Annotated in this window: 59 protein-coding genes (2 of these 59 cut by a window edge); 6 read left to right on the top strand and 53 right to left on the bottom strand. The window is 46.8% G+C overall.

All coding sequences use genetic code 11. The annotated features are described in order from the left end of the window. From ACKA06_RS13260 to ACKA06_RS13195, 14 genes are all read right to left on the bottom strand, one after another. Nucleotides 1-102: the 5' portion of a hypothetical protein gene (locus ACKA06_RS13260; protein ID WP_411159866.1), read on the bottom strand. It extends 288 nt beyond the left edge of the window; 102 of the gene's 390 nt are visible here — the first part of the coding sequence; its start codon is at nucleotides 100-102; its stop codon lies beyond the left edge, outside the window. 258 nt (nucleotides 103-360) lie between these two features. After that, entirely contained in the window at nucleotides 361-672 is a 312-nt protein-coding gene (locus tag ACKA06_RS13255; RefSeq protein WP_411159865.1) for a hypothetical protein, read from the bottom strand. Between the two features lie 421 nt (nucleotides 673-1,093). After that, nucleotides 1,094-1,528 (bottom strand): 3-hydroxyacyl-ACP dehydratase FabZ, encoded by a 435-nt coding sequence (gene fabZ / locus ACKA06_RS13250; protein WP_411159864.1) that lies wholly within the window; start codon nucleotides 1,526-1,528, stop codon nucleotides 1,094-1,096. Nucleotides 1,529-1,664: 136 nt separating this feature from the next. Next, complete coding sequence (locus ACKA06_RS13245) at nucleotides 1,665-1,940, bottom strand: DNA-directed RNA polymerase subunit beta (protein WP_411159863.1); 276 nt, start codon at nucleotides 1,938-1,940, stop codon at nucleotides 1,665-1,667. A gap of 15 nt (nucleotides 1,941-1,955) precedes the next feature. Next, nucleotides 1,956-2,798 carry a flagellar hook-basal body protein gene (locus ACKA06_RS13240; RefSeq protein ID WP_411159862.1) on the bottom strand — a complete coding sequence of 281 codons (843 nt, stop codon included), beginning with the start codon at nucleotides 2,796-2,798 and terminating at the stop codon, nucleotides 1,956-1,958. 57 nt (nucleotides 2,799-2,855) lie between these two features. Next, nucleotides 2,856-3,695 (bottom strand): flagellar hook-basal body protein, encoded by an 840-nt coding sequence (locus tag ACKA06_RS13235; protein ID WP_214872326.1) that lies wholly within the window; start codon nucleotides 3,693-3,695, stop codon nucleotides 2,856-2,858. Between the two features lie 94 nt (nucleotides 3,696-3,789). After that, nucleotides 3,790-4,809, bottom strand: a complete 1,020-nt coding sequence (gene mreB, locus ACKA06_RS13230; RefSeq protein WP_411159861.1) for a rod shape-determining protein — start codon at nucleotides 4,807-4,809, stop codon at nucleotides 3,790-3,792. A gap of 648 nt (nucleotides 4,810-5,457) precedes the next feature. Further along, complete coding sequence (gene spoIIID / locus ACKA06_RS13225) at nucleotides 5,458-5,718, bottom strand: sporulation transcriptional regulator SpoIIID (RefSeq protein ID WP_411159860.1); 261 nt, start codon at nucleotides 5,716-5,718, stop codon at nucleotides 5,458-5,460. A gap of 579 nt (nucleotides 5,719-6,297) precedes the next feature. After that, on the bottom strand, nucleotides 6,298-6,966 hold the full coding sequence (locus tag ACKA06_RS13220; protein WP_411159859.1) for a 3'-5' exonuclease: 669 nt from the start codon (nucleotides 6,964-6,966) through the stop codon (nucleotides 6,298-6,300). Nucleotides 6,967-6,973: 7 nt separating this feature from the next. Then, nucleotides 6,974-8,860: a DUF294 nucleotidyltransferase-like domain-containing protein gene (locus ACKA06_RS13215; protein WP_411159858.1), complete on the bottom strand. Its 1,887-nt coding sequence runs from the start codon at nucleotides 8,858-8,860 to the stop codon at nucleotides 6,974-6,976. Beyond that, a complete protein-coding gene (locus ACKA06_RS13210; RefSeq protein ID WP_032086907.1) occupies nucleotides 8,841-10,508 on the bottom strand; it encodes a sodium:solute symporter family protein in 1,668 nt (555 codons plus the stop codon). Before ACKA06_RS13210 ends, ACKA06_RS13215 begins: the two co-directional genes overlap by 20 nt. Before the next feature lie 146 nt (nucleotides 10,509-10,654). Then, nucleotides 10,655-10,957, bottom strand: coding sequence for a DUF4212 domain-containing protein (locus ACKA06_RS13205; RefSeq protein WP_032086908.1), 303 nt, complete (start codon nucleotides 10,955-10,957; stop codon nucleotides 10,655-10,657). A gap of 16 nt (nucleotides 10,958-10,973) precedes the next feature. Then, a complete protein-coding gene (locus ACKA06_RS13200) occupies nucleotides 10,974-11,156 on the bottom strand; it encodes a hypothetical protein (protein ID WP_058299424.1) in 183 nt (60 codons plus the stop codon). 296 nt (nucleotides 11,157-11,452) lie between these two features. Continuing rightward, nucleotides 11,453-12,361 (bottom strand): M23 family metallopeptidase, encoded by a 909-nt coding sequence (locus tag ACKA06_RS13195; protein ID WP_058299425.1) that lies wholly within the window; start codon nucleotides 12,359-12,361, stop codon nucleotides 11,453-11,455. A gap of 234 nt (nucleotides 12,362-12,595) precedes the next feature. Between ACKA06_RS13195 and ACKA06_RS13190 the strand changes: the two genes are divergently transcribed. After that, complete coding sequence (locus ACKA06_RS13190; RefSeq protein ID WP_318293601.1) at nucleotides 12,596-13,027, top strand: VanZ family protein; 432 nt, start codon at nucleotides 12,596-12,598, stop codon at nucleotides 13,025-13,027. A gap of 266 nt (nucleotides 13,028-13,293) precedes the next feature. Here the strand turns inward: ACKA06_RS13190 and spoIID are convergent, their stop codons facing one another. The 4 genes from spoIID to ACKA06_RS13170 form a co-directional block, all read right to left on the bottom strand. Continuing rightward, complete coding sequence (spoIID, locus tag ACKA06_RS13185; protein ID WP_411159857.1) at nucleotides 13,294-14,307, bottom strand: stage II sporulation protein D; 1,014 nt, start codon at nucleotides 14,305-14,307, stop codon at nucleotides 13,294-13,296. Nucleotides 14,308-14,897: 590 nt separating this feature from the next. Beyond that, entirely contained in the window at nucleotides 14,898-16,208 is a 1,311-nt protein-coding gene (gene murA, locus ACKA06_RS13180) for a UDP-N-acetylglucosamine 1-carboxyvinyltransferase (RefSeq protein ID WP_411159856.1), read from the bottom strand. 32 nt (nucleotides 16,209-16,240) lie between these two features. Then, nucleotides 16,241-16,990, bottom strand: a complete 750-nt coding sequence (locus ACKA06_RS13175) for a YwmB family TATA-box binding protein (RefSeq protein WP_411159855.1) — start codon at nucleotides 16,988-16,990, stop codon at nucleotides 16,241-16,243. 620 nt (nucleotides 16,991-17,610) lie between these two features. Further along, nucleotides 17,611-17,847: a DUF1146 family protein gene (locus ACKA06_RS13170; protein WP_032086914.1), complete on the bottom strand. Its 237-nt coding sequence runs from the start codon at nucleotides 17,845-17,847 to the stop codon at nucleotides 17,611-17,613. A gap of 496 nt (nucleotides 17,848-18,343) precedes the next feature. Here ACKA06_RS13170 and ACKA06_RS13165 point away from each other — a divergent pair, with 496 nt between their 5' ends. The 4 genes from ACKA06_RS13165 to ACKA06_RS13150 all read left to right on the top strand — a co-directional run bounded on the left by ACKA06_RS13165 (nucleotide 18,344) and on the right by ACKA06_RS13150 (nucleotide 21,265). Continuing rightward, complete coding sequence (locus tag ACKA06_RS13165) at nucleotides 18,344-18,934, top strand: hypothetical protein (RefSeq protein WP_052011458.1); 591 nt, start codon at nucleotides 18,344-18,346, stop codon at nucleotides 18,932-18,934. 137 nt (nucleotides 18,935-19,071) lie between these two features. Beyond that, the gene (locus tag ACKA06_RS13160; protein ID WP_156416152.1) at nucleotides 19,072-19,233 is read left to right on the top strand and encodes a hypothetical protein; all 162 of its coding nucleotides are present in this window, start codon (nucleotides 19,072-19,074) and stop codon (nucleotides 19,231-19,233) included. Further along, a complete protein-coding gene (locus ACKA06_RS13155; protein WP_411159854.1) occupies nucleotides 19,223-20,575 on the top strand; it encodes an arsenic transporter in 1,353 nt (450 codons plus the stop codon). The genes ACKA06_RS13160 and ACKA06_RS13155 overlap by 11 nt, the downstream gene beginning before the upstream one ends. A 21-nt stretch (nucleotides 20,576-20,596) precedes the next feature. Continuing rightward, nucleotides 20,597-21,265, top strand: a complete 669-nt coding sequence (locus tag ACKA06_RS13150; RefSeq protein ID WP_411159853.1) for a DUF2642 domain-containing protein — start codon at nucleotides 20,597-20,599, stop codon at nucleotides 21,263-21,265. A gap of 475 nt (nucleotides 21,266-21,740) precedes the next feature. Here ACKA06_RS13150 and ACKA06_RS13145 read toward each other — a convergent pair whose 3' ends face one another. The 32 genes from ACKA06_RS13145 to ACKA06_RS12990 form a co-directional block, all read right to left on the bottom strand. Next, nucleotides 21,741-22,145: a F0F1 ATP synthase subunit epsilon gene (locus tag ACKA06_RS13145; RefSeq protein WP_032086917.1), complete on the bottom strand. Its 405-nt coding sequence runs from the start codon at nucleotides 22,143-22,145 to the stop codon at nucleotides 21,741-21,743. Nucleotides 22,146-22,167: 22 nt separating this feature from the next. Further along, nucleotides 22,168-23,571 (bottom strand): F0F1 ATP synthase subunit beta, encoded by a 1,404-nt coding sequence (gene atpD, locus ACKA06_RS13140; protein WP_411159852.1) that lies wholly within the window; start codon nucleotides 23,569-23,571, stop codon nucleotides 22,168-22,170. Between the two features lie 72 nt (nucleotides 23,572-23,643). Further along, on the bottom strand, nucleotides 23,644-24,501 hold the full coding sequence (locus tag ACKA06_RS13135) for a F0F1 ATP synthase subunit gamma (RefSeq protein ID WP_032086919.1): 858 nt from the start codon (nucleotides 24,499-24,501) through the stop codon (nucleotides 23,644-23,646). 120 nt (nucleotides 24,502-24,621) lie between these two features. Continuing rightward, nucleotides 24,622-26,130: a F0F1 ATP synthase subunit alpha gene (atpA, locus tag ACKA06_RS13130; protein WP_058299432.1), complete on the bottom strand. Its 1,509-nt coding sequence runs from the start codon at nucleotides 26,128-26,130 to the stop codon at nucleotides 24,622-24,624. 27 nt (nucleotides 26,131-26,157) lie between these two features. Further along, nucleotides 26,158-26,694, bottom strand: coding sequence for a F0F1 ATP synthase subunit delta (locus tag ACKA06_RS13125; RefSeq protein WP_058299433.1), 537 nt, complete (start codon nucleotides 26,692-26,694; stop codon nucleotides 26,158-26,160). Next, nucleotides 26,691-27,212, bottom strand: a complete 522-nt coding sequence (locus ACKA06_RS13120; RefSeq protein WP_032086922.1) for a F0F1 ATP synthase subunit B — start codon at nucleotides 27,210-27,212, stop codon at nucleotides 26,691-26,693. The genes ACKA06_RS13125 and ACKA06_RS13120 overlap by 4 nt, the downstream gene beginning before the upstream one ends. 146 nt (nucleotides 27,213-27,358) lie before the next feature. Next, complete coding sequence (gene atpE / locus ACKA06_RS13115; protein ID WP_032086923.1) at nucleotides 27,359-27,571, bottom strand: F0F1 ATP synthase subunit C; 213 nt, start codon at nucleotides 27,569-27,571, stop codon at nucleotides 27,359-27,361. A gap of 74 nt (nucleotides 27,572-27,645) precedes the next feature. Continuing rightward, the gene (atpB, locus tag ACKA06_RS13110; RefSeq protein ID WP_058299434.1) at nucleotides 27,646-28,362 is read right to left on the bottom strand and encodes a F0F1 ATP synthase subunit A; all 717 of its coding nucleotides are present in this window, start codon (nucleotides 28,360-28,362) and stop codon (nucleotides 27,646-27,648) included. Between the two features lie 22 nt (nucleotides 28,363-28,384). Further along, nucleotides 28,385-28,759 carry an ATP synthase subunit I gene (locus ACKA06_RS13105; protein WP_032086925.1) on the bottom strand — a complete coding sequence of 125 codons (375 nt, stop codon included), beginning with the start codon at nucleotides 28,757-28,759 and terminating at the stop codon, nucleotides 28,385-28,387. Between the two features lie 14 nt (nucleotides 28,760-28,773). Next, entirely contained in the window at nucleotides 28,774-28,986 is a 213-nt protein-coding gene (locus ACKA06_RS13100; protein WP_032086926.1) for an AtpZ/AtpI family protein, read from the bottom strand. Nucleotides 28,987-30,147: 1,161 nt separating this feature from the next. Next, nucleotides 30,148-31,296 carry a non-hydrolyzing UDP-N-acetylglucosamine 2-epimerase gene (gene wecB, locus ACKA06_RS13095; protein ID WP_198258454.1) on the bottom strand — a complete coding sequence of 383 codons (1,149 nt, stop codon included), beginning with the start codon at nucleotides 31,294-31,296 and terminating at the stop codon, nucleotides 30,148-30,150. A 17-nt stretch (nucleotides 31,297-31,313) separates the two neighbouring features. Continuing rightward, complete coding sequence (gene upp / locus ACKA06_RS13090; RefSeq protein ID WP_032086928.1) at nucleotides 31,314-31,943, bottom strand: uracil phosphoribosyltransferase; 630 nt, start codon at nucleotides 31,941-31,943, stop codon at nucleotides 31,314-31,316. A gap of 505 nt (nucleotides 31,944-32,448) precedes the next feature. Beyond that, nucleotides 32,449-33,690 carry a serine hydroxymethyltransferase gene (locus ACKA06_RS13085; RefSeq protein ID WP_032086929.1) on the bottom strand — a complete coding sequence of 414 codons (1,242 nt, stop codon included), beginning with the start codon at nucleotides 33,688-33,690 and terminating at the stop codon, nucleotides 32,449-32,451. Nucleotides 33,691-34,131: 441 nt separating this feature from the next. Next, the gene (locus ACKA06_RS13080; RefSeq protein ID WP_058299439.1) at nucleotides 34,132-34,674 is read right to left on the bottom strand and encodes a TIGR01440 family protein; all 543 of its coding nucleotides are present in this window, start codon (nucleotides 34,672-34,674) and stop codon (nucleotides 34,132-34,134) included. Between the two features lie 12 nt (nucleotides 34,675-34,686). Continuing rightward, nucleotides 34,687-35,130 (bottom strand): ribose 5-phosphate isomerase B, encoded by a 444-nt coding sequence (gene rpiB / locus ACKA06_RS13075; protein ID WP_032086931.1) that lies wholly within the window; start codon nucleotides 35,128-35,130, stop codon nucleotides 34,687-34,689. Between the two features lie 205 nt (nucleotides 35,131-35,335). Next, nucleotides 35,336-36,625 carry a methyl-accepting chemotaxis protein gene (locus ACKA06_RS13070; RefSeq protein ID WP_032086932.1) on the bottom strand — a complete coding sequence of 430 codons (1,290 nt, stop codon included), beginning with the start codon at nucleotides 36,623-36,625 and terminating at the stop codon, nucleotides 35,336-35,338. A 19-nt stretch (nucleotides 36,626-36,644) separates the two neighbouring features. Next, nucleotides 36,645-37,088 (bottom strand): low molecular weight protein arginine phosphatase, encoded by a 444-nt coding sequence (locus ACKA06_RS13065; RefSeq protein WP_336511338.1) that lies wholly within the window; start codon nucleotides 37,086-37,088, stop codon nucleotides 36,645-36,647. Nucleotides 37,089-37,716: 628 nt separating this feature from the next. Continuing rightward, nucleotides 37,717-38,271, bottom strand: a complete 555-nt coding sequence (locus ACKA06_RS13060; protein ID WP_058299441.1) for a manganese efflux pump MntP — start codon at nucleotides 38,269-38,271, stop codon at nucleotides 37,717-37,719. Between the two features lie 139 nt (nucleotides 38,272-38,410). Beyond that, nucleotides 38,411-39,451 carry an L-threonylcarbamoyladenylate synthase gene (locus ACKA06_RS13055; protein WP_411159851.1) on the bottom strand — a complete coding sequence of 347 codons (1,041 nt, stop codon included), beginning with the start codon at nucleotides 39,449-39,451 and terminating at the stop codon, nucleotides 38,411-38,413. Between the two features lie 349 nt (nucleotides 39,452-39,800). Beyond that, a complete protein-coding gene (locus ACKA06_RS13050) occupies nucleotides 39,801-40,247 on the bottom strand; it encodes a GNAT family N-acetyltransferase (RefSeq protein WP_032086936.1) in 447 nt (148 codons plus the stop codon). Between the two features lie 352 nt (nucleotides 40,248-40,599). Continuing rightward, the gene (spoIIR, locus tag ACKA06_RS13045) at nucleotides 40,600-41,472 is read right to left on the bottom strand and encodes a stage II sporulation protein R (RefSeq protein WP_411159850.1); all 873 of its coding nucleotides are present in this window, start codon (nucleotides 41,470-41,472) and stop codon (nucleotides 40,600-40,602) included. Between the two features lie 619 nt (nucleotides 41,473-42,091). Further along, on the bottom strand, nucleotides 42,092-42,964 hold the full coding sequence (gene prmC / locus ACKA06_RS13040; RefSeq protein WP_232353819.1) for a peptide chain release factor N(5)-glutamine methyltransferase: 873 nt from the start codon (nucleotides 42,962-42,964) through the stop codon (nucleotides 42,092-42,094). A gap of 1 nt (nucleotide 42,965) precedes the next feature. Further along, on the bottom strand, nucleotides 42,966-44,039 hold the full coding sequence (prfA, locus tag ACKA06_RS13035) for a peptide chain release factor 1 (protein ID WP_032086939.1): 1,074 nt from the start codon (nucleotides 44,037-44,039) through the stop codon (nucleotides 42,966-42,968). A gap of 461 nt (nucleotides 44,040-44,500) precedes the next feature. Next, nucleotides 44,501-44,965: a hypothetical protein gene (locus ACKA06_RS13030; protein ID WP_411159849.1), complete on the bottom strand. Its 465-nt coding sequence runs from the start codon at nucleotides 44,963-44,965 to the stop codon at nucleotides 44,501-44,503. A gap of 203 nt (nucleotides 44,966-45,168) precedes the next feature. Then, nucleotides 45,169-45,780, bottom strand: coding sequence for a thymidine kinase (locus ACKA06_RS13025; protein ID WP_058299447.1), 612 nt, complete (start codon nucleotides 45,778-45,780; stop codon nucleotides 45,169-45,171). Nucleotides 45,781-46,337: 557 nt separating this feature from the next. After that, nucleotides 46,338-46,550 (bottom strand): 50S ribosomal protein L31, encoded by a 213-nt coding sequence (rpmE, locus tag ACKA06_RS13020; protein ID WP_071620406.1) that lies wholly within the window; start codon nucleotides 46,548-46,550, stop codon nucleotides 46,338-46,340. 211 nt (nucleotides 46,551-46,761) lie between these two features. Continuing rightward, nucleotides 46,762-48,024: a transcription termination factor Rho gene (gene rho, locus ACKA06_RS13015; RefSeq protein ID WP_058299449.1), complete on the bottom strand. Its 1,263-nt coding sequence runs from the start codon at nucleotides 48,022-48,024 to the stop codon at nucleotides 46,762-46,764. Nucleotides 48,025-48,727: 703 nt separating this feature from the next. Further along, nucleotides 48,728-49,690: a class II fructose-bisphosphatase gene (glpX, locus tag ACKA06_RS13010; protein WP_032086943.1), complete on the bottom strand. Its 963-nt coding sequence runs from the start codon at nucleotides 49,688-49,690 to the stop codon at nucleotides 48,728-48,730. A gap of 216 nt (nucleotides 49,691-49,906) precedes the next feature. Next, nucleotides 49,907-51,190, bottom strand: coding sequence for a UDP-N-acetylglucosamine 1-carboxyvinyltransferase (locus ACKA06_RS13005; RefSeq protein WP_032086944.1), 1,284 nt, complete (start codon nucleotides 51,188-51,190; stop codon nucleotides 49,907-49,909). Nucleotides 51,191-51,366: 176 nt separating this feature from the next. Beyond that, nucleotides 51,367-52,008, bottom strand: a complete 642-nt coding sequence (fsa, locus tag ACKA06_RS13000) for a fructose-6-phosphate aldolase (protein WP_032086945.1) — start codon at nucleotides 52,006-52,008, stop codon at nucleotides 51,367-51,369. Nucleotides 52,009-52,186: 178 nt separating this feature from the next. Beyond that, nucleotides 52,187-53,044 (bottom strand): class IIb fructose-bisphosphate aldolase FdaB, encoded by an 858-nt coding sequence (gene fdaB / locus ACKA06_RS12995; RefSeq protein WP_032086946.1) that lies wholly within the window; start codon nucleotides 53,042-53,044, stop codon nucleotides 52,187-52,189. Nucleotides 53,045-53,223: 179 nt separating this feature from the next. Further along, nucleotides 53,224-53,586, bottom strand: coding sequence for a response regulator (locus ACKA06_RS12990; protein ID WP_032086947.1), 363 nt, complete (start codon nucleotides 53,584-53,586; stop codon nucleotides 53,224-53,226). Nucleotides 53,587-53,934: 348 nt separating this feature from the next. Between ACKA06_RS12990 and ACKA06_RS12985 the strand changes: the two genes are divergently transcribed. Beyond that, nucleotides 53,935-54,456, top strand: coding sequence for a DUF2529 domain-containing protein (locus ACKA06_RS12985; protein WP_411159848.1), 522 nt, complete (start codon nucleotides 53,935-53,937; stop codon nucleotides 54,454-54,456). Nucleotides 54,457-54,935: 479 nt separating this feature from the next. On the opposite strand, the gene ACKA06_RS12980 is transcribed toward ACKA06_RS12985, so the two are convergent. The 3 genes from ACKA06_RS12980 to ACKA06_RS12970 all read right to left on the bottom strand — a co-directional run. Next, nucleotides 54,936-56,540 carry a CTP synthase gene (locus ACKA06_RS12980; protein WP_411159847.1) on the bottom strand — a complete coding sequence of 535 codons (1,605 nt, stop codon included), beginning with the start codon at nucleotides 56,538-56,540 and terminating at the stop codon, nucleotides 54,936-54,938. Nucleotides 56,541-56,923: 383 nt separating this feature from the next. Further along, the gene (gene rpoE, locus ACKA06_RS12975) at nucleotides 56,924-57,499 is read right to left on the bottom strand and encodes a DNA-directed RNA polymerase subunit delta (protein WP_411159846.1); all 576 of its coding nucleotides are present in this window, start codon (nucleotides 57,497-57,499) and stop codon (nucleotides 56,924-56,926) included. A gap of 161 nt (nucleotides 57,500-57,660) precedes the next feature. Further along, nucleotides 57,661-57,671, bottom strand: the end of a protein-coding gene (locus tag ACKA06_RS12970; protein WP_032086951.1) for a hypothetical protein. Its footprint extends 184 nt past the window's final position; only the last 11 of its 195 coding nucleotides appear in the window; its start codon lies off the right edge, out of view — the gene reads right to left on this strand; the stop codon is at nucleotides 57,661-57,663.

The following is a 57,671-nucleotide window of genomic DNA, read 5'->3' as shown; positions in this document are numbered from 1 at the left end:
TTTGTCTTCTTCCCATTGAATCGAAGCCATGTAGTGTTCAAATGATGTCTTTATAGAACGGGTTATACTTATTTTTGTACCCGATGGTAAATTTTTTAACATGAAGTAAAGTACCCCCTAACTTGGTAAACAATTCTTATTAATGTTACTATACCATAACAGTATTTTTATAAATAGATGATGCACATCTGTAAAATATGGTAATAAAAGAATATGTTTACTTTTTGCTTTGCTTATATTTAAATTTTACAATATTACGTAAAGACACGCAATTTTAACCTACATCAACCTTTATCTTATTCATTATAACAAAATAATAAAAAACAGAGACAGTCCGAACCATCTCTGCTTTTAAAGGTATTACTCGTCCTTATTATCCTTATCATTCATATCGATGTCATCTTCAATAGCATCTTCTTCAGGTGTGTTGTTGTCCTTTGTTGCATCTTTGTCATTCGGCGTGTTCTTATCTTCTGACTCAGGGTAGTTCTCGTCGTTCATATCGTTGTCATTCATGTCGTTATCATCGATATCGCCATCTTCGTCGACGTTCCCGTTGTCTTCGACATTATTGTCTTCTGGAGGAGGCTCCTGGTCGTTTGCGTTACACCCGACTAACAGCATAGCTGCAAGTGCTGATCCGCTTAGGATTGAGAGTAATTTTTTGCTCATGATGTTGGCTCCTTTCTGTTGTTGGTTGTTTTTGTGTAAGACCGCGGTATGTGGTCTTTCGTGGTTAGCTTTCCCTGAAGTTTGGTTTTTTTGCATGGATTTTTGGATTTGTTTGTGGGATTTTTGTGGTTGGGGTTGTTACTTTCGGGATGTAGTCATATATAGGGCTGTTAATACCGCTTTTGATTTCCGTGGAAGACTTCGCTTTCCGCGGGCAGCTTGTGAGCCTCCTCGGCTTCGCCTGCGGGGTCTCACATTAGCTACTTTTCCCGCAGGAGTCTTCGTCTTCCACTCCAATCAACGCTGGGTCCGGTTAAAAAATTGGGATAGTTACAAACCAACCAACTTGAAGTGATTATAGAAACAATAAAAACCAGCCCTTCTGTGATTCAAAAATCACATCAGAACTGGTTCCATCCATTTATTCTTCTTTAGCTCCAAGTGCGAACATCATTTCGAGTTCGCATGCGACTTCGCCGTCTACTGTGGCTAGGCCTTTTCCTTTGCCGATTGCTCCTTTGAAGCGGATCATTTCGACTTCGAGTTTGAGCTGGTCGCCTGGTTTGACCTGGCGTTTGAAACGACATTTGTCGATGCCTGTGAAGAATGCGAGGCGGCCGCGGTTGTCTTCTTTTTTAAGCATGGCAACCGCTCCGACTTGTGCAAGTGCCTCCACAATGAGAACGCCTGGCATGACCGGGTAATCAGGGAAGTGCCCGTTGAAGAACTCTTCATTGGCGGTTACATTTTTAATACCGACCGCTTTCTTGCCTTCTTCGACCTCTGTGATCCGGTCCACGAGCAAGAATGGATAACGGTGAGGGATGATGTCTTTGATTTCGTTGATATCAAGCATTGATTATGTACCTCCTGTTATATACAACCTTCCTTCATTGTACATAAATCACGGGAAGAATGGAATAGCAGCCCCGAATAGAAGACATAAGGCCCGTCCCTCACTGCGTTAAAGCGCTGAGGGACGGGCCTTCTCTTTATTTTTTCACGACGATGTCAATGATATGCTGCCAGGTTTCTTTTTTGAAGACGTCAGCCGGGTTGCCGTCACCGATGACGCCGTATCCGACCATCGCCCCAAGTGCAAGACTGGCAGCAAGAAGGACGATGACGAGAACGATCCGCAGCCAGATCGGAAGCATACGCACGCGTACCCATCGCTGCGGTTTTGCTTCTTCCTTTTGCTTCACCTTTTTCTCGGCTTTTATTGTTTCCCTTGTTTTCGCTTCTTGTACCAGTTCTTTTTCACTCATAGCTTAAGACTCCTTTTAGCGTATACCATTAACGAGACCCATCATCTGGTCGGCAAGCGAGATTGAACGCGCCTGGAACTGATAGGATCGTTGAACATTCAGCATATCGGTCATTTCTTTTCCTATATCCACGTTTGAGGCTTCAAGAGAATTCTGAACCATGGAAATACCCGCTCTCTCTCCGCCTGTCACATTGGTGAGCACCTCATCCATATCGACGTCGAGCCCGGCCATATTCTCGGGAAGACCTACTAAGTTACTTCCATATTGACTGAGAAACTGAGGTTTTTCAATGGAAACTATTCCTAAATTCACTTGCTCCTGCTGTCCGTTCCGCCCGGAAATCGTGAGAACCCCGTTGTCTCCCAAATCAAACTGTGAAGCATCCTCAGAAAACGTTATGTAATTATCGTTCTCATCCAAGACAGGCTGGCCGGCAGCATTCACCAGCATCGACTCACCGTTCCCCACCGGACTGACGAAGAACGCACCGTCCCTTGTATAACGCACGGCGTTCGTGTCACCTTCTTGAGCCAGCACCTTGAAATAGTGTCTTTCATTCGTCAACGCAAAATCCAGTGAGCGTCCAGTGGATCTGAGCGACCCCTGTGACAGGATAAGCTGGGCCTGTCCCAGCTTTGCACCGACGCCTGACCGGATCCCGAATGGAGTGAGCCTGCCTGTCTCATCTTTGGTTCTTTCCTGATTTCGGACGTTCTGCACCATCATTTCGGAAAATGAAGCTTCTCGGCGTTTGTAGCCGTTCGTCTCTGCGTTCGACAAATTATGACCGATCATATCCATTTGTTTCTGCAATTGTCCCAGCGTATTCGTCGCTGTGATCATGGTCCGGTTCATGTCAATTCCCCTTTATTATAAGGTATTTCACGTGAATTTTCTATTTCAAAAGGATGACTATCCGTTTACCCGGCCTATTTCATTTGCTGCCTTTTCCATGCTGCGGTCGTAAGCCTGAAGTACTTTCTGGTTCGCCTCGAACGAACGGTAAGCGGTCATCATGTCGGTCATTGTACGGGATGCGTCAACGTTCGAGCGTTCAAGGAACCCCTGCTTTGTTGAAAAAATGACGCCTTCTGCTTCAAATGCGTTTGGAAGAGCAGCATTGCCTTCTGTTGCAAACAGACCGTCTCCCTGCTTGATCATAGTGTTTGGATTTTCGGAAAAACCGATGCCCAATCGAGCGACCTCTGCTTCGTCGACAAGGATTTCCCCGTTATCACCAATCTTGAAATCATCCGATTGAAGCTGAATCCTGTTGCCATTTTCATCGAGCACAAAAAAGCCGCTGTTCGTTGTCAAAAAGCCGTTCCCGTTCACCGTCAGATTTCCGTTGCGTGTGTAATGGGGACCCTCTGCGCCTTCCACAGTCAAAAACACAGATCCTTGAACCCCTGTATCCCCATCAATCGGCATCGTCCCGTTTATAAGGGCAATATCAGCATTCCGGCCTGTTTCCTGAAGGTCACCCTGCAAAAAGTTCGGGGTCGTCTCCTGCATATAGACGCCTGTATTCAATTTGCCGACCTTCTGGTTAAAAGGAATTGACAATCCCTTCTCTGTCGCAACCTGAGCCGAGTCTAAACGCTCCAACAGCATTTCCGGAAAAGCGCGCATCGAAGCCTGGTCAGCCTTGTAACCGGGAGTATTGGCATTCGCCATATTATTGGTCAGCATTTCTGTTTTTCGCTGCTGGGCAAGCATACCGGTTGCAGCACTATAAAAACCTCGAAACATACTTCCACCTCTTTACGATTTCACTCTTCCATCCTGTTATCGGATAATCTGGATCGACTTTAACTATAATTTTGTCAGTTCCAAAAAGTTCCTGTCAGCCGATTTTTCTGCGGGCAATTTTATCAATGTTCTCAAGCATCATGCCAGTGCCGACTGCCACACAGTCCATCGGATTTTCCGCTTTAAAGACAGGTACCTTCAATTCCTCTGCAAGAAGCTGATCCATACCGTGCAATAAAGCACCGCCGCCAGTGATGATAACACCTCGGTCGATAATATCCGCTGAAAGCTCAGGCGGAGTCTTTTCAAGAACATTTTTAGCCGCCTGCACAATGACAGCGACTGATTCCTTAAGTGCTCCTTCAATCTCCTTGGAAGTAACCGTAATCGTACGCGGAAGGCCTGAAACCATATCACGTCCACGGATGTCCATTTCACTCTGCACTCCTTCCCCGTCCTCGCGATTGTCGGAGAAAACTGTACCAATATTGATCTTAATGTCTTCCGCCGTACGCTCACCGATCAGAAGCTTGTACTCTTTTTTAATATAGTTCAGGATTTCATGGTCAAATTTATCCCCGGCCATCTTGATCGACTGTGCCGTCACGATGTCTCCCATTGAAAGGACCGCAACATCCGTCGTGCCGCCGCCGATATCGACAACCATGTTACCTGTTGGATTGAAGATATCCATGCCTGCACCGATCGCAGCCACCTTAGGCTCTTCCTCAAGATAAATTTTCTTGCCGCCGCTCTTCTCGGCCGCTTCCCTGATCGCCTTCTGCTCAACACTTGTGATATTCGTCGGGCAGCAGATGAGGATCCTAGGCTTTGATAAAAAGCCTTTAACATTCAGCTTGTTAATGAAATGCTTCAGCATCGCTTCCGTTACATCGAAATCCGCGATGACACCATCCTTTAACGGACGAATCGCCACGATGTTCCCCGGAGTACGCCCAACCATGCGGCGTGCCTCTTCTCCTACCGCCAATACTTTATTTGTATTCTTATCAAGCGCCACAACCGATGGCTCATTCAGAACGATCCCTTTTCCCTTAACATGAATCAGGACATTCGCCGTCCCAAGGTCAATACCGATATCTTTCGCAAACATTTCGTGTTACTCCCTTCTACGATTCCAGTCATTTATATGTGCAGTTAATTTGTTGTATGTAATTACGTTTTAACGATAAGGTAAAACTTTCACCCAATATATTATTTTACCACAAATATGTCGAAAGTACGTATTCTTTGTCAAAAAAATGTATTAATATTGTTATTTATTTGAAAAAGGATGTTGGTTTGGTGTTTTTTGTTACAGGGAGGTTAAAACGGGTGTGGGCAGCTGTATACCGCAGTTGATTTCCGTGGAAGGCTTCGCTTTCCGCGGGTAGCTTGTGAGCCTCCTAAATCCTTATCGAGGCAGTTACTGTCTAGCTGCAGGGCTTAGAGGCACATGTCATAAGCAAAACCGACCAAGAAGGCAAAGAACGCCTTCGTGGCCGATTCGTCTTATGCCACACGCCTCTGAACAAAGCCCTTCCGCTTTTCGGTTAGGAATCTTCGTCCTGCACTCCAATCAACTGCTGGAGATGGTTGCAACCCGTTATTCCCACTACACCAACCCCCAGCCAACTTCCGATTGGTGACTGAGCGCTCGGTCAAAGATCTTCTAACTAAAAAGCGGTGCCAGGCACCGGCTTTTCCACCACAAAATAAAAACACACCAAGCGCAACGATTGCGTAGCTTGGCGTATTTTGGTCAGCTGTGGAGCTCTTCTTTTTTGTACTTTTGTTTGGTGGCTTCACCGCCTCGCAGATGTCGGATTGATTTATGATAATCAAGTATCGTTTTGACTTCGTTTGCTAGTTCTGGATTAATCTCTGGCAGGCGTTCTGTTAGATCCTTGTGAACAGTACTTTTGGACACGCCAAACTCCTTCGCAATGACACGAACGGTTTTCCTCGTCTCCACGATATACTTTCCAATCTTGATTGTTCTCTCTTTGATGTAATCGTGCACACCACTCGACCTCCCTGAATTGGATGTGAGAAGTGTGAAATGAGACTCGCTGGATCAATAATGAAATAGTATAGACCGCAATCTGCGGCAGAAAGCTTTATTTACTGCTTGGCTTCCTGATCTTGCAGCGTATGGACAAATTCCCCGGCTCTGTGGAAGTAGTAGGTTGAAACGATTCCTCACCTCAAACACTCTCTATTTTGATAGGTTTGTTTCATTTTATTAGCCGAGGTCCCCATATATGCACAAAAAAGACAATAAGGACAAGGTTTGGCGGGAATTTTCTGATAAATAAATCAGGCATATGTTCTTTCGCTGGCTGCAGATCCGGGTATCAGGTAATATTTGCAGCCGTTTACACCTGGTACAAGCATGGCGATATGTACCTGGTCCACAGAGGTGAATTTGTACCATGTACATTCGCCAATCCGCCAATTCGACCGGTGCTTCCCCCTGGTGTCTGGCTTAATCTGGTTAAGACGAGCCAGGCTCAGATCACCCATATTGAGCCTGGCTCAAAACCCCTGAATTGAGCCAGGCACCAACATCAACACAAAGACCCCACAAAAAAATAACGGGTCAAGGGACCTGTCCCCCCGACCCGCTTACTCTCAGCAGCTCTCCCCATGTATCGATTTTTCGGTCGTTAAGCAGTTCGAGGAGTTCGACGAATAGATAGGCGGTGGTGAGTGCGTCGTTGACGGCGCGGTGCCTCGGGTACATGCGGGTGCCGAAGATTTGCGCGTATCGCTCGAGATCCCGCATGTCATAAGATGGGGCCAGGTATCCGATGAGGTTCAGTGTATCGATGCTTGGGGGCATTTTCAGGCTGTACCCTGTTCGCTTCAGTTCACTCCTAAGCACAAGCTCATCAAAGCTGACGTAGTGACCAGCAAGGCAATCCGCTTTATTTTCGCCCAGGAAATCAAAGAAAGCTGAGATTGCCTCAAAGGCTGACGGCGCTTGTTCGACATCATTCGCCGTGATTCCAGTCAATTCGGCTATTTCCCGAGAAATAAGTCGATTGGGATTTGAAAATGTTTGAAAGGTTAATTTTTCTTTAACGGTTTTCCCCTCCACCAGGACTGCCCCGATTTCAAGGAGACGGTCTTCGGCGTTGACACGGAATCCGGTCGTTTCAGTGTCGAACACAATGAAGGTCATTTCCCGGATCGGCTTGTTCAGCGGGACCGTATCGTAGACAAGAGGACAGGTGAGTTTCTTTTTAGAAAAAATGAATGGAGTCACTTCCCTTCTATGACAATGAGTAATGGGAGAGCATCATGTTCTGGAATTCCCGTATCGTCTTCACGCTATAGTAGAGACTTTCCTTCTCCCTCGTTGTAAGGGTGGAGAGCTGTACCGTATCGCCTTTCTTATTTCGCTTCATCTCCATATAGAGTTTCATTACTTCTTCGAATGCTTCCTTTAAGTCTTCGCCAAAACCGGGGGTTATCGAGCCTTTCTTAACCAGGAACGCTATCTTCTCCAATGTGGAGCCGGCCAGATTCCCATGCGAAAGATTCAAGATTTGAAGGGCGTGATGGAATGGGAAAAGCATTTCTTTCTTCAGTGAGAATTCCTTCCGCTGCAACCCAAGCAGGGACCGGATCGATGAGTGCAGGACCGGGACAGGCTTTGTCTTCTCGACCTGGGCCATCCTTGCCAGCAGGATCTTCGAATTCCTCAGTTGCCGCTCCAGGGCGTCCTCAAATGCCTTTTGAACCTGCCCATCTCCGTCGATCACCCTGAAAGAAAAGAAGTTCTGCGCCTTCAACAAGGTGTCCTCAGAAGACCGGACTGACCAGCGCCTGACTCGTTCTTCCCACTGGTTCACGCTGCCTCTCCAGGCGGACTCGGAGGACATCATATGCCCGTCACATCGCCTCAGCCCGGCTTCCTCCAATTTTTCCACCACCCGTTCTGAAAAACTTCTGAAATAGTCATCAAAACGACCGCCTTCTTTTTCATATACCAGGAAATGATCCTGATCCGTCATCATGAACTGCTCTCTTCTTCCCGCAGATCCCATCACATAAAAGGCATAGCTGCAGGGCTTCGCATTTCCTTCTTCCAACAGCTCCTCTTCCGTTTCTTTCAAGACCCTCTTATACAGCCTGTCAAGGAGACCTGATATGACATCCAATATGTGAAAGACCGGGGCGTGTGCCTTCCATAACTGATGGAAGATGGATTCGATGGCAGTATCTATTTTAGTGAGAGGGAAAGTTCGATCTTCAAGCTTATGAGCACTCGTTAAAGTCCCGATATGATTAGCCTTCATCACATCGTAGAGGGTGACGATCCCTACCAGCTTTCCTTTTGCGGTGACGGGGAGGTGCTTGATTGAATGATCCAGCATCTTCCCAAGCGCTTCGTATAGATATTCCTCCTGATCAATTACGACCGGCCGTGCTGTCATGCCTTCCTTCACCTTTCCGGCAAGGGGGATGTTCCCCGCTATGTATCGGGTGACGATATCCCTCTCGGTCAATATGCCGGCAACCCCGCTGTGATCAAGTACAACAACCGAACTGACCCGATATGTCCCCATGATATGCGCCGCTTCCTGGACCGTGGCATCACTGTTCACGGTCCTGACGTTATCAATCATGATTTCTTTCACTCTTTTTAAAATCGTCGAACGTTCCTGAAGCCCGTACGATACCCCGACCCTTTCCGATAGAGAGTAATAGATATCCTGGAGCCGCCGGGACGTTTCAGTTAATAAAAATTCCTGTAAATGAGGTTCTTTCCAGTATTCCTTCAATCCACTGTAAGGGACGAGGCAAAGCTGGCTCTCTTCCTTGGCTCTCACTTCCACAGACGCGTAGACCCCTTCATCGACTTCTTCTTTTTCCATAAAAGAATAGAGCGAGGAAAGACCGACGATACCGCCTTCCGATATGACTTCCAGTACTTCCTCGGTATCCTTCTTAACCACGACTTCTGCTTCCCCTTCAATGACAAGGTAGAGACCCGTACGATTTTCCTCGCTTTTCAGGATGGTCTCGTCCCTTGCCGCGGTCACTTTTTTACATCGTGAAAAAAGGGAAAGAGCTGTACCGCGCTCCATCCCCTTGAAGAAGGGATGAAGCAGTACAGCTTCTTTAAAGGTATGATCAGGCTTTGAAGTTGACATCATCGTCCACCCAAACGTCCCCGTTTTTGAATGTCATTTGCTCAGGATAACGAAGGTTCGTCACTTCATCCTGATATTTTTGATCAGGCGCCTTCGTCATCAATGAGACGACGATATTCGCAATGAATCCGGCTGCTGCACCGAATACGCCTGCCCCTGTATCAATGATGCCGAACACATTGACTCCTGCCCTTGCCATGAATATATACGTGAGTGTGACGCCAAGTCCGACCAGGAGGCCGGCAATGACCCCTGGTGCGTTGGAACGCTTCCACCAGACTCCGAGTATGAGAGCCGGGAAGAAGGTTCCAGAGGCGAGAGCGAAGGCCCACGCAACGATCTGGGTGATGACTCCCGGAGGATTCAGTGCCACCAGACCTGCAGCAAGTGTTGCGATGACGATTGTCCATCGGGCTACGGCCAGACGGTTCTTTTCCGTCGCATTCGGCTTGAATACGCGGTAGTAAATATCGTGTGCGAATGAAGACGATATGGCGATCATTAATCCGCCGGCAGTCGATAATGCCGCTGCCATCGCACCTGCTGCGACTAGACCTATGACAAACACGCCGAGGTTTGCGATTTCTGGCGTCGCCATGACGACGATATCGTTCGAGATGACGATCTCCTTCCATTGGAGGATGCCGTCAGCATTCGCATCCGCTACCTGCAGCTTTCCTGTATCCACCCAGGAAGCCGTCCAGGCAGGCAGTTCACTGATTTTACTCCCTGCGACCTTTGTCATTAAAATGAAGCGGGAGAACGCGGCATATGCAGGCGCTGACAGATAAAGAAGTCCGATGAAAAGAAGTGCCCATGCCCCCGACCAGCGGGCCGCTTTCATCGTGGAAACCGTATAGAAACGGACGATGACGTGCGGAAGACCCGCCGTCCCGGCCATCAACGTAAACATAAGTGCTAGGAACTGCCACTTCGTCCCGTTCGTGAACGGAGCAAAGTATTCCGAGACCCCGAGCTCGCGGTCAAGCTCCCCGATTTTCCCGACGAGTTCACCGTATGAAATCCATGGAGCCGGATTCCCCGTGATCTGCAGGGACATGAAAATGATCGGAATCAAATACGCAATGATCAACACGATATATTGTGCAACCTGAGTCCATGTGATCCCTTTCATACCGCCGAATGCAGAATAAAAGGCGATCAGTACGACCCCAATCAGCGTTCCGACTTTGGCGTCGATTTCAAAAAGGCGTCCGATGACAACCCCGGAACCGGAAAGCTGTCCGATTGAATAGGTGAAACTGATGATGATTGTACAGAGGGCCGCAATGACGCGGGCCGTATGACTGTTATAACGGTCACCGATGAACTCTGGCACCGTATAGCGCCCGTATTTGCGGAGCTGCGGTGCAAGCAGGAAGGTCAGCAGTAAGTAACCGCCTGTCCAACCCATGATATAGGCAAGGCCATCATAGCCGAGGATCATGACCGTACCGGCAAGCCCGATGAATGAAGCCGCACTCATCCAGTCCGCGCCGATCGCCATCCCGTTGAAGACAGGCGGCACCCCGCGGCCGGCAACATAGAAATCTGATGTCGCCTTTGCTTTATTGTAAACCGCTATCCCGATATACAATGCAAATGTTGCAAGAATAATAGCCGTTGACACGATAAACTGTACATCCATTAACCGATTTCCCCCTTTAGTCTGCTGTTCTTTCTCTATTACCCTGTATCGTTTTTAAGCAGGCTTCAGTCCGGCCATTTTTCGCCGGCCATGGCTGGTCCACTTTACAGCTGCTCCTTTTCCAGGGCTGTTTTTCTAAATGACGATCAATGATCAAGTGTCTTCCCGTAACTCACCTGCTCATTCTTGCTTTCATCGATACCATATTTACGGTCGATGCGGTCGGCCACGACGGCATTCACATAAAGAAGGATGATAAAGATCAATATCGAGCCTTGTGCCCCCATGAAATAATGGAACGGAAACCCGTTGATAGAGAAAGATGATAGACTTTCCGCGAAGAATACCATGACAAACGAACTGATGAACCAGATAACAAGGTATAAGGCCATATAACGATTTTTCTCTTTGAAATACTGATCCGCTTTCGCACGGTCAATCTTCTTCATATAAATCCCCCTTTTTTTATCTGAGACTGAAGATAAACTTCACTGTTTCAAAAAACGGCATTGGAACTAGAGCGATCTGAACAATAAAATAAATAAACATGGATAAGAACGGCAGGACTAAAAATACGGCCCTTTTTTTCTTTATGGCAAACACGATGCTGGCTCCTGTGACCAGGAGTAACGCGATGAAAAAAAGCAAACTTTCACCTCCTGTTATGTAACCGCTGTCATAATTATTCGACTTTTCTGAAATTTATTCGTGCCCTCATTATCTTTTATGTGGAAAAGCTTTTTCAATAACTAAATTCCGACAAATAAGCTATCGCCGGAGGGGACTATTTTATAACTATAAGGATTTTCTCAAAAATATTGCGATGAATGGTCAATTACGTGAATCCGATATTCTACTAACATAATATAAAGGTGTCGAACCTGGTCGAAACTTTTTTATAAACACTAAAAAACCGGCCGGCTCCATGCCGGTCGGTCCGTTTATTATTCTTGGTCTTCCTGAGTTGTGTCAGCGTTTGATTCAGCGTCTTCATCTTGTGCATCTGCATTGGACTCACTGTCCTTCTGCTCAGCATCGGATGGGTCTGCTTTTTCGTCGGCACCTTCAGCGCCTTCTTCAGCTTTAGCTTCATCTTGTGCAGCAGCGTCTTCTTTTACTGCATCTTCCTGAGCGGCTTCGGCTTCAGGCTGATCGCCGGAAACTTTCTGCTCATCAAGCTTTGCTTCTTGAAGAGTGGCAAGAGACTTATTGAAATAGTTGATTGGATTGACAGCTACACTGTCTTTGCGGATTTCAAAGTGTACGTGTACACCCGCATCTTCATTGAATAAAGATTTTCCTGCTTTTGCAATCGCTTGACCTTGATCCACGACATCCCCGACAGCTACTTCAAAATCCTTGACTGATTGGTAACGAGTGACGATACCCTTGCTGTGTTCGATTTCAATTGTGTTGCCCAGTAATGAATCTTCCTGAACCTTTGTGACAGTTCCACTCATGGCAGCCAGTACGTCGAATTCTTTTCCATCCTTCGAGATATCGATCCCTTGGTTAGGATAGTACATATTGCCGTACACGACTAAAGCGGCTTCCTGTTCTTCGGCAGAAGCTTCAGCATCGTAGAAGTTTTTTTCGATGACTGTGTCTTCCGGACTTGAAACAGGCATTACGAAGTTTTCCAGTGAACGATTGACTTCTTCTGCAGGCTGATTGAACTCGTTATCAGTAGGAACATCATAGCTGTAATCCTCGGCCTTTTCGTCATCATTCCCTGCCTGGTACCACAGGATTCCTGTGATAATGATTGCTGCACTTGCCAGATAGATTGCTGGGTATGCCCAACGTCTTTTCAAAAATTTTGGAGAAGTGTATTTCTTTTCTTCCTCTCTCATTTTCATCACCTCAGCAATCATTCTGAACAGAATTCTGAAAATATATACGCATGTCCAAAAAAATTTTTAATTCTTATCTTTCGACAAAGTGAAATGAATTATGTACAGAATCACAAACTTTTTTCGGGAATCTTCATAGAACTGCAATATTTAGCCGTCAGGTGAACCGTTTTCACATGATACAATGAGGAAGTATTTTTTTACAATTAACGTAAAATGAAAGGACGATAGACTGTGAAAACACTGCTAAAATCCGCCCTTACAGCTGCGCCTTTTCTATATATGATGCTGGTGTGGGTCATGTCCAGCAACCCCGATGACACGGTCATCCGCTTTCCTGACAGCGGATGGGACCGGTTCATCAAGGAATCACTCCACCTCATCGAATTCGCGATCCTGTACGGATTATTCGTACTCGCACTGCTCGCACATGGCATGCTCGGCTACACCATAAACTTCACTGTCGCACTGATTGCAATCTTTTATGGGTTCGTCGACGAAATCCATCAATCATTCGTACCATACAGGTCGGCGACGATGATCGATGCTGCAAAGGACTTGATCGGAGTGACCGCCCTGTTCTGGATCGTGAACCGGACTTACTTCAGGAATTCGGGGCATGGGCTGACGAGATATATGAAGAGGGTTGAAGGGTATTTTAATTAAAAAAAGATGGATTCTCCCGGGAGGGAGGAATCCATCTTTTTTTGGTTTTGGTTGGTTTGTTGGTTGGGGCGTGTACCTGGTACATGGGAGTTAATCGAGACTGGTTCAGGACCATTGATTTGAGCCTGGCTCAACATACCCTTTCGATGCCAGGCTTAATATCCCTATCCCTGCCCGGTGCCTGGCACATATCAGGCTTCCTGTGCCAGGAACAAATCCGCCATCTGTGCCTGGCACCACGAAATCAAACTCCAGCGCGCCCACACCTACCGCTGGGCCGTCACCTTCTGCAGCAGCTTCTCCGATGTCGTGATCTCCACTCCCTTATAATAGTGGGTCACGATCTCTTTATAGTCCTTCCCTTCCTTCGCCATGCCATTGGCGCCGTACTGGCTCATACCGACCCCGTGGCCGTAGCCTTTGGTCGAGATGACGATGTGGCTGTCTTTCAGGTACCAGGAGAAGTCAGAGGATTTAAGGCCGAGCTTATCCCTTATTTCACGCCCGGTGAATGACGTACCGTTGATATCGACATTTGCAACCCGCTTACCTTCCGTACGCAAGGTAATTGTGCCGACCGTTCCGTCCTCCGGAAGTTTCACACCGAGTTTCTGTTCAAATTCCGTTATGGGGACGATTTTTTGATCCGTAAAAACTGGAGACTTTTCGTCCCATGGGCTCTTCACGCTCCTGAGGTATGGGATTTCATTTTGCCAGTAGGCTTCTGAGTTTTCCGTGTAACCATTGCTCGTCGAGAAGAACGCCGCGAAGATCGGCTTCCCGTTATATGTGAGGACCTGGCCCTTCGTTTCGAGGACCGCTTCCGATATCTTTTCAAGCTTCCACTCTGCATCCGCACCCCAAAGGCTAGCAAGTTCGGATGGATTTTTGAAGACTTGATCGTTAATCGTATCGGTGACATCCGCTCCTTTAGGAAGGGACGAGTCTCCAGACATCATTTTATTTACGATGAATGTCCTTGCTGCAAGCGCTTGTGCTTTCAGTGCTTCCTTTTCAAAATCTGCAGGCATTTCACCAGCAAGCACCCCTACTACATACTGCTCAAGCGGCAGCTTTTCAATCACTTCCTTGCCCGAGCGGTAGACCGCCACTTCGACTGAATCGGCGAGTTCGCTGATTCCGGGGCCGGCCTCCAGTTTCTCATTCAGGTTGGTCTTTTCTTTGTCCGATGAAAACGGAAGCACAAGCAGAGTGGGTACGATAAAGATGATGCAAATGAAGATTGAGAAGACGATCAGTACTGGTTTTAAATGCGTCATGTTCGCTGCCTCCAATGAAAGATTAAATAGGAGAGTGTCCTTTTCACACTTCTCCATTCCTTTTCATATGTATGGTAGTGGACAAGCTTTTATGATTGAAAATTGTTTTGGAGGGATGGAGATTTTATTGGGTCTATGTCTGCTTAAATGAATCTTTTTACTTCATTTTCCGCTCAAAAACTGCTTTTTGTCATCAAAAAGGATAGGGAATCTTATTATCGTCTTGTCTTTAGACTTGAAAAAACCCTCTATGGAGGAAATTGCATTAAAGTGTTCCCGGCTGAAGCAATAAGTTATGCCCCTTCTCCAGCGATATTATCGATATTTAACAATTTATTATCGGAAACTCGAGTTTTATTATTGAAAATCAACTTTTTATTATCGAAACCATTTTTACTATTATCACTATTAGTTCGTTATGATTGAAGATTACCCGATTCAAATTGAATTTGTCCAGTTATAATCGACCAGACCGGTTTATTATCGAAATTCATAACAGGACGGGCTTGGCTAAACTGCTATCACTCAAAACAAAAAAGGCAAGCTCCCCAAACCAGGAAAGCTTACCTTTTCTATCTATACTATTATGATTATGCGTCTTTTAACATGCTCTGTTCTGAAACAGCTGCATCGTTTTCTTCGACTTCTTTTACGCGCTCGATGTCTGCGCCAAGGCCAGCAAGCTTCTGGTGGAAGTTTACATAGCCGCGGTCGAGGTGCTTGAGTTCGGTTACACGAGTGTAGCCGTCAGCGATCAGACCAGCGATGGAAAGCGCAGCTGCTGCACGTAAATCGGTAGCCGCAACTTCAGCGCCTTGAAGGGCTGTAGGTCCCTGCATGATGACAGAGCGGCCTTCGATCTTGATATCAGCTCCCATGCGGCGGAATTCTTCCACGTGCATGAAGCGGTTTTCAAAGACAGTCTCGGTGAGTACACTTGTACCTTCCGCTGCTAGAAGAAGGGCCATCATTTGTGACTGCATATCCGTCGGGAAACCAGGGTGTGGCATCGTCTTGATGTCGACGGACTTCAACTTGTCAGGTCCGATTACACGCAGACCTTCGTCTTCGTCAATGATGGTAACGCCCATCTCTTCCATTTTTGAAACTAAAGAAGATAAATGCTCAGGAATCGCGCCTTTTACAAGGACGTCCCCTTTTGTGATGGCTGCAGCCACCATGAATGTTCCCGCTTCGACGCGGTCAGGAATGATGCTGTGCTCGACACCGTAAAGGCGTTCCACACCTTCAATGCGGATCGTTCCTGTTCCTGCACCGACTACGTTTCCACCCATTTTATTGATGAAGTTTGCCAAATCGACGATTTCAGGTTCTTTTGCGACGTTCTCGAGGATCGTTGTCCCGTCAGCCAGGGCTGCTGCCATCATGATGTTCTCAGTGGCACCCACGCTTGGGAAATCCAGGTATACTTTCGCGCCTTTCAATCGTCCATCGACTTCCGCTTCGATGAATCCGTTACCGACCTTTACTTTGGCTCCCATTGCTTCGAAGCCTTTAAGGTGCTGGTCGATTGGTCTTGAACCGATGGCACATCCGCCTGGCAGTGCCACCCTTGCTTTTCCGGTACGTCCAAGAAGCGATCCCATTACAAGAACGGATGCACGCATTTTGCGGACATATTCGAATGGGGCTTCTACAAATAACTCCCTTGATGCATTAACGACCACTTCATCATTATGGAACTCAACATCTGTATTTAAATGACGTAATACTTGATTAATCGTATATACATCGGAGAGTGGTGGTACGTTTGTAATTTTGCTTTTTCCTTCACTTGCTAATAATGTAGCAGCGAGAACAGGTAAAACGGCATTCTTTGCTCCTTCAACTTGCACAGTACCGCTTAAACGCTGACCGCCGCGGACGATAATTTTTTCCAAGAGTATTCCCCTCCGCGTCCAATTTCTCTATATTAATATTCAATCGTCAGGATGGGTGTGCCAAGAACAAAGGTTGTCTTGGTGCCCATTCCGCTTTTCCGTAGACCTAGTTGTATGTTCATTTCGTTATTTTTTATTGGTATTGACCGTGACATTTGCTTCGAGTAGGCGGAAACGGAATGGAAGTCTTCTTCTTCCAGAGACTCCGTTTCGGTTGCGTCAAGAATCGACATCATTTCGACGGCCTGATTCGACAAAACTTTCTCAAGCTTATCATTGAATTCGCCTTTTATACAAGAGAAAATCAAAGGTTTAGAAGTAAAAATGATTTCCATGTTTGGGATAAACTGTTTTTTTAGATACTGCGATGTCTTTTCTCCCATCGATTCCTGTTTTCCACGGATCTCATACATAAAGTACGAAATGGAATGTCCGTTTCCGAGGGTACGCTGCAATTTAATTGTTTCTTCCCCGTGGGAGGTCTTGCGAGATCCCACAACAATTACCTCTTCAGCCTTCTCTTCAGTGGACCAGTTGAAATCAGAAAAAGTTTCTTGCATATTCTTACTATATTGGGCAAATCCTTTATTCGTGAAGCTTTTTACATTTTCTCTTGCATATAGAGACCATTCATTTACTTCACCGTTCGTTTGAGAAATGGCGTGATCAAGCTTTTCGATGTCCAATAATTGATTGGCTTCGATAGTGTTCTTCCCATTTATGATAGGCAGGAAACCTATTCCAACAAAAAAGATTAACAAAATGTAAAAATACCGTGTCATTTTCCATTCCTCCCCTTAGGTAAAAGTCTTTCCTTCTACAGGGAGAACATACTTCGAAAATGTCGTCATCTTTTTACAATTTTTTGTTGTGGGGTAGTACGAACACCGCTATTGATTTCCGTTCAAAACTTCGCTTTCCGCGGGCGGCCGGTGAGCCTCCTCGTCGCTCATGCTCCTCCGGGGTCTCACCTGTCTCGCTTTTCCCACAGGAGTCTTCGTTTTGCACTCCAATCAATAGCTGGATACAGGTGTAATCATAAAAAACATTTTCAACGTTGTTGTCTTGCATCGTGTGAAGAATTTTCAGATGATTACGTGTGCAAGCGGTTTGAACCTTTTTCACAATTGAAACCGTCGAACGCTTTATAGGAGGGGAAACGGTATTCTTTACTCCTCCGGCAGGCGTGATCAGGCTTATGTATGAAAACGGATTCACATTGAAACTTTTTCACAAACATGCAAATACAAAATTAATCTTACTCAAAACAGGCCCTATTGAAAACATGCAGGAAGTCCTATTTTTTGTAAACATTTTGTCTTGATTTTGTAAGATGTTTGGTTCCACCCGTTCGATCTTCTTATCATGCGGCATCCATCGGTATGTAACGGTGACGATAGCCTTATTGAAAGAACGCCGGCAGCTGCTGTGACCATAGATAATAATCAAGCAGGAATCGGCTTACGGATGATCCGATCGCGATCGTCAGCAGGATGAAGAGCAGTCTTGCCTGTGCGACGCGGTTCTTTTTCAGCAGTTTATCAAGCTGGATCGCCTGCAGTGCCCAGAATGTCACCCCGAACACAAATATATGCACGAGCATGCTGACTAATGCCTGCTGGCTGAAGCTGTCCATCATAGTGCTTCTCTCCAATCGATAAAAAATTCTACACACACATAGTCCATTTTACCACAATCATTTCTACGTTAATATGAATTTTTTTTGTATGGACAAATTATTTTTTTAGCATAATCCGCTTTCTTTCATTAGTATATGTACACTCTTCACTGAAGCCTCTGTCACCTCCCCGAAAGCTGTTCAACGCTGAATTAACGCGCTAAAGGACGGGCCTTTACCAAATTACCACACTGATTCGTAAAACTCCGTCGATATACCCCATTCCCTATCATTTTTAGGCGGTTGATTTAGTAGATTCACCCACTCTTCATTTTCTCTCTAGCATTAAGGTGCATCTACCTAGTGAGTTTGTGAACAACCTCCAGGATTTCCTTGTTAAATCAAGGTTTTTGCCCCTATTACTCTAGTAAAAAGGGCTATATTCATAGTACCTTGTCACGGTATGACACATATACATGTATTGTAAATGTTTATTATATTCAGGAGGGAATAGTGTATGAACAAAGTGTTAATGTCGAGTATGGTCGGCAAAGTCGTTAAGATCAACCGTGGTGGCCCTGAAGCTCGGACAGGTCTATTGTTATCTTCAGGTGATGATTACTTCGTCCTTCAGACGAAAGAGGATGGTATTCTTTATATTGCTTCCCAGCACGTGAAGAGTATCACCGAAAATGCAAAACAGGGCATCGATTTTGAAAGTGAGGGCTCTGAGTCACTGGTATGGAGCAGCGCCGTTGATTTCACTTCCATGCTTGGGGAACTTAAGCATCAGTGGGTGACCATCAACCGCGGAGGCCCTGAGAAAATTGAGGGTGTTCTGGAAGATGCAAACGGTGATTATATCACGCTTATCTTAAAAGAAGAAGTCATCCGCCTTGCTTCTTATCATGTGAAAAGCGTAGCCGTTTCCGTGAAGAAGAAAGAAGAAAATAAGTCTGAAGACAGCGGGGAAAGCAGCGACTCTAATCAATCTTCCTCAGAAAACAAATCAAACAACAACAGCGGCAACTCCAAAAACTCTAAGAACTCCAGCAAAAACAGAAACCTTAACCGCTACTATTACGAAATCGAAGCTTTGGATTTCTAATAGCGGACAGGACGCTTCACTCATGCTTCTAATCGTTAACAAAGGGCAGCAGTCTGAATCCCGGCGTTAGTCTTTCATCTTAGAGTAAAGACGCCGGGTACCCTTTGTTCATGGAATATCAGAGAGGAGGATACATGTTGTTGATGACCATCTATTTCATTGTATTGGGAAGCTTGTTTTATTTATTTTTCATATCTGCTTCTGCTGAAGCGAAAAAGGACAAACCGTACGGAGAACGCCCCGTCGACGCACCACCTCTGCCTTCTTATATAAAAGAGGCGAACCAGCATGTACGATAGCACATTCCTGTTGATGGTGCTCATCTTTTCCGTCACCATCATCGTCATGCTGTGGCGGCCGTTCAACGTGAACGAAACGGTTCCGACCACGATCGGTGCAGCGCTTGTGCTGCTGATCGGCATAGTGCCGCTTTCGGATGTCCTGAATATCTTCTCCATCGTCAGCGGAGCTTCCCTTACCATTATATCCACGATCATGATGTCGGTCGTGCTCGAAAGCATCGGTTTTTTTAAAATCGTCGCCGCCAATATCGTCAACCGGTCACGGGGTTCCGGCAGAAGACTTTATCTTTACGTCATCTTACTGTGCTTCATGATGACGATGTTCTTTAACAATGATGGCAGCATCCTAATCACCACCCCCATCATCATTCACATCACGTCACTCTTAAAGCTGAAAAACCACCAGAAAATCCCCTACCTTTTATCGGGTGCTTTGATTGCGACCGCCGCAAGCGCACCGATTGCCGTCAGTAACATCTCAAACCTGATCGCCCTTAAGATTGTCGGGCTCAGCCTGCAGGACTATATCCAAATGATGTTCGTCCCATCGATGATCGGGATCTTCGTCATTGCCATCCTGCTCTTCGTTTATTTTAAAAAAGACATCCCAAAAAAAATCCTGGAAGTCTCGGTCAAATGGAAAACGCAGGCTCAAAAATATTCCTACACCCACCCTCTCTCTTCCACGGGGAACGAGAAGGAAGTCGATTGGGGGCTGATCAAAGCATGCCTTGCGATCGTCGTCCTGACGCGTGCAGCATTCTTTGCCCTGACACCATTCGGGATCCCGCTCGAAGTCATCGGCCTCACCGGGGCAGCCATCCTTATACTCGTGCGCTGGTTCCGAACACAAACGGGAATCGTGGATATTTTTAAAAAGACACCGTGGCACATCCTGTTGTTCGCTTTCAATATGTACGTACTCGTCTATGGGCTTAAAAATGTCGGACTGAATGATTTCATTGTCGCGCAGTTCAAGGACCTGATTATGGGACAGCCCCTCAATGCAAGTCTCATCATGGGGCTCTTCCTGACCGCGGCCTCCAACCTCTTTAATAACCTGCCTGCCGTGATGATCGGGACGCTGTCCATCACCGAAATGGGCCTTGACCCGCATACGCTGCAGATCGCTTACCTTGCGAACGTCATCGGAAGTGATATCGGCGCGCTCCTGACCCCCGTCGGAACGCTTGCAACCTTGATTTGGATGTACATTTTAAAAACAAACGGCATATCAATTTCGTGGGCCCGTTATCTGAGAGTCACGATCGTCGTCGTGCCGATCGGCCTGATTGTCAGCCTGCTGAGTCTGTATCTCTGGGTCGAACTGTTATTTTAATAAGGAAGGAGTGTAGAAAACTTGAAAAAAGCATATTCATCATTCATTGGAAAGGCAGTGACCGTCGAGCTTACCGGTAAAAAAGAGATCAGCGGCTATCTCATCGATGTCGGGAGCGAAGTGCTGATCATCTTCAACGGCGAAGATTATATTTATGTATCTAGTATCCATATCCGTTCACTTCGAGTAGTGTCGATTGATGAGCTCGATATTGCAGAACCCACGACCGGTCCGCAGCTCGAGCAGGAGGACGAGCTTGCCCTTCGGAAAATCCTCACCTCTGCCAAAGGGGTCTTCATCGAGATCTACCTGACGGGCAATCAATCCATTCACGGCTACATCACAAGCATCATGAACAATTACTTTACCTTCTACTCGCCTGTCTATAAAACGATGTACATCTCCCTGCAGCACCTGAAATGGCTCACCCCCTACTCGGGATCGCTTTCTCCATATGCGCTCGGAAAGGATAAACTGCCGGTAAACCCGAGCCAGCTGTCGCTCGCCAGAACCTATGAAATCCAGCTTGAAAAACTGACCGGGAACCTCGTCGTCTTCAACCTCGGACTCCAGCCGGAATCAATCGGGAAAATAGAAAAAGTCGAAAACAGCATCATCCAGCTCATCACCGCAAAAGGCAGCTCGGTCTATTTGAACCTTCAGCATATACAGAGCGTGCATCAGCCTTGATTCCTTTTGGTAAGGCCCGTCCTTTCGTGCACTAATGTGCAAAAGGACGGGCCTTAAAGTTTTGATCGGAGACCCTTCCTTGGGACCGCGGGGGCGCGGCGGGATGATAGGTCTGCGTTGGTTTTCATTATCGCGTCATTTCCGACAAATATTCGGCTTATTTTGTTAAAATTAGTCCTGTTTTCTGTCCATTTCAGGGATTTTGCATCCAAAACACCGCCGTTCCAGCTCTCAACCAGCCATAATCATATCCCCATCCGCCCTGCCGACCGATATATTATCAAAAACGACCAAGTTATTATCAAAAATCCAATTATATTATCAAAAACAGAGATATATTATCAAAAGCGCCACATTTATTATCAAATCCATAAAATCGCCGTAATCCAAGTCTCCAGCCCTACACTTAAGTCCACAACCAAATCCCAAAATAAAAAAACACCCTCTCCAAAAAGGAAAGGGTGTTTCTCCATTATTAGAAGTTACGTTCGGAAACGTTGATTCTGTTCATGGCACGCTTAAGGGCAAGTTCGGCACGGCGGAAGTCTACGTCATCCTTTTGTGCCTGCATGCGGTTTTCTGCACGGCCTTTTGCTTCTTTGGCGCGTTGTACGTCGATAGCTTCTGCCGTTTCGGCAGACTGTGCTAGAATTGTCACCTGTTCAGGGCGGACCTCGAGGAATCCTCCGCTGACAGCTACAAGCTCAGTGTTACCGCCTTTTTTGAGGCGTACAGCACCGATTTGTAGTGGAGCAACCATCGGAATGTGTCCAGGTAAGATTCCAAGCTCACCGCTTTGAGCTTTTGTGCTCACCATTTCCACTTCTGAATCGTACACTGGGCCATCGGGAGTGACAATATTGACTTTTAATGTCTTCATTTTCTTCCCTCCTGGTCCCTGATTATACCTCTACGCCCATTTCTTTAGCTGCTTTCAGTACGTCCTCGATCGGACCTACAAGACGGAAAGCATCTTCAGGAATGTGGTCGTATTTACCGGCAAGGATATCTTTGAATCCTTTAACCGTGTCTTTCACTTCTACGTAAGATCCTTTTTGACCTGTGAACTGTTCAGCAACGTGGAAGTTTTGAGATAAGAAGAATTGTACGCGGCGTGCACGTGCAACCGTCAGCTTATCGTCATCTGAAAGTTCGTCCATTCCAAGGATCGCGATGATATCTTGAAGCTCTCTGTAACGCTGCAATGTCTGCTGAACGCTACGTGCCACATCATAGTGTTCTTCTCCGACGATGTCAGGAGAAAGCGCACGTGAAGTTGACGCGAGTGGATCCACCGCAGGGTAGATACCCATCTCAGAAAGTTTACGCTCAAGGTTCGTTGTTGCATCTAAGTGAGCGAATGTTGTTGCAGGAGCAGGATCCGTGTAGTCATCGGCAGGTACATAGATCGCTTGGATCGATGTAACGGAACCGATGTTTGTAGACGTGATACGCTCTTGCAATTGACCCATTTCAGTAGCAAGTGTCGGCTGGTAACCAACGGCTGATGGCATACGGCCTAGAAGGGCTGATACCTCAGAACCTGCCTGCGTGAAACGGAAGATGTTATCGATGAACAGAAGTACGTCCTGTCCTTGCTCATCACGGAAGTACTCAGCCATTGTAAGACCCGTCAAGGCAACACGCATACGTGCACCAGGAGGCTCGTTCATCTGTCCGAATACCATCGCTGTTTTCTTGATAACTCCGGAGTCGCTCATCTCGTGGTAAAGGTCATTACCTTCACGCGTACGCTCTCCGACACCTGCGAATACCGAGATACCGCCGTGCTCTTGAGCGATGTTGTTGATAAGCTCCTGGATTAATACGGTTTTACCTACACCGGCACCACCGAATAGACCGATCTTACCACCTTTGATGTAAGGAGCAAGTAAGTCTACTACTTTGATACCCGTTTCAAGAATCTCAACTTCCGTGGAAAGTTGATCGAATGTAGGTGCTTGTCTGTGGATCGGATCGCGACGGATGCCTTCTGTAAGCGGCTCGTCTAAATCGATTGATTCACCAAGGACGTTGAATACACGACCTAACGTTACATCCCCTACTGGTACAGAGATTGGTGCTCCTGTATCGAGTACGTCTGCTCCACGCTGCAACCCGTCCGTTGAAGCCATCGCGATCGTACGTACAGAATCATCACCTAGGTGAAGGGCAACCTCTAATGTAAGTTCAGCTCTATCTGCAATTTGGACCTTTAAAGAGTTGTAGATATCTGGAAGCTGCCCGCTGGCGAACTTGACATCAACAACTGGACCCATTACTTGAAGAACGTGTCCTTTGTTCATCTCTTTCCCTCCTAACTGGCTTTTAACAAAAACTTTATAAAAAATTGACGGTCATCACAGACCGAAGAAGTTCTATTCGAGTGCAGCTGCCCCGCCGACGATCTCAGTGATTTCCTGAGTGATCGCAGCCTGACGCGCACGGTTGTATTTCAGTGTAAGATTGCTGATGAGTTCCTTCGCATTATCTGTTGCGTTTCTCATCGCTGTCATACGAGCGGCATGCTCACTTGCTTTACCGTCAAGAAGTGCACCGTAAATCAAGCTTTCAGCGTATTGAGGAAGCAATACTTCAAGGATTTCTTCCGGAGACGGCTCGAATTCATAGGAAACAAGCTTGCCGGAAGTATTAAGATCCGTTAATGGAAGAACTTTTTTCTCCGTGACATCCTGCTGGATGGCACTTACATAGTGGTTGTAGAACAGGTAAAGTTCATCGTATGCCTCTGCAGAGAACATACCAACCGCTTTGTTAGCGATGTCTTTAACATCCGCGAAACTCGGCTGATCCGGAAGACCAACGACGGATTCGATGACATTAAAGCCTTTTTTACGGAAAAAGTCGGCTCCAACACGGCCAAGAGCGATAATGGCAAATTCATCATTCGAGCTGTGACGCTCTTTAATTCGATTGCTTACAGCACGGATTACGTTACTGTTATAAGCCCCCGCCAAACCGCGGTCTGAAGTGATTAACAGGTACCCGGTCTTTTTAACGGGGCGGGAGACTAGCATCGGATTCCTTACACCTTGACTACCTGCCGCAACGGACGTGACCACTTCCTGGATCTTGTTCATGTAAGGGACGAATGATTTCGCATTCGACTCAGCACGATTCAATTTGGAAGCAGATACCATTTCCATTGCTTTTGTGATCTGACTAGTCTTTTTGGTAGAAGTAATACGAGTTTGTATATCGCGTAACGATGCCACTGGTTCTCACCACCCTTTACATATTGTTAGACACAGGGGGGCGCGGCATTAACCGGTAATGCACGCGGCCCGGACCCCTGTGGTCGAAAGCCTGTTTTTTAAAAAAATGGCCTCTTATCCTTACTCGGATTTGATGAATGTCTTCTTGAATTCAGAGATCGCTGCAACCATTGCCTCGTCTTCAGGAAGACCTTTCGTCGTGCGGATTTGATCTAACAATTCTGCATGGTTGTGATCCAGCCAGCTTAGGAATTCACCTTCGAAACGACGAATGTCTGTTACTGGAATATCGTCTAAATGACCTTTAGTCAATGCATAAAGGATCATGACTTGTTTTTCGACTTTAAGCGGTTTGTTAAGATCCTGCTTCAGTACTTCTACTGTACGCGCACCACGATTTAATTTCGCTTGTGTCGCTGCGTCAAGATCTGATCCGAACTGAGCAAATGCTTCAAGCTCACGGTATGCTGCAAGGTCAAGACGCAGTGTACCGGAAACCTTCTTCATCGCTTTGATCTGTGCAGATCCCCCAACACGTGATACGGATAAACCTGCGTTGATCGCCGGACGTACACCGGAGAAGAACAGGTCAGACTGCAAGAAGATCTGTCCGTCTGTGATGGAGATAACGTTTGTTGGGATATAAGCGGAGATATCTCCTGCTTGTGTTTCTACGAATGGCAATGCTGTGATGGAACCGCCGCCTTTTGCATCACTCAATTTCGCTGCACGCTCAAGTAAACGGGAGTGCAAGTAGAATACGTCACCAGGGAATGCTTCACGGCCTGGAGGACGACGTAATAATAGGGAAAGCTCACGGTAAGCAGAAGCCTGCTTGGAAAGATCATCATAAACAACAAGAACGTGCTTGCCGTTATGCATGAACTCTTCACCCATTGTGATACCAGCGTAAGGTGCCAAGAATAGCATTGGAGCTGGTGATGCTGCAGATGCCGTTACAACGATTGTGTAATCAAGGGCACCGTGCTTACGCAATGTTTCAACTGCGTTACGTACAGTTGATTCTTTTTGTCCGATCGCAACATAGATACAGATCATGTCTTGATCTTTTTGGTTCAAGATGGAGTCGATCGCAACAGATGTTTTACCTGTTTGACGGTCTCCGATGATCAATTCACGTTGACCGCGGCCGATTGGCACTAGAGCGTCGATCGCCTTGATACCTGTTTGAAGCGGCTCGTGTACGGATTTACGATCCATAACACCAGGTGCTCCGCTTTCAATTGGACGTGTTTTAGTTGTTGCAATCGGGCCTAACCCGTCGACTGGTTGTCCAAGTGAGTTTACTACACGACCTACCAGTTCTTCTCCTACTGGAACTTCCATGATGCGTCCAGTACGACGAACCTCATCGCCTTCACGAATGTCACTGAATGGTCCGAGAATGATGATACCGACGTTGTTTTCTTCTAAGTTCTGTGCCATACCCATGACACCGTTAGAAAATTCAACAAGCTCTCCAGCCATGACATTGTCGAGGCCATGAGCACGAGCGATACCGTCACCGATTTGGATAACTGTACCTACGTCGCTTACTTTCATCTCAGACTGGTAGTTTTCAATTTGCTTTTTTATCAGCGCGCTGATTTCTTCCGCCTTGATGCTCATGAATTTCACCCCTCATTTATACGAAAGTTAACGAATTAGTTCACGCTCAAGACGAGTCAATTTACCTTGAAGGCTGCCATCATAAATACGGGTTCCGATTTGAACCTTGATGCCGCCCAGTAAATTTTCGTCTGTCACATTGGTAATTCTTAATGATTGTTTTCCGACTTTTTTAGCAAAAGAAGATGATAGTGCTGACTTCTCATCTTCTGACAATGGACGCACGGAGTACACAGTCGCATCTGCGATTCCGCGTGCTTCATTGGTTAATTCGATGTATGCCTCAACAAGACCTGTGATCTCGCCCGTACGGTGACGGTCCGTCATGATCATCAGAGTGTTTATGACAAACGGAGAAGCCGTTTGAAAAGCTTCCTGGATGATGGATTTCTTCTTCGCCAGCGTAAACTTCGGATTCTCGAAAAGAGCGTTAAGCTCCCTGTTCTCCAAGAAAACCGCTCTTACTGTACGCAGCTCCTCTTCGATCGCTTCAAGCTGATTATGTTCTTTGGCAATATCGAAAAGAGCTAACGCATAGCGCTTTGCAACTGTAGAGTAGCTCATCGCTCTTCCCCTACCTCTTGAATATAATCATTGATTAACTTCTGTTGATCGTCGGCAGAAAGTTCTTTCTCGATGACCTTAGAAGCAATAAGTACGGATAGTGATGCAACTTGTTTCTGAAGTGCCGCAACCGCTTGTTCTTTCTGCGTTTCGATCTCGCGCTTCGCAGATTCCTTCAAGCGTTCAGCTTCCTGGCGGGCAGAAGCGATGATTTCTTCACGCTGCTCCACGCCTTGCTTTTTAGAATTCTCGATCATAGCTTGAGCTTCTGTGCGTGCTTCTTTAAGAAGTTGACGCTGCTCCTCAAGAATCTTGTTTGCTTCTTCACGGCTTGCTTCAGCCGCTGTGATTTCACCGGCGATATGGTCTTCACGCTGCTGCATGATTCCCATTAACGGTCCCCAGGCAAATTTCTTAAGAAGCGCCATAAGGATAAGGAACATAATCAGCTGGAATACGATATCCCCACTGTTGAATTGTCCGCCGCCTGCACCTAAAACGAATGCGTTCGTTAACATACTCGATTCACTCCCTTCAAGAATCGATCGGATCTTATTTTTATAAAATGGAACAATCTATACTTACAAAAAAATTTTCAGTACACAGGAATGGCGAAGATAATCGTCAAGACGAAACTCCGCCATTTAACATTAAGCCGGTTCTATTAGCTTCCAAGAGCGATGAAGGCAATAACTACACCGATGATCGGAAGTGCCTCAACTAGTGCGATACCGATGAACATTGTTGTTTGAAGCGTACCTCTTAATTCCGGTTGACGTGCAATTCCTTCTACTGTACGACCTACGATAAGACCGTTACCAATACCAGCTCCTAGTGCTGCTAAACCAACTGCGATTGCTGCTGCGATAAGACTCATTCTAAAGTTCCTCCTTAATTTATAAGAAAATATTTTTTTATATATGTTTGTCCATTGGAATGAACAGGTATATATTAATGGTCATGACTAACTTTATGAGATAGATAGACCATCGTTAACATACAGAAAATGAAAGCCTGGATTGCCCCGATGAAAATCGAGAACCCTTGCCAAGCAAGCATTGGAGCGATGGCTCCGATTGTACCGCCGATACCGCCGTTAACGGCCATGCCTGCGATAAGTGCCAGCAGGATTTCACCGGCATAGATGTTCCCGTAAAGACGAAGACCCAATGTAAGAGTGTTTGCAAACTCCTCAATGACTTTCAACGGGAATAGCCACCACATAGGTGAGAAAAAGGTGTCCTTACCGTATGCACCGAACCCTTTCATCCTGATTCCATAGAAATGGGACAGCGCCACGATCATAACCGCCAGAGTCAATGTGACCGCCGGATCGGCTGTTGGTGATTTCCACCATAGTTCGTGATCATACACAACTGAGAACGGAAGACCCAGCATGTTTGATACAAAGATATACATAATGATTGTGAGCCCGAGGATATGAAAACGTCCACCCGTTTTCCAGTCCATGTTGCTCTTGATGATTCCTTTCACAAAGTCCATGACCCACTCGAAAAAGTTCTGCATCCCGGTAGGCTTCAGGGCTAAGCGTCGTGTCGAAATAACTGCGATGAGAAACACAATGGCAGATGCTATCGTGATCATCATCACGTTGGCCAGGTTGAACGTAAGGCCCATAAAATCGGCTAAAGGTGCTTCATGATTCAAAATACTTCACCTCTCTTCCCCGCTATTTGTTTATTTTGAAACTGCTGAAAAAATAATCTATCATAATGACAATATAAGCTGTCATTAATCCAATAATTAGACTTAGGAGATGAAACATTTCTGGATAGCGGGTCACGATGATCACGCCAAGGGCCGCTGCAGCCATCCGCGACGTCGTTCCGAGGGATCTCACTTTCTTCCCCTGGACCACTGCCTCGCCGAACTTGCTGACTCTCTTCGTCATGCCCCAGTGCATATACAGGCTCAAAGCCGTTCCTAGCGTCAACCCTAAAAATACTGATTTGTGGTCGGTAAATCCCCAACCCAGGACGTAAATAGCCAGCAAATAAATTATGTACTTCCGCTGTCTATTAAACATTTGATGGAGTTCCGGCATATCTTAATATTCTCCTAAGATAAATGTCGTAAGGTACGAAGCATCGCATAAATCCCCGTCGCTAACCCGAGAAGTAATCCGATGATTAAAAAGAGTGGTGCAGAGTCTGCTTGCTGGTCAATCCACCTGCCCAGAAAAATCCCCACTAATATGGAGCCGACAAGCTGCGACAAAATCGCTGAATAAATCGCCATCGCCTTATACGGGCTTTGATTTTTTTGACCCATTTCAACCCTTCCTATTCAAAAAGAAATTTGAACGTGAGGCAAGCTGTGTAAAATGGAAGGAAATCAGAGTTTACAAGGTTTCGAAAGTTGTGAAAACCTTATCATTTTACATCCTTTGTAAGCATACAATAGGGCATATTCTATGTCAATGCGTTCAAGTTAAAAAGTTCACAACCTTGCCACGTGTATGTCGAAAGTTCACATTTTTTACACATTTATCCGAAAAGCGGAGGCGGCTTGATCAGAGGCGTGTGGCATAAGGTGAACCGGATGGGAAGGCGTTCTTTGCCTTCATGTTCGGTTTGACTTATGACATGTGCCTCTAGCCGCCGGAGCTGGACACCCAGAAATGCGGAGGCGGCTCGTTCAGAGGCGTGTGGCATAAGGCGAATCGGGCTGGAAGGCGTTCTTTGCCTTCTGGTCCGGTTTGACTTATGACATGTGTCTCTAGCCGCCGGAGCTGGACACCCAGAAATGCGGAGGCGGCTCGTTCAGAGGCGGGTGGCATAAGACGAATCGGCCACGAAGGCGCTCTTTGCCTTCTTGGTCGGTTTGGCTTATGACATGTGCCTCTAAGCCCTGCAGCTGGACACCGCTTGGAAAAGCGGAGCTGGCCCAGTCAGGCAGATCCAGACACCGACAAAAAATGCGGGTTCCCCACGACATACCGTTCACCACATTATATGTAAAATTTAATCCCAGACACAGCTGAGCAAAAAACTTGACTCTCTTCTTCGCACATCTTCCATTATAAAGTAACCGCCACCCGCGAGAAACCCTGCATTTTAATGTAAATATATCCATATACCTATTGATACGCCTTTATCGCTGTATCGACTGCTGGTCACGCTGCCAGGGGTTCAGATTGCTTTGCCCAGATTAGAATGATTCTTATAAGATCATAAAATCGTGAAATGGATCATATATCGTTGGATGGCTCTCCTAACCATATCTAAAGTACACCCTACCCACCCCGTTCAAGCCGGTTCACACCAATGAAACTGTATTTTACACAAAAAATCTTTTAGACAAGCTGGATTTTTAAAAATATTTGATAGAAAGTTAACTTTTTATAAGAATCCCTTACTATATTTTCTTGCAAATAAGACAAAGCCCATCCCCCACTGCTTAATTGCAATGAGGAACGGGCTTTCAGATGGATTACTCCGGCTTAAACGATTTCGGACGCTCATCCAGCTGGCCGAATTGGTAGCGGATCGCCTGGGCAATTCGGTAGGATGCCTGTCCATCGCCGTATGGATTTGTCGCTTTGGACATTTCGCTGTGAGCCTGCTCGTCTGTCAGCAGCTCTTTTGCCAGCTTGTAGATGTTTTCTTCTTCGTTTCCTGCAAGCTTCAGTGTGCCGGCTTCGATTCCTTCCGGCCGTTCAGTCGTATCACGAAGGACAAGAACAGGAACACCAAGGGAAGGCGCCTCTTCCTGTACCCCGCCTGAATCAGTCAGGATCAAGTGAGCTCTTGACGCGAAGTTATGGAAATCAATGACGTCCAGTGGTTCGATCAAGTGGATGCGGCTGTCGTTGCCCAGCACTTCATCCGCCACTTCACGCACGGCAGGATTCAAGTGAACCGGATACACGACTTGAATATCATCATGTTCTTCCACTAAACGCTTGATTGCACGGAACATGTTCCTCATCGGCTGGCCGAGGTTTTCACGGCGGTGAGCAGTCAAGAGAACAAGGCGATCGTCTCCAAGCTTTTCAAGCACCTCATGCTTGTACTCGTCTTTAACCGTCGTTTTCAATGCATCGATTGCTGTATTCCCAGTGATGAAGATGCCATCTTCTTTCTTTCTTTCATTCAACAGGTTCTGAGCCGATTTATCCGTCGGGGCAAAATGAAGGTCCGCCATGACGCCAGTCAGCTGACGGTTCATTTCCTCTGGGAATGGAGAGTACTTATTCCACGTACGAAGACCCGCTTCGACGTGTCCGACTGAAATCTGGTTATAGAATGCTGCAAGACTTGCAACGAATGTAGTAGTCGTATCACCGTGCACAAGAACGATATCAGGCTTCGCTTCCTTCATGATCTTATCAAGGCCCTCAAGTCCGCGTGTTGTTACATCGATCAGCGTTTGGCGGTCTTTCATGATGTTCAAATCAAAATCAGGTGTGATATCAAAGATAGAAAGTACTTGGTCAAGCATTTCACGGTGCTGTGCCGTAACGGTCACAATCGTTTCAAAGCTTTCCGGGTGTTTTTTTAATTCAAGAACGAGCGGAGCCATCTTGATCGCTTCCGGTCTTGTTCCGAAAATCGTCATTACCTTAATGGGAGTACTCATATTTCACACAGCCTTCCTTATTTTGTTCCGAATAAACGGTCACCGGCATCGCCAAGTCCAGGGACGATATAGCCTTTTTCGTTCAGCTTCTCATCAAGCGCTGCAATGTAGATGTCTACATCCGGGTGCTCCGCTTGAATCGCTTCCACTCCTTCGGGACATGCCACAAGGCACATGAATGTGATGTTTTTTGCACCGCGTTTTTTCAGGGAGTTGATGGCTTCAACTGCTGACCCGCCCGTTGCAAGCATCGGATCCACCAGGATGAAGTCGCGCTCTTCCACGTCGCTTGGAAGTTTTACGTAATATTCGATCGGCTTAAGAGTCTCAGGATCACGGTATAATCCTACGTGACCGACTTTCGCTGCCGGGATCAATTTGAGGATTCCGTCGACCATGCCAAGACCTGCACGCAGAATCGGAACGATCCCCAATTTTTTACCTGTAAGTGTCTTTGCATTCGCTTTGCTTACCGGCGTGTCGATTTCGATATCTTCAAGCGGAAGTTCACGCGTGATTTCGAATGCCATCAGTGTTGATACTTCATCGACAAGTTCGCGGAATTCCTTTGTCCCTGTGTTTTTATCACGGATGAATGTCAGCTTATGCTGAATTAATGGATGATCAAATACGTATACTTTGCCCATTCGACTCTCTCCTTTTGGTTTCGAGTTATGTGAAAAATAGATAGTTACTGTTTTACACCTCTGACTATTGTACATAAAAGAAGTTTTGAGGGCAATAAAAGTTGGGAGGTGTAATGAAATCGTTATTTTTATGTAGGTGATTTATTAAAAATGGCAGGAGTGAGTGTTTCTTATACCGCTTTTGATTTCCGTGGAATACTTCGCTTTCCGCGGGAAGCCTGTAAGCCTCCTCGTCGCTGCGCTCCTGCGGGGTCTCACATTGGCTTCTTTTCCCGCAGGAGTCTTCGTCTTCCACTCCAATCAACCGCTGGATTCTACTCATTCATAATTTAGAATTTCAAATAAGGATAACTAAAACCTACTTATTTATATTACCTATTCTTCAAATCACCAAATTAACCTTCGTTATCAGCCAGAATCATTATTACCTTATCCTATCAATCTATTTTCCTCATAAAAAACCTCTCCAAAAGATCAAGTCTTCCGAAGAGGTTTCTACTATTTATTATCTTTCCGGATATAAAGAAAACTTGCTTGTCAAATCCGTCACGCGTTTACGCGCTTCTTCGAGCTTGGTTTCGTCTTCGTGGTTTTTGAGGGTAAGGGCCATGATGGACGCGATTTCGTCCATTTCTTCCTTAGCAAAACCTCGGGACGTTACGGCTGCTGTTCCGATGCGGATGCCGCTTGTGACGAATGGGCTTTCCGGATCGAATGGGATGGTGTTTTTGTTGACCGTGATTCCGATATCATCAAGAACCTTTTCGGCAATTTTACCAGTGAGCCCAAGTGAACGGAGATCGATTAATAACAGGTGGTTGTCCGAACCGCCGGAAACAAGGTCGATGCCTTCTTTTCCAAGGCTTTCACCGAGACGGGCTGCGTTGTTGATGATGTTCTGTGCATACTCTTTAAAAGAATCCTGCAGTGCTTCACCGAACGATACCGCTTTTGCAGAAATGACGTGCATCAACGGACCGCCTTGAAGACCAGGGAAGATAGACTTATCGATCTTCTTGCCGAACTCTTCTTTACAAAGGATCATCCCGCCGCGTGGACCGCGAAGTGTTTTGTGTGTCGTTGTGGTCACGAAATCCGCGTAAGGGACCGGATTTTGGTGAAGACCGGCTGCAACAAGGCCTGCGATATGCGCCATGTCGACCATCAGGTAAGCTCCCACTTCGTCCGCGATTTCACGGAATTTTGCGAAATCAATCTTTCTAGGATACGCGCTCGCTCCCGCTACGATCAGCTTTGGCTTGTGCTCAAGTGCCTTCTGGCGGACATCTTCATAGTTGATCAGATGGCTTTCCTTATCGACTCCGTACTCTACGAAGTTATACTGGATCCCGCTGAAGTTGACCGGACTTCCGTGCGTGAGGTGGCCCCCGTGTGAAAGGTTCATACCAAGAACCGTGTCACCATGCTCAAGGATTGTGAAGTAGACTGCCATATTGGCTTGTGCACCCGAGTGAGGCTGCACGTTCACATGCTCCGCTCCAAATAACTCTTTTGCGCGGTCGCGCGCTAAGTTTTCCGCTACGTCGACATGCTCACACCCACCATAATAGCGACGACCTGGGTACCCTTCTGCATACTTGTTCGTGAGGACCGAACCCTGTGCTTCCATAACGGCTTCACTGACAAAATTCTCAGATGCAATTAACTCGATTTTCGTGCGTTGACGCTCTAATTCATCTTGAATCGCTGCATAAATTTCCGGATCTTGCTTGGCAATCTTACTCATACATATCCCCCTTTTATTCATCGGCCCATTCTAAGCTGCGCCATCTTGATTCATTCAATTTCATTCTATCATGATTATGCAAAACGCGAAATAAGAACGTGTGGGTAAATTGGATTGTTCGTGTTTTGGGGTTTAGTGGGCAGAGTTGATTTGGGAAATAATCCTGCTGTTCCGGTTTTATTGGTGAAGGCGACGTTCTCAATTAAGGATCACACTTTGGCTGAAGTCCGGCTGTGTCGAAAAATCGCCAGTTCGCACTTATATAAAAAATAGCGCACTGAAATCAAGAGACTTCGCACTTATCCGGAAAATTCCGCACATAAATCAGGAGATTCCGCACATAAATGTCTTCCAAAGACAGAGACGAACACCATCACAACCAATAAAAAAGCCCGCCTCCCAACGCACTAATGCATCGAAAGACGGAACTCCTCTCCAAACCTATTCATATACAGCTCTAATCCCGCCGATCAACTTCGGACGGGTCTTAGCGAGCGTCACATGCGCACCGCCGAGGCTCTTCTGCGAAACCCTGACCGGCACGGCCACATGCTTCAGCTGCATCCCGATGAATGTGTCCCCGATGTCGATCCCGGCGTCCGCCTTGATGAATTCCACCATGACGGGGTCATCAAATGAACGGTATGCGTGGGTCGCCATCGCTCCTCCGGCGGCTCGGGCCGGGATGACGGTCACTTCATCGAGCCTCAGACGTTCTGCCGTTTCACGCTCAAGGACGATCGCCCGGTTCAAATGCTCACAGCATTGGAACGCAAGCGATACTCCTACGGAATCGGCGAACGTTTTTAATTCAGCATAAATCATTTCGGCCACATCGAATGTTCCAGCTGTCCCGATCCGTTCCCCGATGACTTCCGAGGTTGAACAACCGACCACAAAGACCTGTCCTTTTTTTAGCGTGACCTTTTCATTGAATTCAGTCAGGATACTTCGGAGCTGTTCCTGCAATTGAGTGATTTCCATGAAAACCGCTCCCTAGTGTTTGTCTTCGTATGACGTGATCTTACCGATACGGTTGGCGTGGCGTCCGCCTTCGAATTCCGTCCCAAGCCAAGTCTTGGCGATTTCACGGGCAAGCCCCGGTCCGATGACGCGTTCGCCCATCGCAAGGATGTTGCTGTCATTATGTTCGCGTGTCGCTTTCGCACTGAATACATCGTGGACAAGTGCGCAGCGGATGCCCTTTACTTTATTGGCGGAAATACTCATGCCGATGCCTGTTCCGCAGATCAAAATGCCGCGGTCGAACTCGCCGGCAGCCACTTTCTCGGCAACCGGTACCGCATAATCAGGATAATCCACTGAAGTGCCGCACTCACAGCCGAAATCCTCATATTCAAGACCCAGTTCTTCCAATAATGATTTGATTTCTTCACGAATATGAACCCCGCCGTGATCTGATGCAATTGCGATTTTCATCCAACTTCACTCCCCATTTTTGACTAGTGTTTGTTTCCTTTTATTTTGACATACCCTTATGAATAGATAAAGTTATTCACCTTAGGAAAAAAGTCGTCTTTGAGGCCCGTCCCTCACTCCTTTACCGCGGCACCGAGCGGCGGGACGGGCCTTTCAATGCAAAAACAGCACGGACCCGAAAGCCCGTGCCGTCCTGCAAATCTTTTTATAAATGAAAACGAGTAATCGTGCCCTTCAGCGATTCCGCCTGCTTCTTCAGGTTCAGTGCCAATTCCTCGACATTCTCCATGACAGACGCCTGTTCGCGGGTCGCTTCCGATACTTCTTCCGCTCCAGCGGAGGTTTCTTCGGCGATGGCGGCCACTTCCTGTGACTGCTGGGACGTTTCCCTGATGCTTTCCATCTGTCTGTCAACGAGTCCTGAGATTTTTTGGACAGAGTCCGCCACTTCATGAATCGTATTCGTCATCGTCTCGAAGACTTCATTCGTCTTCGATCCTTTATCCGCTTCTTTATTGGCAGTCGTCACCTGATTTGAAATCTGTCCGACCACATTTCCGACTTCATTCTGGATGTTTTTGATCAGCTCGGAAATGCCCTGAACTGCTTTCCCGCTTTCATCCGCAAGCTTCCGCACTTCCTCTGCGACGACAGCAAAGCCTTTTCCATGTTCACCGGCGCGCGCCGCTTCTATGGAAGCATTCAGCGCGAGAAGGTTCGTCTGGTTCGCGATATCGCCGACAAGCTGGATGATCTGCTCCACTTTTTTCGCGTTATCTTCAAGACGGCGGACGACCGTCAGTGACTCTTCATTCCCTTTCGCAAGCGTCGTGATCCCTTCCACAAGCGAATGGATGACCTCTCTGCTGCCTTGAAGCTCGGTGACCATATTTTTAGAAAGCTGCTCGGAAGACTTGGAATGATTCTGCACTTCCTGGGCGATCGCGATGACATCCTCCACCGATTCGGCCGTTGTCTGGATCGACATTGCCGAGCTTTCTGCGCCCGCTGAAATTTCACTGATCGTGCGTGAAATGGATTCCGCCTGATGTGATGCGACTTCTGATGCCTTCGACAAATCCACGACGTGGGCATTCGTTTTTGTGAAATTCTCGTCAATGCTCGCCACCATATCACGGAGGTTGTGGAGCATGCGGTTGAACGCAAGTCCGAGCGAACGGATTTCATCATCCGATTTCGGCACCTCTACTTCGACTGCAATATCTCCTTCAGCCGCTTTAAGAGCCGCCTGTTCCAGTCGCTGAAGCGGTTTGACAATGATCCGCGCCGCGAAGAATGCGAGCAGCCCGGACCAGAACACTCCCATCCCGAGCGTCATGCTTGTAAACAAGAATTCATTCATGTCCGGTGCAAATGCCGGCTTGATAAAATAAATGAAAAATGCCGATGTCGAATACGTCACCAACGCCAGGATCGTCGTGAAGAAAACCAATTTCTTTCTCAGACCCGTCTTATACCTTCTCTCTTTCCCCATCCCTTTTCTCTCCTCAAAATCACTCTTTACTAAGCTTGCCGATCAATTGCCCGATCAGCGAATCCAGCTCCTTGTATGTATGTCTGTATATATCGACGCTGCCCCCGAACGGATCGGACACGTCCATGTCCTCAGGATCCTCGAGCACATATTCCTTCAGCGTGAACACTTTATCCGAAGCTTCCGGATATTGGTCCATGATCGCCCACTTATGATGAGCGGTCATCGTGAACACATAATCAGCCCAGTCGATATCTTTTTTTCTCAGCGTGCTGGATGCATGCTCATGTTTTATATCGTTCTCTTTCAGAACTTCTTTAGCCTGAAATGACGCATCGCTGCCGTCCATCGCAAACACACCCGATGATTTCACCTCAAACTGCTCTTTCCCCCTATGTCTCATCACCGCTTCCGCCATCGGACTGCGGCATGTATTACCCGTACAAACAAACAAGATTTTCATCATCTCATCCTCCTTACGCCTATTATAAAATATTTTCCAATTAGCATATAGGACATTCACAAAGAATACAAAAAGAAAAGCGGAAGTGGGCGTTTTGCTCCCTTTGAAAAATGTTCTTTGGCTTTAGAGGCGTTTTTTGCCTCAAAAGCCGAAGGTTAATTTTCAAACGGGAGCAGACCACTGGAGCTGGACAGCTAGAAAAGCGGAAGGGCTTTGTTCAGAGGCGGGTGGCATAAGACGGACCGGGCGGGAAGGCGTTCTTTGCCTTCTTGACCGGTCCGTCTTATGCCATGTGCCTCTAAGCCCTGGAGCTGGACAAAAGAAACTACCTTTCAATACCGCTATTGGTTTCCGTGCAAGACTCCGCTTTCCGCGGGCAGCCCGTGAGCCTCCTCAGAGCTTACGCTCCTGCGGGGTCTCACATTAGCTACTCTTCCCGCAGGAGTCTTCGTCTTGCACTCCAACCAATAGCTGGACTTATCTAATATTAAATGCTTTTCTCAATATGTGGCGGAGCTTCATATTGCCTAAGTCAAAAACCTGGTTAACAACACACATGCCCCCATTTTTTATTTAGCACACAAAAAAATCCCTCACCACATAAGGTAGCGAGGGATGAATATTGATATCATATCGGCAGCAGCAGCTTGATTCCGAAGGCGAAGAGGATGCTGCCGCCAAGCGCCTCGCTGTAGGTGCCGAGTACGCCTTGAAACTTCCTTCCGATCAGGAGGCCGGTCCAGGTGAGGATGGTGGCGGCGATTCCGAAACAAGCGAGAGCCACAGCCGTCCTCGCACCGAATATCCCGAGTGTCAGGCCGACGGAAAAGCTGTCCAGGCTGACGCTCAGTGCAAACAGCAGGAGGCCGAAACCAACCGGGGAAATGAGTGTCGTTTCCTCCTCTTTAAAACTGGAAATGAACATCTGAATTCCGAGAACAATCAAGAGGATCCCCCCTGCGTAAGTGGCAAATGACCCGAATGTATCCGAGAGGAATTTTCCCGTCACAATGCCGAAGAGCGGCATCACGACGTGAAACAACCCCACCGTCAATCCTATGTAAAAAATCTGCCTCAGCCGAAGCTGCAGCATCCCCATTCCTATTCCGATCGAAAAGGCATCCATCCCAAGAGCAAATGCCATCAACATCAAGGTTATCAGTTCTCCGATAAGTGTCGTCATTCCATTTTCCTCCTCTGGACGTGCCTTCAAGAAAAATGTATGCACGTCCAAAGTGAAATAGAATGAAAATGTTTCATATAAAAACCCCCGACGGCCGCCATCCATGCGGCCATACAGGGGTTTGCTGATTCTTATTTAGTCAGGGCTTGATCACCCGGTATCCGGCGGCTTTCTGAAGCCGGTTCATGATCGCAAGGCCGACCCCTTCTTCAGGGAACATCTCGGCGAAAATGATATCCACATCACTGTTATTAAAGGCGCGCAGCTTATCGTAGAGTCCGTGGGCGACCGTATTCAGGTCATCTCTCCGGCCGACGGAAAATACGACATCCGCACGGTAATCACCCGCAAACTCATCCGTCGTCAGTACTCCAGCCTTCAATCCCTCGCTTCTTTTTTCATCCACAAGTTTCTGCACATCTTCCCGGGTTCCATCTACTAGCCAGACAGGGGCGTCCGGTGCATAGTGCGTATATTTCATTCCCGGTGATTTCGGTGCACCCTTTCCTTCTTTCAATGAAGGATCGACACTCACTTCCCCGACGACTTCCTCAAGCTGCTCCTTCGTTACACCCCCCGGGCGAAGGATGACTGGAATTGCCCCTGTGCAGTCGACGACCGTCGATTCCACACCGACGCCCGTCTCACCGCCGTCCACAACACCGATGATTCGTCCCTCAAGGTCTTCAATGACGTGCTGAGCCGTCGTCGGACTTGGTTTTCCAGAACGGTTCGCACTCGGCGCAGCAATCGGCAGGCCCGCTTCCTCAATGATGGCAAGCGCCACGGGATGGTCAGGCATCCGGATTCCGACCGAATCAAGTCCTGCCGTCACTTTTTCCGAAAGCACGCCATCTTTTTTTTGAAAAATAAGCGTCAACGGTCCTGGCCAGTAGGCAGTCATTAACTTCTCTGCCGCTTCTGGAACCTCTTCTACCAGCTCTTTTAATTGATTTTTATTTGAAATGTGGACAATCAGTGGATTATCGGACGGCCTTCCTTTTGCCTTGAAAATTTTATCCACGGCTTCATCACTTTTTGCATTGGCTCCAAGCCCGTAAACCGTCTCTGTAGGAAAAGCCACAACGTCATTTTGCTGCAAAATTCGGGCTGCATCCACAATTTGTGGATAACTTTCTTTGTTATCCACATCATTTTCCACAATCCAGCGTTTTATCATATCATTCGTCCACCTTTTTATTTCAAGCATACATCTATTCACATAATTGTGGATAAACACAGAATTAACAAGTGTTCCACAATCATACCCATTTGAAAGTATAAAAGAATCCCGATATTTTCTCAAGTATTGTCCACAAAACGTGCATAAACGAATCTCCCCTGTGGATAACCCTGTGGACGAGTGTGAATAATTCTGAAAAAAGAGACTTTTCGACATCGGGTTCTGTCCAACACGTTTTCTGTCGAATGTGTATATGAAAAAAAGAACCATTTTATAGAAAATGATCCTTCTCATGGAATATATTCATATCTCTGCGTCTTATCCGCATTTTGTCGAAAATTCAGGCTTACGGCTGAAGATGCAGGCTCATCGTCAGCAGGTTATCCACTGTGGATAACTGTTTGGCATGCACAAAATCCTTCAGTTCATCCACATGTCCCTGTGGCTCCTGTTGAAAACCAAGCATTTCAAAGAAGTTCAAGGAAGCTCTTCTGTTTGTGATTAGGTACAGCTGGGATAAGTCTTTCTCTTTTGCCAGTTTGAAAATCTCCTGAAAGAGGGTGAAGATTTCCTCACTGTCAAAAGCAGGCGTGACGACCAGCGACCGAAGCAGCCCCGTCCTCTCCCGCATCTCGATTCCCAGTGTCCCGATCAGATTCCCTTCCGTGTCTTCGACAAGCAGGAAGCAGTCTATCGTATTCTTGACCCCTTCTGTGCTCAATCCCGCTTTTACGAGAAAACCGATTACTTTATAGATATCTTCGTGCGTGGCCTGCCTGATTGTTTTCGTCATCTTTTCTTCCTCCCTTTTCTAGTATCTTTACTTTAACTTTATGAGAGGGAGGGAAGATTAGAACTGTTTTTTTGATAGATTTGTTTGTTTAGTAGAAAAATCTTTTCTATCGCTGCAGTAATTTTGAGACAGGCTTTTTATTACCGCTATTGATTTCCGTGGAAGACTTCGCTTTCCGCGGGTGACCCGTGAGCCTCCTCGGCTTCGCCTCCGGGGTCTCACATTGGCCACTTCTCCCGCAGGAGTCTTCATCTTCCACTCCAATCAACCGCTGGAATGGTTTAATTCTTAGCTGAATTTTTCAATCTAATAAAAATAAAATGACTCCATCTAAGTGATGAAGTCAAACGGTTCAATCAAACAATCCTTTTACAAAATCTACTACGAAGAATCTTACTTCCACTTCTTCTTGGTCGCCTTCTTCTACGAATACTTTTTCATTAGTCGCTTGTTCTTTTTGAGGCGTTTCCTGTGTGTTGAATCTGTCGATCAGTTTGGTTTCTTTTACAATGGAGGCTTTGGACTTCGCTTCTTCTACTGATTCTTCAACCACTTCTGCAGCTGCAGGTATTTCTTCTGCCTGCTTGGCATTCTCCTCCACAACTTGAGTCGCTTTTTCTTCCGCTGGTTGGTCTGCTGCCAGTTGATCTTCAGGGTCTACTTCTGTGACTACATCACCGCTTGCTTCGACTGTGGTTTCAAATCCAGGGCTTCTTACTGCGTTGCCTGTGGAAAAGTCCAGGAAGCATAGTGGCGGATAAAGGACACACCACCAGTTGGCTCCTTCCCCTTTTCCGAGTGTAATCAAAACTGCTTCGTATTCACCTGCCGGATACAGATATTGTCCATAGAGTTTGGTAGGGAACTGCACTTTGCCGAAGTCAATTTGCACTTCTTGATCAAGACCTTCTGCCGCCACCACGTTTTCTGCGATTGTTTGAAGCTCCGGCAGTCCTGCTTTGATGACTTTTTTCGCTTCATCCTGAGATGTCAGGCTACCGACCCATTTTGTGATCTCTTTGTTTACTTCGTCTCGCACCAGACGTTTTACGTTCTGGTCTTTTTCCAGGTCACTGTTTGCAAGGATGCGAAGCCGGATTGCTTCCTGCGGGATGACCATCGGCTCCTGCGCCGTCGTGATTTCCTGTTTCGGAATATATAAACTTACGATTGTCCCTAATGTAAGAATCAGAATATAAGATAATACCGCGTGTTTTGTTTTCATTTTTCTCTCCACCTTCCCCTCAGTAACATAGTCTGGACAAGGCGGTGGAATCTTAAACTAGTAAATTGATATTTTTTCAGGAAGTTTGAAGTGACTTTTTCAAATAAAAATAATTAGTTCTGCTAAAACCGCTTTTGGTTTCCGTGCAAGACTTCGCTTTCCGCGGGTGACCCGTGAGCCTCCGCGTCGCTGCGCTCCTGCGGGGTCTCACATTAGTCACTTCTCCCGCAGGAGTCTTCGTCTTGCACTCCAACCAACGCTGGAGCGGGTCTAATATTAAAAAGGAACTTTACTAATCCTTGCAAATAAATCGAGTATACCGATTACAACAGAATAAAAGTGATCAATTGACCTACTTTTCGATAATATAAATCCTAGCTAAAAAAATTTGATAATAAATTCTTCATTTTCAATAATAAATCTTTTGTTTTCGATAATAAAAGTGGAAATTCCGATAATAAGCGGCCTCTGAAAAAACTTACTATCTATTATTCTATGAAAACAAGGTTAAGGCAGCTATTTTTGACTAAAACAAGCCGGCCATTTACTATCCAAGTCATATTTTAATTAAAAATCACATAAAAAGACCCCTTTTCCATATAAAAAGGAGCCTCTTCAATCAACTTCTATCCCGCCAGCAAAAAACCATCCGGTCCTTGCCATTAATATCAATCACCACTTCAGCTTCGACGTCAGGAAACGCACTGCGAAGCATGTCCCGGACAGTCTCACCCTGCCCGGCGCCGACTTCGAACCCGATCAGGAACGTGTTATTCATCACCAAAGGCAGCTCTTCCATAAACCGCCGGTACAGGTCATAGCCGTCTTCCCCGCCAAACAAAGCGAGCTGCGGTTCATGGTCGACGACCACTTCGGACATCGTTTCACGGTCTCCTAAGGGGATGTACGGCGGATTCGATAGCATGATATCAAGCTTCACGCCCTTATCCACCAAAGGCTGCAGAAGATCTCCTTGGTAAAAATCAACCTCGGCCCCCAACCGGCGGCTGTTATCCTGCGCGACAGCCAGTGCTTCCTCCGAAATATCCACAGCCATCACTTCAAGTTCCTGATCCGTACACTCAAGCTTCAGCGTCACCGCAATCGCACCGCTCCCGGTCCCGATATCCGCAGCACGAAGCGACCCGCCTCGTGGAAACAGCCGCTTCATCCGCTCTAGGCCGTAATAAATCAACTCTTCTGTCTCCGGCCTCGGAATCAGCACATGCTCATTCACCTTGAACTCGCGGCCGTAAAACTCCTCAATCCCGATAATATGCTGAATCGGCACACCGGATGCATGCTGCCGGATACCTTCCTGGAACTCTTCCCATGTACCTTGAGGAACCGTCATCCGCTGTTCGGCAAACAATTGCGAACGCGATACGCCCAGCAGATGCCTCAAATAGATTTCGCCCGCGTTTTCGTCCCGTTTACGTTCTATTAAAAAAGAAGAAGCCCACTTCAGGGCTTCAAATACAGTCACGTTCATTTTATACTTCTTCCATTCTTTCAAGGAGCTTGGACTGATCTTCGATGATCAGTGCATCGATGACTTCATCCATTTTTCCTTCAAGGATCTGGTCAAGCTTCTGGATCGTCAGGCCGATGCGGTGATCGGTCACGCGGTTTTGCGGGAAGTTGTACGTACGGATACGCTCGGAACGGTCACCCGTCCCTACGGCAGATTTACGATTTGCATCGTATTCAGCCTGAACTTCACGTTGGAATTTATCATATACGCGGGCACGCAAAACTTTCATCGCTTTCTCTTTGTTCTTTATCTGGGATTTTTCATCCTGACAGGAAACCACAACGCCGGTCGGCATGTGAGTCAGACGTACAGCGGACATGGTCGTATTAACCGACTGTCCTCCTGGTCCGCTTGACGCAAACGTATCGACACGGATATCTTTTTCGTGGATATCGACTTCCACTTCTTCCGCTTCCGGAAGACATGCAACCGTTGCCGTTGACGTATGGATACGCCCGCCGGACTCTGTTTCAGGAACACGCTGCACGCGGTGTGCGCCGTTTTCGTATTTCATTTTTGAATAAGCGCCGTTACCTGTAATCATGAAGATGATCTCTTTATAACCGCCGACACCCGTGGATGTCGCTTCCATCACTTCGATCTTCCAGCCCTGGGACTCGGCATAGCGGCTGTACATGCGGTACAGGTCGCCTGCAAATAGTGCTGCTTCGTCTCCACCGGCTGCACCGCGGACCTCCATGATCACGTTCTTGTCGTCATTAGGGTCTTTCGGGATCAATAATATTTTCAAACGCTCTTCCAGTGCATGAATCTGCTCTTCAAGCTCGGATACTTCTTCTTTAACCATTTCACGCATGTCAGCATCCATCTTTTCATCCAGCATCGCTTTTGCGTCTTTGAACTGCTGGCTGATGTCTTTATATTCGCGGTATGCTTCCACCGTCGCCTGGATATCTGACTGCTCTTTTGAATATTCTCTTAGCTTCTTTGGGTCATTCACAATTTCAGGATCACTTAGTAGTTCATTTAACTTATCATAGCGATCTTCCACTGCTTGTAAACGATCGTACACAGCTATTCACCTCAATTTTAATCCATAACAGTCTAATTATATTATATGGGGTGGGTAAAAACAAGAAGGTTGAGGATTGCAGGCCGTTTGCTTTATGTAAAATTATTTCCGGGAAATGAAGCAGGAACATTTTATACCGCAGTTGATTTCCGTGGAAGACTTCGCTTTCCGCGGGCGAGCGTGAAGCCTCCTCGTCTCTGCGCTCCTGCGGGGTCTCCCCAGCTTCGCTTTTCCCGCAGGAGTCTTCGTCTTCCACTACAATCAACTGCTGGAATCAACTAATAACTGAGCAAGCATTCCGCTCCTAATTTTACGATGAAAATTAGATTAGATCTATAATCATAAAAACTGAACTGAATTGCATTAAACCACCTGCTAATTTTCTACATTTGAGTTCCACTGCTCTTTCAACCACAAAAAGGCAAGCAGAATCCATCTTCCACTCGCCTTGATATGATTGTTTATCTTTCGGTAATTTTGACATTTACGTCGTACCGGGGAATTGCTTTTTGAAGTTTTTTCTTTAGTTTTGCTTCTTCCTGCGCCGTATGTTCGGAGCTCATGTCTTTTTTCGTATGGGCGGTGACCCACATTTGTTCGCCGTTGATCCAGACTTCATCAGGCTTGAAAGATGAGTATTCCCTTACGACTTCCCTTGCTTTATCTTCATATAGGCCCATTGTCGTCGATGTATTCTTCGGATTATTCGTCAGGTTCGGCAGGTTTGGGTTTTGATTCATCCTCTTACCTTTGTCCACGTTTTGCGGATTGTCCTGATTGTCCATTTTAGGCTTGCGGTTGTCGATGAATTTCGCACCGCCGTTATCGTTGTGAGCACCATACTCGGACTCCTGATTCACGCCGCAAGCAGTGGCGATGATAAAGATCACCGTGAACAGCAGGGCAAGCATCATTCTTTTCATCATGCAAAAACACCTCCTGTAGTTACTTTTTCCTTCAGGAAGGTGCTTATACAAGGTGAAATTTGGCTGATGCACACCCATACCAATGCCCGTCCCTCACCACTGCACTGCGTTAAACAACAGCGGGACGGGCCTTACTTAGTCCCTTAAATATGAAAAACCGCCATCCCAAATGGATAGCGGCTTCACTATAATCAAATACTATATTATAATTCCTTCACCATATCAGGTGTTACGCTGAGGCCCTTTGGGACCTCATGATGATGGCGGCATCTTGGTTCGTAGGCTTCGGATGCGCCGACAAGGATGATTGGATCGTCGTAGCCTGCCGGTTCGCCGTTGATCAGGCGCTGGGTCCTGCTCGCCGGGGAGCCGCAGACGGCACAAACGGCCTGGAGCTTGGTCACTTGTTCCGCGATGGACATGAGCGCCGGCATCGGGCCGAATGGCTCGCCGCGGAAATCCTGATCGAGTCCCGCAATGATCACACGGTATCCGCTGTTCGCAAGCTTTTGTACGACGTCGACTATGCCCTCGTCAAAAAATTGGACTTCGTCTATCGCGATGACGTCCACCTTTGGATTCAGATCCTCAAGGATGACTGCCGATCCCTCGACTGCCTTTGCAATGACCGAGGTACCATTGTGGGATACGACCGATTCATCGCTGTAGCGATTATCTAATTTTGGCTTATACACAGCAATTTCCTGCTTTGCGAATTGAGTGCGTCTTACTCGGCGGATCAGTTCTTCTGACTTGCCAGAGAACATGCTGCCGCAGATGACTTCCACCCAACCGGTTTGCTTCATGACATACACGAAAGCGCCTCTCCTTTCTAACCCCTCATTTTAAAAATCCTGCTAACACCGCTTTTGATTTCCGTGCAAGACTTCGCTTTCCGCGGGTAGCCCGTGAGCCTCCTCGGCAAGCCTGCGGGGTCTCACATAAGCTACTCTTCCCGCAGGAGTCTGCGTCTTGCACTCCAATCAACCGCTGGATCCAAATCATATAGATCGGCAAGTTTAGGCAGTAGTATCTTATTTAAAAAGCGGTTCCTCAACGTCCATTTTCTCAATTTTCAGTAAACATAACCCCTGAATTCTGACAAAAAAGCACATCTGCCGCTGATTGTCTATTAGTATAAAGCATTCCTTTATGTACGGAAAAAATGCTCTTTGAATGTGAATTTGACAGAAAAAAAGAGGCTCAGCTCTTATAAAAAAACCGCCTCGATTGTGTCTTTACGTAATAAAAAACAGGCAAGCAGAATGTCCTTGCCTGTTTTTATGCAGTGAAGAGAAGACTGCGGGAGCCTTTCCCGCCTATATGCCGGGCATATAAACGGAATTGGCGTCCCTCATCTTCTGGTTCTTCATTATTGTTGTTTTTGTTTAAGACCGTATTTTTTGTTGAAACGGTCAACACGTCCACCAGCGTCAGCGAATTTCTGACGGCCTGTGTAGAATGGATGGCATTCAGAACATACCTCAACGCGCATTTCTTCTGCTACAGAACCAGTTTCAAATTCGTTACCGCATGCACAACTAACTTTGATTGTGTTGTACTTAGGATGAATTCCTGATTTCATTACTTTCATCTCCTTCCGCCCTGAATCATCTGAAACAGAGTAATTTATTACGAAGATATATGCGATATGAGCATAAGCATGGTAGTAATAGCCAGCCCCTTACCGCATCCATTTTTAAAAACACATTGATTATATTATAACAAGGACATGCCGTTTTTGCAACCTAATAAATTGGAAAACGCCAGGCTTTAAAATCGTCCCGAACAATAGATTAACGCTTCTTGGCTTCTTCTGTCAACACTTCGAAAAACTCGTGATTCGTCTTCGACTGCTTCAGCTTGCGCATAAGTTTTTCTGCGAAATCAGGCTGATCGGACATCGCCTTTCTGATCGCCCACAATTTATCCAGATGCTCCTGCGGGATAAGAAGTTCTTCTTTACGCGTACCTGAGCGGCGGATGTCGATGGCCGGGAAGATACGGCGTTCGGCAAGCGAACGGTCAAGGTGAAGTTCCATGTTACCCGTCCCCTTGAATTCTTCATAGATGACGTCATCCATACGTGAACCGGTGTCAACCAGTGCCGTAGCAAGTACCGTCAAGCTTCCGCCTTCCTCGATATTACGAGCCGCACCGAAGAATCGCTTCGGACGGTGGAATGCAGCCGGGTCGATACCGCCGGACAATGTACGTCCGCTTGGCGGGATGACAAGATTGTATGCACGCGCCAGACGGGTGATGCTGTCCATCAGGATGACGACGTCACGCTTGTGCTCCACAAGGCGCATCGCACGTTCTAGGACAAGCTCTGCCACTTTGATGTGGTTTTCAGGAACTTCGTCAAATGTAGAAGAAACGACTTCCGCATCCACTGAACGTTCGATGTCGGTCACTTCTTCAGGACGTTCATCAATCAGGAGGATGATCAATTCCGCTTCAGGATTATTCGTCGTGATCGAATTCGCAATCTCTTTTAAAAGCATCGTCTTACCGGCTTTAGGCGGTGCCACGATCAGACCGCGCTGGCCGAAACCGACGGGTGCCATGAGATCCATGATCCGCGTTGAAATCCTGTTCGGTGTTGTTTCCAATGTGATTTGACGGTCAGGATATAAAGGCGTCAGGGCAGGGAAGTGAACGCGTTCCTTCGCTGCTTCAGGCTCTTCGCCGTTGACCATTTCCACATGCAGAAGTCCGAAGTAACGTTCGTTTTCTTTCGGAGGGCGTACCTTACCGGATACTTTGTCCCCGTTACGAAGGTCGAAGCGGCGGATCTGCGACGCAGAGATATAGATATCCTCAGAGCTTGGGGAATAATTGATTGGGCGCAGGAATCCGAATCCTTCAGATTGGATGATTTCAAGGACACCTTCCATGAAGAAGAAGCCTTCCTGCTCCGCTCTTACTTTCAGGATCGCGAAGATCAATTCTTTTTTTGTTAATTTACTATAATAAGAAACTTTGTATCGTTTAGCCAGCTCATAAAGCTCTTTCAGCTTCATGTTCTCTAAGCTGGAGATTGTTAACTCTTCCATTATGACACCACGCTTTATTAGTTTGATTGCTGCTTTGATTAAGTGAATTGAGTTTAGGGGATTTGCATGTTGCTTTGTTTACCCTTCGTGAGGACAAAACAATCTATGTAAAATGACCCTGTAAATAAAATGAAGAAATATAGTTGAAGCATTTAAAAGAGAATGCTGAAGAAAAAACCTTATCTATTTTAACCATACTTACTGAAAAAGCGCAAGGTACCCTTTTCATCTGTTGATAACTGTTCATGACTTTTTGCTTTTTCGGTGAATTGTTTTGTGTTTGAGAAAATATTGAAGGCAGCGTCACCTTTGAAGGGTAGGTGTGGGTGATAAGATGGTGAGGAGGAAGGCTGAACCTTCCCCTCTATCTTTTTGAAGATTTCTCTTTTATTTTTGTATGGTGCTGTAATGCCGCTAATGATTTCCGTGGAAGACTTCGCTTTCCGCGGGTAGCCCGTGAGCCTCTACAAACTTTGAGAGGAAGCTGTCCAGCTGCAGGGCTTAGAGGCACATGTCATAAGCCAAACCGACCAAGAAGGCAAAGAACGCCTTCGTGGCCGATTCGACTTATGCCACACGCCTCTGAGCAAAGCCCCTCCACTTTTCGGATAGGAGTCTGCGTCTTCCACTCCAATCAACCGCTGGAAAGTATCATTCAAAGTTACGCTCAGAATGCAGCACTTCCCCACCAAAACTTACTACTTTATCTAATAACCAAGTTCGGCTTTTTCTGAAGGCTGTGGCGGCCGTCGATGAAGCGGACGGTTCCGGATTTGGCACGCATGACGATGGAGTGTGTGAGTCCGTGTGTGCCTTTCAGCTGAACGCCTCTCAGGAGTTCGCCGTCGGTTACGCCGGTTGCGGCGAAGATGGCGTCGTCTCCGCAAACGAGGTCCTCCATGCGCAGTACTTTGTCTACATCAAGCCCCATGCTGATGCAGCGCTGAAGCTCGGCATCGTTCTGAGGGAGAAGTTTCCCTTGGATCTCCCCGCCAAGGCACTTAAGGGCCACTGCGGCAAGGACACCTTCAGGGGCACCGCCGGATCCGAATAAGATATCGACTCCCGTGTGGTCGAATGCTGTGTTCATCGCACCGGCAACATCTCCGTCATTGATCAGCTTGATGCGGGCACCCGCTTCCCGGAGCTGCTGGATGATGTGCTCGTGGCGCTCACGGTTCAGCACCGTAGCCACGACGTCTTCAATATCCTTGTTCTTCGCCTTGGCCACTGCTTTCAGGTTATCGATCACGGAAGCATTGATGTCGATTTTGCCGACAGCTTCCGGTCCAACCGCAATTTTATCCATATACATATCCGGTGCGTTCAACAGGTTCCCGTGATCGGCAACCGCGAGGACCGCGAGCGCGTTCCAGCCGCCGGATGCAACGATATTCGTCCCTTCAAGGGGATCCACCGCCACGTCGACGCGCGGGCCGTAGCCCGTGCCGAGCTTTTCGCCGATATAGAGCATCGGTGCCTCGTCCATTTCCCCTTCACCGATCACGACAGTCCCTTTCATCGGTACAGTATCGAAAACGTCTCTCATGGCAGAAGTAGCGGCATCATCCGCTTCATCCTTCTTGCCGCGGCCCATCCATCTCGCTGATGCAAGCGCCGCTCCTTCCGTTACACGAACCAGTTCCATTGATAAACTTCTTTCCATGTATACAGCCTCCCGAATTCCCTTTAGTGTGAGTCCCTTCCACTGCCAATCTCATGCGTGCCCGCAGCGTATGGAAAGGAACATTATCTACAATAAATTTAAATTGTATAACATATTAACAGATTTATTGTAACACATTAATCGGTTCAGAAAGACATTTTTTCAAAAAAAGCGGTTCCAATCCTTCTCAATGCTGAGAATTATTTCAAATCATGATTATGATTTTAATTGTTCCAGTTCTTCCGCCGTCATTTTTTCACGCCAGATTGTCGCACCGAGTCCTTCAAGCTTCTCGACCAAATCGCTGTATCCGCGGTCGATGTGCTCAAGGCCGGTGACTTCGGTGACTCCCTCTGCCATCAGGCCGGCGATCACAAGGGCCGCTCCTGCACGGAGGTCGCTTGCTTTCACTTTCGCTCCCTGAAGCTGGACAGGCCCGTTGATGATGGCTGAACGCCCTTCCACTTTAATCGTGGCATTCATGCGTCTCAGTTCATCGATATGCTTGAAACGCGCGGAATAAATCGTATCGGTCACGACAGCAGAGCCTTCCGCTCGATTCAACAGCGCCGTGAACGGCTGCTGAAGATCGGTCGGGAAGCCTGGATAAACCAGTGTTTTGATATCGACGGATTTTAGCTTGTCCGCTTTTCCGATAAAGATCTGGTCATCATTCGCTTCCACAGGGACGCCCATTTCGCGGAGCTTTGCAATCACTGATTCCATATGTAACGGAATGACATTGTCGATCAGGACGCCTTTACCTGCAGCCGCCGCAAGGATCATAAACGTACCCGCTTCGATTCGGTCGGGGATGATCGTGTGCCTGCAGCCGTGAAGTTCGTCGACTCCATCGATGCGGATCACGTCCGTTCCGGCTCCTTTGATCTTCGCTCCCATATTGCTGAGAAGTGTCGCAACATCAATGATTTCAGGCTCTTTCGCCGCATTCTCGATGATCGTACGTCCTTTGGCACGGACGGCGGCAAGCATGATGTTGATGGTAGCGCCTACACTGACGACATCAAGATAAATACGCGCGCCCTTCAGTTCATCGGCACGAAGATAGATCGCACCCTGTTCATTCGTCACTTCGGCACCAAGTGCTTCGAATCCTTTGATATGCTGATCAATCGGACGAGGGCCGAGATGACAACCGCCAGGAAGGCCGATGACGGCTTTCTTGAAGCGGCCGAGCATCGCACCCATCAGATAGTAGGATGCGCGGAGCTTTTTCACTTTTCCGCTAGGAAGCGGCATGGATACCATTGTGCTTGGGTCCACACTCATTTCTCCATCTTCGAAACTGACCGTTCCGCCGATTTCTTCAAGCAAATCCTGCAGTGTACGGACGTCTGATATATCAGGCAGTCCTTCGATCGTTACCGGCGAGTCGGCAAGGATCGTTGCCGGGATCAATGCGACTGCGCTATTTTTTGCACCACTGACTTTAATGGTACCTTCAAGTGGATATCCACCTGCAATCTTAAGCTTTTCCATTTTTATCTCCCTTCCACTGTCCCGGTGGCTGGTTCAAACCAGCAACCGGACAAAAAGGATTATTTTTCCATATGAAGACGATCTAAGAAGTGTTATTGTCTACTAGTTTATACATATTTCGTCAAAACATGTATAGGATTTTCGATATTATTCTCACTGGTCCATTTGACCTGTGTTTATCGGTTATTCCAATCATTTAGGAATGCTTCGATCCCTTTATCCGTAAGGGGATGATTGAATAACTGCTTCAATACTTTAAGAGGGACGGTCGCAATATGCGCGCCTCTCAGTGCAGCTTCGGTGATATGCTGCGGGTGGCGTGTCGATGCGGCGATGATTTCCGTTTCAAGACCGTGGATCGCGAAGATTTCAGCGATCTTTGAAACGAGCTCAAGACCGTCATGTCCGATGTCATCCAGTCTTCCAAGGAAAGGTGACACATAAGTCGCACCGGCACGTGCTGCAAGCAGCGCCTGATTCGCACTGAAGATCAGCGTGACATTGGTTTTGATCCCTTCTTTTGAAAAAGTGGATGCAGCAGTCAAGCCGTCCGGAGTCATCGGAAGCTTGATTGTGATATTCGGAGCGATTTTAGCAAGCTCGCGCCCTTCTTTGATCATGCCTTCCGCGTCTGTCGCGATGACTTCTGCACTGACCGATCCCGGAACGAGCTCCGTGATTTCCTTCAGGCGGTCTTCGAATGTGACGCCTTTTTCTTTTGCCACAAGTGAAGGATTTGTCGTCACTCCTGACACGATTCCCCATTCATAGGCTTCTCTGATTTCGTCCATGTTTGCTGTATCGATGAAAAATTTCAAGTCTCCTACCCCTTTTCGACAAAATTTTCAATCTTTTTATAATGAACGGAGAGGACTGACCCAAAAAGGCAATACCTTCCCTGGTGCCAGTCCTCTCCAACTGCTTCATTCTTTTTCTACCACGCCTGAAAAGATCTAATCTGTTTCCAGTCACTTTCCAGACATTACCTCTATCCGCTTACGCTTGGTTAGAAGAACCGAATTCACGCATTTTACCGATAACAGTCGCTTTGATTGCTTCACGTGCAGGACCCATGTATTTACGTGGATCGTATACTTCAGAATCTGCAGCAAGTACTTCGCGTACTTTTTTAGCAGAAGCGATTTGGTTTTCAGTATTTACGTTGATTTTAGCTGTTCCGTAAGAAATCGCTTTTTGGATATCTTTTGTCGGGATACCAGTACCGCCGTGAAGTACTAGTGGTACTCCTGTAGCAGCTCCGATTTCTTCCATTTCTTTGAATCCAAGGTTTGGTTCGCCTTTGTAAGGACCGTGTACTGAACCAAGTGCAGGAGCAAGTGTGTCGATTCCAGTGCGTTCAACCAATTCCTGGCACTCTTTAGGGTCAGCATAGATTACGCCGTCAGCAACAACGTCATCTTCCTGTCCGCCGACAGTACCAAGCTCGGCTTCAACAGAAACACCTTTAGAGTGAGCATATTCAACCACTTTTGAAGTGATTTCGATGTTCTCTTCAAAAGGACCGTGAGAAGCGTCAATCATGACTGATGTGAAACCAGCATCGATTGCTTCTTTACATTTATCATAGCTTGAACCGTGGTCAAGGTGGATCGCAACAGGTACTGTGATGTTCAAGTCTTCCATAAGACCTTCCACCATTTTTACAACTGTTTTGAAACCGCTCATGTAACGGGCTGCACCTTCAGAGACACCAAGGATGACAGGTGATTTCTCTTCTTCAGCAGCTTGAAGGATTGCTTGAGTGAACTCAAGGTTGTTCAAGTTGAATTGACCAACAGCATAGCTGTTTTCTTTTGCTTGGATAAGCATGTCTTTCATTGAAACTAAAGGCATTGATTTTCCTCCTTTTATTCAGTCAGTGCGCCATTTTGGTAAGGATAATGGAAAGTGTGTTCACACTGATTAACATTGTTAACAATTTCACTTGTATCATACCAAAACATAAATGATTTTACCAACTGATGAGGCCAATTGTAAAAAATACTACTATTTTCACTATTCTAAATTCTGGGTCAAACCGGAATGTACTGCCTTACTGCCTGTCTGATGTCATCGATATCGAACGGCTTCGCGAAATGCGTCAACGCACCCAGATCCTTCGCTTCCTGGATCATATCCAGCTCCCCGTAGGCGGTCATGATGATGACGCGGATATCCTGGTTCTTCTTCTTCATGCGCTTCAGGATTTCGATTCCGTCCATGCCGGGAATCTTCATATCCAGAAGGACAAGATCAGGGGAATGCTTATCAGCGATTTCAAGTGCCTGAACGCCATTCGCCGCCTGGAAGGTTTGATAGCCTTCCTTTTGCAGGACTTCGTTTAATAGAATTCGAATACCGAACTGATCATCTACAATAAGAATCTTTTCATTCATATGGCTTATCCCCTTTTTAATTAGAATCTGATTTTTGCTTAAGAACATAAAAACCAACCGATTTTGACGGTCTGTTGCCTTGTTTCCCTGTCATACTCCTCTTTGATTCCCGTGCAAGCCTCCGCTTTACGCAGGGCGCTTGCAAGGAAATCAACCGATGCAGCACTTCAAATCAGGTTTACATTTACTTTAACGTATCTACTCATTTCCCACTTCTAGTACTTCTCTTTTTCCGGTGAAAATTCCTGCTTATCCTCCATTATTTTACTTGCGTCCATTTTCCTTTATAATAAGCGATACAGCAAAGATTGTCGAAGGCTAATGTTCGACAAATGGAGGAGTGGAAAGATGATCAAAATGTTCACGACCCAGTTATCGGGTCTGTTTAAACGTATATCTGAAAAGCAGGAGTTTGAAATCGAGGATGCGGCGAGGCTTTTAGCTCAGGCGGCTGTCGGGGAAGGTTCGATTTATATCAAGGCATTCGGTGAGATGGAAGCGGTGACGGTAGAAGCACTCTATGGTGCTGAACGCCTCCCTTCTGTTAAAAAATATGAGGAGTCGACCATGCTGACGGATGCGGACCGTGTCCTTGTAGTGACCCGTTTGTCATCGGATGAGGAAGCGGTTCGATTTGCGCGCGGTCTGGAGGATGAGGGAGTGCCGTTCGTGGGAATATCTGGTCTTGTCGCGGAGGATGAAGGACTTGCCGGACTTGCCGACCTTCACCTCGATACCAAAGTGATTAAAGGGATGCTTCCAGGCGAGGAAATCGGCGAGCGGGTGTGCATGCCGACGAGCATGGCCGCGCTCTATATTTATTTTGCGCTGGGGTTTGTGATCCGGGAGATGCTTGAGGAATATGAATAATAGTTGAAAGCCAATAGTTGAAAGCCCGTCCCGCGATGCTTTAACGCATTGAAGGACGGGCTTCTTTTAGTTCAAGATTTCAGTTTTAGCTCGAAATCCGGTTATTTGTGCTCGAACACAGTCCCTTTGTGCTCGGAATCCGGTTATTTGCGCTCGAAAACTCCCTCATTATGCTCGAACTGTCAAATTCCCCACACGGTGATAGGAGGAATACCGGCAGTCCTATAGCTGGTAAAAGGGTTCACTCATTTTTTATGGGCGAATTAAACATTTATATGGGCGATATAATCATCTTAAGGGCGAAATCTCGATTTTAAGGGCGCAATATTAAATATAAGGGCGAACTACTGATTTAACGACAATATTCGACACACCCTCCTCAACAAACCTTTACACTCATGTATAGCTCCCCTCGCCGTATTCACCAACACACAAAAAAACCGCCCCCCAAACCAGGAGAGCGGCCCTAAATCTAAATATTACTTCTCACCAAACGCAAGACTTGCTTCAACAAAGTCGCGGAACAGCGGCTGCGGACGTGTCGGGCGTGATGTGAATTCCGGGTGGAATTGGGATGCCACGAACCATGGGTGATCTTCGAGTTCGATGATCTCCACAAGGCGTCCGTCAGGGCTTGTACCGGAGAAGATGAAGCCTGCATCTTCCATTTGCTCACGGTAGTGATTGTTGAATTCGAAGCGGTGACGGTGACGCTCGTATACCACTTCGCCGTCATACGCTTCGTATGCTTTTGAACCTTTCGTCAGTTTACATGGATATAAACCGAGGCGAAGGGTTCCGCCAAGATCTTCGATGTCCTTTTGTTCAGGAAGCAGATCGATGACCGGGTACGGCGTGTCAGGATTCAATTCAGCGGAGTGAGCACCGTCAAGTCCAAGCACGTTGCGTGCATATTCAACGGATGCAAGCTGCATGCCGAGGCAGATTCCAAGGAAAGGCACCTTGTTTTCACGCGCATATTGAGTCGCCGCGATTTTACCTTCGACTCCGCGGTCACCGAAGCCGCCAGGCACAAGGATCCCGTCAACGTCGCCAAGTTTTTCGGCAACATTCTCTGCATCTACCAGTTCTGAGTTCAGCCACTTCACTTCGATGTCGCTGTCGAATTGATAGCCGGCATGACGAAGGGCTTCCACCACTGAGATGTACGCATCCTGAAGCTCGACATATTTTCCGACGAGGGCGATCTTCGTTTTGCGGGACAGGTTCGTCACGCGGGAAACGAGTTCGTTCCACTCGGTCATATCGGCTTCACGGCAGTTCAATTTCAGGTGCTGGCAAGTGATCTCATCAAGCTTTTGATCCTGAAGGGACAGCGGAATCGAGTAAAGAGTGTCCGCATCCATTGCTTCGATGACGGCATTTTTATCGATATCGCAGAACAGCGCGATTTTATCTTTCATATCCTGCGTCATCGGCATTTCTGTACGTACGACGATGACATTCGGCTGAATCCCGAGGCTGCGAAGCTCTTTGACACTGTGCTGGGTCGGCTTTGTTTTCATTTCGCCGGCAGCTTTGATGTAAGGCACCAATGTACAGTGGATGTACATCACATTGTCGCGGCCTACATCACTTTTGATCTGACGGATCGCTTCAAGGAATGGAAGAGATTCGATGTCCCCTACCGTTCCGCCGATTTCTGTGATGACAACATCCGAATTTGTTTCACGGCCAGCGCGGTAGACGCGTTCCTTGATTTCATTTGTGATATGCGGGATGACCTGGACCGTTCCGCCAAGATAGTCTCCGCGGCGCTCTTTTTTCAAAACCGTGGAATAGATTTTTCCAGTCGTCACGGAGCTGTATTTTGTCAGGTTGATGTCGACGAAACGCTCATAATGGCCTAAGTCAAGATCCGTTTCCGCACCGTCATCCGTCACGAATACTTCACCGTGCTGATACGGGCTCATCGTTCCCGGGTCCACGTTGATGTACGGATCGAATTTCTGGATTGTCACCGAAACCCCGCGGTTTTTTAATAGTCTTCCAAGGGACGCTGCTGTGATCCCTTTTCCAAGTGACGACACAACGCCGCCTGTTACGAATATATACTTAGTCATGTATATGTCCCCCTTTTAATATGATTTGGTTCAAAAAAAGTAGAGGGTGTCTCCTATGTATCCTTGTCATGAAGTTATCTTGTTCAAAGAAGGAGAAGTCCATTCCTTCTAAAAAACTTCATGGCCAAAAATCTGCTAAAAGACAGCCTCTTATTTCTAAATGAATGTGAGTTGTAGGGGGAAGAGAAGTCCCGGCCGGACTGCATCCCGTGCAGGTTCCGGCCCGTAAAAAATAAAAACGCCCCACTCGCCGAATGGCAAGGGGAGCGTTTGAATACTCTATCCGTCCTTTTTTAAGGAGCCCAAATAAAATACTACATTCCTCAAAGAAAGAAGTCAAGCATAGAATAGGGTGGGTTAAATCTTCCTAATTCACTGAAAAATTAAAGATTTTCGTCCTCTTCTTCATCATCCGTTTCTTCTTCTTCGTCGTCTTCATCATCTAGTTCGTCGAACTTATCGATTTCCAACTCTTCTTCATCGTCATCGACATCCAGATCTTCATCGATGTCCTCATCATCGTCATCTTCCGTCAGATCTTCATCATCTTCCGTGTCATCAAGATCGTCATAATCCAGATCTTCATCGAGATCCTCATCATCAAGATCATCGAACTCGTCAAGATCAAGGTCTTCTTCGACTTTCTTCTTCGCCTTTTTCTTTTTGGTAGATTTCATCGTAGGGGCGGTTTCCTCTTCAATTTGATCTACCGGATACCATTCGCGGAGCCCCCAGCGGTTTTCGCCGAGCGCAATGAAACGGCCGTCGATGTTAAGGTCAGTATAAAATTGAACCATGCGGCTTTTAACCTCTGATTCAGAGATTTCAAGTAAACTCTTAATTTCGTTCAGGACTTCCTGGAACGTCACAGCCTGCTTCTTGTCCGTCATGATTTCGTGTGCCAATTCAATAAAAGATGTTTGGCGCAATTCTTCCTTCGATAACTGTTTTAGACTCACGTTACGCACTTCCTTTCTCTATTTCACACTCTGCTTGGAGAGCCGTTAAAGCATTCGATAAAAAATGGCACAATCCTGCCATTATCATTTTAAGCATATTACCCATTATAAACAATTGAAGAGACTTTATGCTATCTTTATCTGGCATTTCTATCAATTTTTTATTTTTGTG

The organism is Rossellomorea oryzaecorticis (assembly GCF_045897515.1).
Taxonomy (GTDB): domain Bacteria; phylum Bacillota; class Bacilli; order Bacillales; family Bacillaceae_B; genus Rossellomorea; species Rossellomorea enclensis.
This window is presented reverse-complemented; position numbering and strand designations above follow the sequence as displayed.

Coding starts and splice junctions, on each gene's coding strand:
- ACKA06_RS13080 (WP_058299439.1), bottom strand. CDS start 34,674: ATGGAAATCACTCAATTGCAGGAACAGCTCCGAAGTATCCTGACTGAA.
- ACKA06_RS13070 (WP_032086932.1), bottom strand. CDS start 36,625: ATGGGGAAAGAGAGAAGGTATAAGACGGGTCTGAGAAAGAAATTGGTT.
- atpE (WP_032086923.1), bottom strand. CDS start 27,571: ATGAGTCTTATCGCAGCAGCAATCGCAGTTGGTTTAGCAGCACTAGGA.
- ACKA06_RS13060 (WP_058299441.1), bottom strand. CDS start 38,271: ATGACGACACTTATCGGAGAACTGATAACCTTGATGTTGATGGCATTT.
- ACKA06_RS13085 (WP_032086929.1), bottom strand. CDS start 33,690: ATGAGTAAGATTGCCAAGCAAGATCCGGAAATTTATGCAGCGATTCAA.
- rho (WP_058299449.1), bottom strand. CDS start 48,024: ATGGAAGAGTTAACAATCTCCAGCTTAGAGAACATGAAGCTGAAAGAG.
- ACKA06_RS12980 (WP_411159847.1), bottom strand. CDS start 56,540: ATGACTAAGTATATATTCGTAACAGGCGGCGTTGTGTCGTCACTTGGA.
- rpiB (WP_032086931.1), bottom strand. CDS start 35,130: ATGAAAATCGCAATTGCATCAGATCACGGCGGGGTTCATATTCGTGAA.
- atpD (WP_411159852.1), bottom strand. CDS start 23,571: ATGAACAAAGGACACGTTCTTCAAGTAATGGGTCCAGTTGTTGATGTC.
- ACKA06_RS13065 (WP_336511338.1), bottom strand. CDS start 37,088: ATGAAAATCTTGTTTGTTTGTACGGGTAATACATGCCGCAGTCCGATG.
- ACKA06_RS13175 (WP_411159855.1), bottom strand. CDS start 16,990: ATGACACGGTATTTTTACATTTTGTTAATCTTTTTTGTTGGAATAGGT.
- ACKA06_RS13245 (WP_411159863.1), bottom strand. CDS start 1,940: ATGAGTGAAAAAGAACTGGTACAAGAAGCGAAAACAAGGGAAACAATA.
- ACKA06_RS13050 (WP_032086936.1), bottom strand. CDS start 40,247: ATGACGAAAACAATCAGGCAGGCCACGCACGAAGATATCTATAAAGTA.
- ACKA06_RS13210 (WP_032086907.1), bottom strand. CDS start 10,508: ATGGATGTACAGTTTATCGTGTCAACGGCTATTATTCTTGCAACATTT.
- spoIID (WP_411159857.1), bottom strand. CDS start 14,307: ATGACGCATTTAAAACCAGTACTGATCGTCTTCTCAATCTTCATTTGC.
- fabZ (WP_411159864.1), bottom strand. CDS start 1,528: ATGCTTGATATCAACGAAATCAAAGACATCATCCCTCACCGTTATCCA.
- rpmE (WP_071620406.1), bottom strand. CDS start 46,550: ATGAAATCAGGAATTCATCCTAAGTACAACACAATCAAAGTTAGTTGT.
- ACKA06_RS13030 (WP_411159849.1), bottom strand. CDS start 44,965: ATGATGAAAAGAATGATGCTTGCCCTGCTGTTCACGGTGATCTTTATC.
- ACKA06_RS13120 (WP_032086922.1), bottom strand. CDS start 27,212: ATGTTAACGAACGCATTCGTTTTAGGTGCAGGCGGCGGACAATTCAAC.
- ACKA06_RS12985 (WP_411159848.1), top strand. CDS start 53,935: ATGATCAAAATGTTCACGACCCAGTTATCGGGTCTGTTTAAACGTATA.
- ACKA06_RS13155 (WP_411159854.1), top strand. CDS start 19,223: ATGTACGATAGCACATTCCTGTTGATGGTGCTCATCTTTTCCGTCACC.
- atpA (WP_058299432.1), bottom strand. CDS start 26,130: ATGAGCATCAAGGCGGAAGAAATCAGCGCGCTGATAAAAAAGCAAATT.
- ACKA06_RS13170 (WP_032086914.1), bottom strand. CDS start 17,847: ATGATGGACAGCTTCAGCCAGCAGGCATTAGTCAGCATGCTCGTGCAT.
- mreB (WP_411159861.1), bottom strand. CDS start 4,809: ATGTTTGCGAAAGATATCGGTATTGACCTTGGGACGGCGAATGTCCTG.
- ACKA06_RS13205 (WP_032086908.1), bottom strand. CDS start 10,957: ATGAAGAAGATTGACCGTGCGAAAGCGGATCAGTATTTCAAAGAGAAA.
- ACKA06_RS13255 (WP_411159865.1), bottom strand. CDS start 672: ATGAGCAAAAAATTACTCTCAATCCTAAGCGGATCAGCACTTGCAGCT.
- ACKA06_RS13100 (WP_032086926.1), bottom strand. CDS start 28,986: ATGGGTCAAAAAAATCAAAGCCCGTATAAGGCGATGGCGATTTATTCA.
- ACKA06_RS12990 (WP_032086947.1), bottom strand. CDS start 53,586: ATGAATGAAAAGATTCTTATTGTAGATGATCAGTTCGGTATTCGAATT.
- ACKA06_RS13105 (WP_032086925.1), bottom strand. CDS start 28,759: ATGCCGGAACTCCATCAAATGTTTAATAGACAGCGGAAGTACATAATT.
- glpX (WP_032086943.1), bottom strand. CDS start 49,690: ATGGAAAGAAGTTTATCAATGGAACTGGTTCGTGTAACGGAAGGAGCG.
- ACKA06_RS13215 (WP_411159858.1), bottom strand. CDS start 8,860: ATGTCAACTTCAAAGCCTGATCATACCTTTAAAGAAGCTGTACTGCTT.
- ACKA06_RS13240 (WP_411159862.1), bottom strand. CDS start 2,798: ATGAACCGGACCATGATCACAGCGACGAATACGCTGGGACAATTGCAG.
- wecB (WP_198258454.1), bottom strand. CDS start 31,296: ATGAGTACTCCCATTAAGGTAATGACGATTTTCGGAACAAGACCGGAA.
- prmC (WP_232353819.1), bottom strand. CDS start 42,964: ATGAACGTGACTGTATTTGAAGCCCTGAAGTGGGCTTCTTCTTTTTTA.
- spoIIR (WP_411159850.1), bottom strand. CDS start 41,472: ATGAAAACAAAACACGCGGTATTATCTTATATTCTGATTCTTACATTA.
- ACKA06_RS13005 (WP_032086944.1), bottom strand. CDS start 51,190: ATGGAAAAGCTTAAGATTGCAGGTGGATATCCACTTGAAGGTACCATT.
- ACKA06_RS13165 (WP_052011458.1), top strand. CDS start 18,344: ATGAACAAAGTGTTAATGTCGAGTATGGTCGGCAAAGTCGTTAAGATC.
- ACKA06_RS13235 (WP_214872326.1), bottom strand. CDS start 3,695: ATGTTTCGAGGTTTTTATAGTGCTGCAACCGGTATGCTTGCCCAGCAG.
- ACKA06_RS13195 (WP_058299425.1), bottom strand. CDS start 12,361: ATGAGAGAGGAAGAAAAGAAATACACTTCTCCAAAATTTTTGAAAAGA.
- ACKA06_RS13055 (WP_411159851.1), bottom strand. CDS start 39,451: ATGATAAAACGCTGGATTGTGGAAAATGATGTGGATAACAAAGAAAGT.
- ACKA06_RS13145 (WP_032086917.1), bottom strand. CDS start 22,145: ATGAAGACATTAAAAGTCAATATTGTCACTCCCGATGGCCCAGTGTAC.
- fdaB (WP_032086946.1), bottom strand. CDS start 53,044: ATGCCTTTAGTTTCAATGAAAGACATGCTTATCCAAGCAAAAGAAAAC.
- upp (WP_032086928.1), bottom strand. CDS start 31,943: ATGGGCAAAGTATACGTATTTGATCATCCATTAATTCAGCATAAGCTG.
- ACKA06_RS13125 (WP_058299433.1), bottom strand. CDS start 26,694: ATGAGCTACTCTACAGTTGCAAAGCGCTATGCGTTAGCTCTTTTCGAT.